Genomic DNA, 56267 nt, shown 5'->3' on the forward strand with positions numbered 1-56267 from the left:
TCCAGGTGCGCTGCCGGATGGTGGGGCTGACCCGTCCGCCGCTGGATCTGTCGGGATTCGTCCGCCGGTTATCGGCGGCGCGCGCGGGCATTCACGGCGATCCCGACGATGACTGGGCGCAGGCGCTGGAAGCGGCACGCGCGCTGCCCGACGACATGCTCGGGCCGTTCCTGCTCGTCGCCAAGGCGGCGCGCGAGGGACTGCCCTGTCCCAGCGATACCGATATCGCGACCAGCTACGGCACCAGCTCGCTCGGCCGCGTGCGGCGGCTGATGCAGTATATCGAGAGCAAGGGGCTGTTCGTCACCCGCGTCGACCTGTCGGGCAAGCGCTCGATCACGATTCCCCGGCTCGGCTGGACGACCCAGGCCTCGGACGGCTGAGCCTTAGCGCCCGAAATCCTGGCGCCGGTGCAGCCGCGCGTTGAGCGCGAACATGCACAACGCCCAGATCGCGCCGAAGCACCAGCCGGCCAGCACGTCCGACGGCCAGTGCACGCCCAGAAACACCCGGCTGCAGCCGATCAGCAGCACCAGCAGCACCGCAAAGCTCAGGATATAGGCCCGGGCCCAGCGGCTCGCCTGGGTCTGCGCGACCATGATGCCGAGGGTAAGATAGACGGCCGCCGAGATCATCGCATGGCCGCTGGGGAAGCTGGCGCTCGACACCTCCGCGAGATGCGGCACCACATCGGGGCGAGGGCGGTGCAGGAAGAGCTTGAGCAGCGCGTTGATCATCGATGCGCCGATCAGTGATCCGCCAAGCAGCAGCGCCTCGGCACGCCTGCCGAAGGCGAACAGGAAGATCAGCGTCGCGGCACCCGCCAGCCACAGCACCGTATAGCCGGCTAGCGCACTGATATCGATCGCCGACTGGAGCAGCCAGGGTGGGCCGATCGGCGTCGCGAGGTCGCCGGGCGTGCGGAAGGCCAGCAGCAGCGCGGGATCGAAGGCGAACCCGCTGGCGAAGCGCAGGCAGAGGAATGCGGCAAGTCCCGCCAGCGACAGGCCCAGCAGGGCGAGCGCCGGCCAGAGCCACTGGCGGTTGGAATATTGAAGCGGGTTGGAATCGGTCATGCTGCTCGCTGAAAAAAGAAAAGGCCGCCGACAACGCCTTGGTCGCCGGCGGCCCTGGATGCGGCAGCTTAGCCCTTCGGCCCGCGACCTTCCAGCATGCCGGGCGCGATGAAGCCGATCGGCTGGATCGACGAGGCCTGCTGCTTCAGCCTGCCCTGCATCGCCTCATACTCGTTCTCCATCTCCGGCGTAACCGTCGCCCGCGAGTCCTTCAGCGCTGCCTCGAAATGCGCCATCGTCACTTCGCGGGTCGCCAGCGACTGGCGCAGCGCGACCAGGCCGGCGCGACGGACCACGTCTTCCAGATCGGCGCCGGTGTAGCGCTGGGTCTGCTCGGCAATCGACCCCAGATCGACATCCGCCGCGAGGGGCATCTTCTCGGTCTGGATGCGCAGGATGCGCTCGCGCCCGGCCTTGTCGGGCACGCCGACATAGACCAGCTCGTCGAACCGGCCCGGGCGGAGCAGGGCGGGGTCGATCAGGTTCGGCCGGTTGGTCGCGCCGATCACCACCACCGACTGGAGCTCCTCGAGCCCGTCCATCTCGGCGAGGATGGTGTTGACCACGCGCTCGGTCACCTGCGGCTCGCCCATCGAACCGCCCCGGGCCGGCACCAGCGAGTCGAGCTCGTCGATGAAGATCTCGCAGGGTGCTACCTGGCGGGCGCGGGCGAACAGCCGGGCGATCTGCTGCTCGCTCTCGCCATACCACTTCGAGAGCAGGTCGCTCGACTTGGTGGCGATGAAGTTCGCCTCCGCCTCGCGCGCCACCGCCTTGGCGAGCAGCGTCTTGCCGGTGCCGGGCGGGCCATAGAGCAGGAAGCCCTTGGCCGGCCGGATGCCCAGGCGCCGGAACGCGTCGGGATCCTTGAGCGGCAGTTCGACGCCTTCCTTGAGCCGCATCTGCGCGTCGTCGAGCCCGCCGACATCTTCCCAGCGGACGGTGGGTGCCTGCACCATCACTTCGCGCATCGCCGAAGGCTGGACGCGCTTGAGGGCCTCCAGGAAATCGTCGCGGGTGACCGACAGCGTGTCGAGCACCTCGGGCGGAATGGTGCCTTCCTCGAGATTGAGCCGTGGCATGATCCGGCGGACGGCTTCGATCGCCGCCTCGCGGGTGAGCGCGGCGAGATCGGCGCCGACGAACCCATAGGTGGTACGCGCCAGCTCGGGCAGGTCGACATCGTCGGCCAGCGGCATGCCGCGGGTGTGGATGCCCAGGATCTCGCGGCGGCCGCGATCGTCCGGCACGCCGACGACGATCTCGCGATCGAACCGGCCGGGACGGCGCAGCGCCTCGTCGATCGCCTCGGGGCGATTGGTCGCGGCGATCACGACGATGTTGGCGCGGGCCTCCAGCCCGTCCATCAGCGTGAGCAACTGGGCGACGAGGCGCTTCTCCGCCTCGCCGGTCACCTGGCCGCGCTTCGGCGCGATCGAATCGATCTCGTCGATGAACACGATCGAGGGCGCGTTCTTGGACGCTTCCTCGAACACCTGGCGCAGCCGCTGCTCGGATTCGCCATAGGCCGAGCCCATGATCTCCGGCCCGTTGATCAGATGGAAGCTGGCGTCGCTCTCATTGGCGACCGCACGGGCGAGGCGCGTCTTGCCGGTGCCGGGAGGCCCGTGCAGAATCACGCCCTTGGGCGGATCGACGCCCAGGCGCTGGAATAGCTCGGGATAGCGCAGCGGCAGCTCGACCATCTCGCGCAGCTGGTCGATCGTGCCGGCCATGCCGCCGATATCGTCATAGGTGACGTCGGCCCGGCGGCTTTCCTTGGCCTCCTCATACTCGGTGCGGAGCTCGACCTCGGTATTCTCGTCGATATGCACCACGCCGCGGGGCACGGTGGAGAGCACCGTCAGGCGAATCTCCTGCAGCGCATAGGCGGGCGCCCGCACGAACTGCTGGACGTTGGGCGGCACGTCGGCGCGCTGGTGCCCCACGGTGGCGATCGTGTCGCCGGAGGTGAGGGGCCGCGTGAAGAAAGTGCGCTTCAGCGCCTCGCCGGTGCCGCGCAGCCGCAGATTCGCCTGGGCCGGGCCGAACACCACGCGCGTCGCCGGCTTCGAATCGGCGCGGCGCACCTCGACGAAGTCGCCCGAGCCGACGCCGGCATTGGCGCGCTGGAGCCCGTCTATGCGGAGCAGCTCCAGGCCTTCGTCTTCGGAATAGGGGAGCACGGCACGCGCCGGGGTGCTGCGCTTGCCGACGATCTCGATCACATCACCCTCGGTGATGCCGAGCGCGGCCATCAGGCTGCGCGGGATATGGGCCAGTCCGCGGCCGCTGTCCTCGGGCCGCGCATTGGCGACCTGCAGGCGGCGGGTGCGGGATTCGTCATCGGCCATTCTGGGTTCCTTCGTGGCGGTAGGCCCGAAAGCTAAGAACGGCGGACGCAAAAAAAAGGGCCGCCTCAAAAAGGGCGGCCTTGGAAAGTTTTAGGAGAGGATGCCTGAAAGGCACCCCCTATGTGCAGTGCGGCACGTTTTTGTGCAAGTGCGAAAATTACACCGCGTACATGCACGGCTTGCAATCGCGATTGTCCGGAGCGATATTCGCTCCAGCGGGAAAAAGTTGTGCGGGCGGGTATCGTTCGCACAAACCCATTGCTGCACCGCACCAAAGAAGAGAGACGGATCGATGCGACGCCTCCCGCCGCTCACCGCGATCGAGGCCTTTGTCCAGGTCGCCCGCCTGGGCTCGATCAAGGCCGCCGCCGAGGAACTGGCGCTGTCCTCGCCCGCGCTCAGCCGGCGGGTGCAGGCGCTCGAGCGCTTCATCGGCAAGCCCTTGTTCGAGCGACGCCACCAGTCGCTACGGCTCAACGACGATGGCGACCGGCTGCTCAGCCTGATCGCGCCGGCGCTCGACACGATGACCGATGCGATCGAGACGATGACCAGCGGCAGCGAGTTGCTGCGGCTCCGGCTCGGCGTGCTGCCGCTCTATGCGACGCAACAGCTGCTGCCGCGCCTGCCCGAGCTGAAGAAGCGGCACCCCGAGCTGCATCTCGACGTCGATACCGGCAGCCACGGCATGGCGCGGCTCGGCGACGGGCTAGATGCGGCGATCGTCATCGCCCGGGACATCGACCCCGGCTATTATTCGCGTCGGCTGGACCGCAACCGGGTCCACGTGATCGGCGCGCGCAGCCTGGTGGAGGGCCCCAATCCGGTGCGCGACCCGATGGACCTGTCGCGGCTCACCGCATTGGTCCACCGCGAAATGCCCGAGACCTTCACCGCCTGGCGCATGGCGGCGGGTTATCCCGACCTCGAACCGGCGGCGATCGACCTGTTCGATTCGGGCAACCTGATGCTGGAGGCCGCCGCGCAGGGTCTCGGCGTCGCCTTCATGCTCGAATCGCACTACCAGTCCGCCCGCGACGAGCGGCTGGTGCAGCTGTTCGACCTGACGGTGGAGAGCCATTACAGCTACTGGTTCGTCTGCCGCCCCCGCGCGCTGACGCTGCGGCCGGTGCAGATCTTCCACGACTGGCTGATCTCGGCGATGGGCGCGGACCTCCTAGACGTAGCACCGGACTGACCCTGCCTCTTTGGGCAAAGTCAATGGAATGGCGCGGCGGGATCGCCTACATGGGGGCCATGTCGCCGCTCAACGCCGTCCTGATCTTCCTCGCCACCGTGCTCGGCATGGAGCTGTTCGCCTATGCCGCGCATCGCTGGATCATGCACGGGCCGGGCTGGTTCCTCCATAAGAGCCACCACCGCCCGCGCACCGGCAATTGGGAGCTCAACGACCTCTATGCCGTGATCTTCGCGGTGCCCTCCTTCGTGCTGCTGCTCGGCGGCGTGCAGCTCGGCTGGTGGCCGGGCTTCACCTGGATCGGCGCGGGAATCGCGGCGTATGGCGCGATCTATTTCGGCTTCCACGACCTGATCGTCCACAAGCGGATCCGCCACCGCTACATTCCGCGCTCCAGCTACATGAAGCGGATCGTCCAGGCGCACCGGCTCCACCACGCCGTGCGCACCCGCAAGGGCACGGTGAGCTTCGGCTTCCTTTACGCCCCCAAGCCCGAAGTGCTGAAGGCGCAGCTGCGCGAGAGCGGCGCGGTGGTGCAGCGGATCACCATCCCGGACTGAGCGCTTCGGCGGATTGACGGCACGGCCCGCCGAACCCACATTTCGGGCCTATGGAACAGCTGAATCTCTCCGAATCCGAATGGCGCAAGCGCCTCACCCCCGAGCAGTTCCACGTGCTGCGCGAGGCGGGCACCGAGCGCGCCTTTTCGGGCCGCTACAACGACAACAAGGCCGACGGCATCTATCGCTGCGCCGGCTGCCAGCTCGAGCTGTTCGACAGCATCGACAAATATGACTCCGGCTCGGGCTGGCCCAGCTTCACCCAGCCGGTGGCGCCCGACCATGTCAGCGAGCATGCCGATACCAGCCACGGCATGCGCCGCATCGAGGCGCGCTGCGCCCGCTGCGACGGCCATCTCGGCCATGTCTTCCCCGACGGCCCGCCGCCAACCGGACTGCGCTACTGCATGAATTCGGTCAGCCTCGAGTTCCGGCCGCGCGCTGCTGGGGCTTCCGCCGCCTGATCCTTGTGGGAAGCCCCGCAAGCCTGTAATCGACCACGCCGTACATGGCCGTGAAATCGAAAACCGCAGCTGCGCCCTGGTGGCGCCGGGGCTCCTTCTGGAAGAAGTTCTTCCTCTGGTCGCTGATCAGCGGCGTGGCGTTGGCGCTGATCGCCTGCATCGCGCTGGTGATCGCGGTCTATTCGGCGCGCTCGACGCTGCCGAGCTTCGACCAGATGAAGTCCTCGCCCAACGGCCAGATGATCCGCGTCCACGCGGTCGACGGCACCGTGCTGGTCTCGCTCGGGCCGAGCTATGGCGAATGGATCAAATACGACCAGATCCCGCAGGCGATGAAGGACGCGATCATCGCGACTGAGGATCGCCGCTTCGAATCGCACTGGGGTGTCGATCCGGTCGGCGTGGCGCGCATCTTCTGGGTCGCCAAGCGGCTGCATGACGAAGGGCGGCGCCTGCAGGGCGGCTCGACCATCACCCAGCAGGTGGCGCGCACCATCTTCCTGTCAAACAAGTACAGCGTCACCCGCAAGATTCGCGAGGCGATCCTGGCACTGGCGCTCGAACGCAAATTCTCCAAGCAGGAGATCCTCGAGCTTTACCTGAACAAGGTCTATTTCGGCGGCGGCGCCTATGGCATCGACGCGGCGAGCCGCAAGTTCTTCGGCCATCCCGCGACCAACCTGTCGCTCGGCGAATCCGCGATCATCGCCGGCCTGGTAAAGGCGCCGTCGCATTATTCGCCGACCGCCGACGCCGAGGCCGCGGTCGACCGCGCGACGGTGGTGCTCAAGCTGATGGCCGAAGCCGGCAAGATCAGCGAGGCCCAGGCCAACAGCACCGACCCGCACGCCGTGCAGCTGGCGCCCGAGCCCAAGCAGAACAGCGTCCGCTACTTCACCGACTGGGCACTGCCCCAGCTGGAGACGCTGATCGACGAGACCGACGCGCCGCTCGACGTGTGGACGACGCTCGACCTCAACATGCAGCGCAGCGCCGACCAGGCGATCCGCGTCAACGCACCCGACGGGGCGCAGGGCGCGCTGGTCTCGATCGACCGGGACGGCGCGGTGCGGGCAATGGTCGGCGGCAAGGACTATGTGTCCTCGATCTACAACCGCGCGACCCAGGCCCAGCGCCAGCCGGGCTCGTCGTTCAAGCTGTTCGTCTATCTCGCGGCGCTCGAAGCCGGGCACAAGCCCGACGACGTGGTGGTCGACGAACCGGTGACGATCGACGGCTGGACCCCGCGCAACGATTCGCGCCGAAACAGCGGCCCGATCACGATCCGCACCGCCTTCGCCTATTCGGTCAACACGATCGCGGCGAAGCTCGGCCAGGAGGTGGGCTTCACCACCGTGGCCGACATGGCGAAGCGCTTCGGCATCACCACCCCGATCAACACCCAGCCGGCGATGGTGCTCGGCACCTCCAACGTTCGCCTGATCGACATGACGCGCGCCTTCGCCTCGGTGGGCAATAACGGCGTGGCGGTAACGCCCTATGGCATCACCCGTGTGACCGCCAACAACCGCGTGATCTACCAGCATGAGGTGGATACCAGCCACGTGCTGGTCGCCAACTACGTCGCGGCGCAGATGATCGACCTGATGCAGACCGCCGTCGCCACCGGCACCGGCCGCGCCGCGCAGATCGGACGTCCTGTCGCGGGCAAGACCGGCACGACCAGCTCGAACAAGGACGGCTGGTTCATCGGCTTCTCCAGCGGCCTCACCACCGGCGTGTGGATGGGCCGCGACGATGCCAAGGTGGTGCCGGGCCTGCAGGGCGGCCGTGCGCCTGCGCGGGCGTTCCACGACTTCATGATCCAGGCGGTTGCCAACCGGCCGGTCGAGCAGTTCGAGACCCAGCTGACGCCACCGGACAACATGCTCGAGCCCGACGAGGACGCCTATGGCGCACCCGACAACGGCATGATGGTCGATCCGGACGGCAATCCGATCGCTCCGCCGCCGCAGGTGCCGATCGAGCCGCAGGACGACGAGGGCATGGACGGCACCGATCCGGTCCAGCAGGGGGGACGCCCGGCGCCCGTCCAGCAGCAGGGCGAGCGGCTCGACCGCGACTGGATCAACCGCATGACCGGCCGCCCGCCGGCGCAGCAGCAGCAGCAACCCCGCCAGCCGCAGCGCCAGCCCGCGCCGCAGGATCGCCAGCGGCCCAACGACGAATATTGAGGACGAGGGCACTGCTCTAATCGCCCCGCCCGCAGGCGGGAGGGGGACTGGCAGGCGGGAGGCTATTCGCGCCCGATCCAGTGCAGGCCGGCGCCATGTTTGCGCAGCCAGTGCCGATGCGGCGAAGGGTCGGCGCCGTAGAGCTGCTCGACCAACGCGTGGAAATCGGGGCCGTGGTTCATATGGACCCGGTGCGCGACTTCATGCGCCACCGTCGCCCGGCGGACCTCGCTGGGCGCCAGGATCAGCCGCCAGCTGTAGCGGATCACCCCCGTCGAGGCGCAGCTTCCCCAGCGGCTGCGCGCATCGCCGATCGCCACCTTGGTGACCCGCACCCCGGCAAGCGCTGCATAGTGCGCAGTCTCCTCGCTCAGCACCCGCAGCGCCTCGGCTTGCAGCCAGCGCTCGACGCGGCGGCCGAGGCCTTCCGCCGTCCCGCCGCAGAGCAGCTGGTCCCCCTCGCGCCGTACGCCGCGGACACCGGCGACCGGCCAGACGATCGCCAGTTCGCCGTCGCCAAACGGCACACGCGCTCCCGGCACGAACGGGCGGCCACCCGGCAGCCGCTCACGCTGCGCGTCGATCCAGCCCTGCTGCTCGCCCACCCATTGCATCGCCTTGGCGAGACTCGCGCGCGGCGGGATGGTCAGCCGAATTTTGCCGTCGCGGGGATCGATCGCGAGCCGCATCCGCCGCGCGCGGGGATGGCGGATCACTTCGAGCCCCTCGATCAAAGGCGGCGGTCCGTCATGTGGTGTTCGAGATCGCCGGCATCCTCCTCGGAGATGGTCCAGCCCCGGGTCGATTCGCCGGCCTGGTGCACCGCCTCGCGGTCGCCCGAGACGAGATAGTGCCAGTCGGGCAGCTTCTCGCCGTTGGCGCGCAGGCGATAGGCGCAGGTGGTGGGCAGCCATTCGATGTCGGCCACGTTGCGCGTCGTCAGCCGCACGCATTCGGGCACATAGGCGCGGCGGTGCTTGTAATCCTTGCACAGTCCCATCCGCCGATCGAGCAGCTTGCAGGCGACGTTGGTCGCGAACAGCTCACCGGTCTCCTCGTCCTCGAGCTTGTGCAGGCAGCACTTGCCGCAGCCGTCGCACAGGGCTTCCCATTGCGCGCGGTCCAGGGCCTCCAGCGGCAGATCTTCCCAGAATTTGATGGTCAACGCACCCAATGCTCAAGCTCGGCGACGATCGCCGGGGGATCCTTCTCCAGCGGCAGGCTGGTGATCGGCTTGCTGTCCGGCCCCATCAGATAGGCCACTTGGGTGTGGCCCATCAGATAGCCCGACGGCGTCGGCTGCTTCATATAGGCGACCGCATATGCCTTCGCCACCTGCGCGATCGCTTGCGGCGATCCGGTGAGGCCGACGAGGCGCGGATGAAAGTTCGCGACATATTGCTTGAGCTGCGCCGGCGTATCGCGCTCTGGGTCGACCGTGATGAACAGCGGTACGATCTTCTGCGCGGTGCGCGGCGCCTGCTTGTCGAGCACACGCAACGCTGCGCCGATCTTGGTCAGGTCGGTCGGGCAAACATCGGGACAATAGGTGTAGCCGAAATAGACGATGCGGTATTTGCCCGCGAAATCGGCATCGGTGACGGTCTTGCCGTTCTGGTCGGTGAGGGTGAACGGCCCGCCGATCCGCGCCCCGGCCAGCGGGGGTTCGCCGGGGCTGCCGCCTCCGCAGGCCGCCAGCGCCAATATTGCGGAAGCTATCAATGCGCGAAACATCCAGTTCATGGTATCCACCGCCAGTCTTTGCTAGGAACGCCGCTGCATCCGTCGCCAGTATCGAAGGTACCGATCCAGCAATGACGTTCCGTCTCGCCTCTGCCGCCGCCGCGGCGCTTCTCCTCCTGCCGCTTCCGGCGCTCGCCCAGGGCATGGGCCAGCCGCGCGAGAGCATCCAGTTCCTCGACGCGATCCGTAAGGCGGATGGGAACAAGGTCAACGAGTTCCTGCGCGACAAGGCAGCCTCGATGATCAACGTCAAGGATCCCTATGGCACCGGGGAAGCCGCGCTGCACATCGTCGTCAAGCGCCAGGATCCGACCTACCTGACCGTGCTGATCAACCAGCCCGGCATCAACGTGAACATCCAGGATCGCGACGGCAACACGCCGCTGATCGTCGCCGCCGGCCTCGGCTGGGCACCGGGGGTCGATGCGCTGCTCGCCAAGAAGGCCAACGTCAACCTGGCGAACAATGGCGGCGTCACCCCGCTGATCCGCGCGGTGCTTTCGCACGACGCCGAGGTGGTCAAGAAGCTGCTCGATGCCGGGGCGGACCCCGATCGCAGCGATTTCGGCGGCGGCCTCTCGGCGCGTGAATATGCCAAGCGCGAGACCCGCTATCCGTCGATCGCCAAGCTGCTCGCCGATGCGCCCAAGGTCGGTCGTGCTGCGACGGCGGCGGGCCCCAAGCTCTAACCTAGGATCAGAACCCGTCGGCGACGTCGGGATCGAGCATCCCCAGCAGCCTTCGTCCCGCCCGGCGGGCGAAGGCGAGCGTGGCCTTGCGGCGGGCGGGCGCCGCCAGCGGCACCGTTGCCGCCTCGCGCGCCACCGCTGCGTCATAGCGATCGGCGACGATCAGCCCGGTGCGTTCAGGCAGAAAATGCGGCTGGTCGAGCGGACGCAGATCGAATCCCTGCGGCACCGCCCAGAAGAAGCGGTCGCAATGGCCTAGATATTCCGGCCATTTCGCATCGCCGAGCAGGTCGGCGCGCGACACCTTGATCTCGACGATGACGATGTTGCCGCGCGCATCCAGCGCCATCAGGTCGACCCGCCGGCCGCCCTCCAGCGGCACCTCGCTGATCGCCACGCAATCGTGGCGCAGCAGCATCCTGGACACGCCGCGGACCACGTCCGCAGCGACCAGTGCCTCGGCTTCGGGGGTGAGGCTAGCGGGCAGGGGCGTGTGCGCATTCATCGCCAGAACATAGAACATTTAGCGAACACAGAAAAGCCGCCGAATCGCTTCGGCGGCTTTTCAGGCGAACGGACGAGGTCCGATCAGCGATAGAAGATGTGGTTCCCCACGGTCGCGACGGTGGCGCGGCCCTGCGCGCCGTTGACGTAGCGCGCATGGAAATAGAGCGCGTCGCCGGCGGGGCTTTCCCACAGATTCTCGCGGGCGACCTGAGCGACGGCAAGCGCGCGGCGCCAGTGCGCATTCGCCGGCGGAGTCGGCAGCTTGCCGCCGCGGACGAACGAGAACTGGCCCTTCTGGGTCACCACCGAGCAGACCGAACCGGGGAAGCGGCCCGAGGTGCTGCGGTTGAGGATCACGTCGGCAACCGCGAGCTGGCCCGACAGCGGCTCGCTGCGGGCTTCGAAATAGACGCCGGTGGCGAGGCAGCGGAGTTCGCGATCCTCTTCGAGCGCGGCGATGTCTTCCTGCGCGGCGACCGCGTCGGAGAGAGTGGCGTATTCCGGGGTGGCATCGTCCTCGGCGTCGGTCCCGTGCTGCTCGACCGCAGCCTGGGGCGCGGGAACCTGCTGGGAAGCAAGGACGTTCTGAATCTGTGCCGGTGCCGGCTGCACCGTCGCCTGAGTCTTCGCTTCCTGCTGGGGGAGCGGGCTCAGGTTGAGCGTGGCGGCATTCGCAAGTGCGCCAGCGCAAAAAGTCACAGCTGCGAAAGTTGCAGCCCGTGGCAGAAACTTCATTTCATATCTGTATTGTGCGGTTGGCGTGCGATCGGCCGCTGCTCCCGAGGAGACTGGACCGTCGGACTTACCCCCCGACTGCGTAACCGATCGACTTCACACCCCGAACGGCACAACGCGAATTGACGTGGTGAACCCTTTCGCGGGCGTGGGCCGGACTGTCAACAAAGGTTCATCGTTTCAGCGGCGAACCGTTCGCCGCCTGCGATATCCAGTTCGACGACCCATAGATCGCCGTCGCGCTCCCGCCGCCGTCGCCAATAGGCGCCGGCCTCCGCCTCGTCCGCCAGTTCCTTGGGGCCGGAGGGGAGCAGCGCGCGCTCGCCGTCGGGGCCGATCCCCCCCTCCACGAAGCGCGGGTTGGCGCCGCGTTCGAGCAGCAGCAGCAGGATCGCACCCGAAGTCGCGTCGCCCTTGGCCAGCACCATCGCCGATCCGCCCGCGGCATCTGCCCGCCGCACGAGCGCGCTCACCAGCATCGCGCTGGTCAGCCGCGGGGTCATGCGGTGCGATAGCCGGGCAGGGTAGCGAGCGCGATCCGCGAGCGCATGAAGGTGCCCGTGCCCCGCGCGGCTTCTTCGCCCTGCGCGTCGATCAGCCGCGCCTCGGCGACGAACACCCGACGCTGGCCGCTCACCCAGCGGCCTTCGGCGATCACCGGCCCTTCGGGCAGGGGCCTGGTCAGCAGCAGGTTGAAGGCGGTGGTCAGCAGGAAGCGATCGGTGACCAGGCTGTTCGCCGCATAGAAGGCGGCATCGTCGAGCATCTTGAAATAGCTGGTGCCGTGCGTCGCCCCGGCCGCGTGGAAATAGCGCGAGTCCACGTCGAAGCGGATCCGCGCGATCCCCGCCTCCGGAATCTCGAGCACCGAGGGGAAGAGCTGGTTGATCGGGGCGGCGGCGTAGAGCGATTCGAGCGCCCGGTAATGCGCCTCGGCCCCGGTCGGCGCCGATTCAGGCGGCGTCACGCGCCTCGACTCCGGTGAGCAGCACGTAGAGCGCGTCCTTCGAGCCCGCGCCGCGCAGCTTCTCGGCAAAGGGCCGCTCGCGCAGCCGCCGCGATACCGAGGCGAGCGCCTTCAGATGCTCGGTGCCGGCATTGGTCGGCGAGAGCAGCATGAACACCAGATCCACCGGCAGCTCGTCGACCGCGCCGAAATCGAGCGGCTGCTCCAGCCGGGCGAACACGCCGCACACGTGCGGCAAGTCGTCGAGCCGGGCGTGCGGGATCGCGATGCCGCCGCCGAAGCCGGTCGAGCCCAGCCGCTCGCGCTCGGCCAGCCGCTCGGCCACCAGCTTGGCGTCGACCCCGTAGGTCGCCGTCGCACTGGCACCAAGCTGCTGGAACAGCGCCTTCTTGTTACCCGCCGTAACGCCGGCGAGCACCGCCTCCGGCACGAGCAAATCGCTCAGATCAGTCATGAAATCGTTCCAAAGAAGCGGTGCTGCCCGTCGGGCAGGCCGGCCTTACGCCGGTGCGCGGTTGGGCTCAACCCAGCCAATCGTTCCGTCGCCGCGGCGATAGACCATATTATAGGCGCCTGTACCGCTGTTGCGGAACAGCAATGCGTTGGTATTGCGCAAGTCGAGCATCATCACTGCGTCCGAAACCGTGGCGTCCGGTACGTCGACGCGCGTCTCCGCGATCACCAGCGGTGCATCGGCGACTTCTTCCTCGGCAGCCGGTTCCTGGAACAAGGTATAGCCGGCATTGTCGAAACCATTGTCATAGGCGCCGCCCTCGGCCAGCGCGATCACTTCGGTCGGACGTCGATCCTTGAGCCGTCGGACATAGCGTCGCAGCTGCTTGTCGATCCGGTCGGCCGCGCCATCGAACGCGCCATGCGCTTCCATGCCGCTGTTGGTCGCCTTGAGCACCAGGCCTTGCGTCACGTGCATCACGATGTCGCAGGTGAAGCCGTTGTCGTGCGGGCCCTTGCCGAAGGTGATCTGCGAGGAGATGGCGCGGGAGAAATATTTGTCGGCGATACCCTGGACCCGATCCGTCACCTGCGTCTTGAGCGCTGCGCCCGTATCGACCTGATGCCCCGAGATCCGGATATCCATAATGTACCTCCACTTCGCAATTAGGGACGAGCGACCTAGGGCTGCGCCGGAACCGCGTCGATTGTGGGAACACCCCATAGCGGCTCGTCCAGGGACTTCAGAAACGCTGCGTGCCGTTCAAGTTCCACCGCACTCGCGGTAAACCGTCGCGCCGGCCGGATATGTACCCTGCTCGGCGCCTCGGCGGCGGTCTCGGGCACCACCGGGACTTCTTCCGCCAGGCCCAGCGTGATCTGGCGGCCGCCGGTCAGCTCGACATAGACCTGGGCCAGCAGCTGCGCGTCGAGCAGCGCGCCGTGCAGGGTACGCGCGCTGAGATCGATGCCGTAGCGGCTGCACAGCGCGTCGAGCGTGTGCTTGGCACCGGGATGCCGGGTGCGCGCGAGCACCAGCGTGTCGACCATGCGGCTGAGGTCGACGATCGGACGGCTGCAGCGGCCGAGTTCCCCGTTGAGGAAGCTGAAGTCGAACCCTGCATTGTGCGCGACCATCGGCGAGTCGCCGATAAACGCCAGCAGATCCTCGACGACATCCTCGAACACCGGCTTGTCGGAAAGAAATCGCTCGGACAGGCCGTGGACGTTGAACGCCTCCACCGGCATGGCGCGCTGCGGATTGATATAGGCGTGGAAGTGGTTGCCGGTGGCAACCCGGTTCACCAGCTCGACACAGCCGATTTCGACGAGGCGGTCGCCGCCTGAGAAGCTGAGTCCCGTCGTTTCGGTGTCAAACACGATTTCCCGCATGGAGCGCTTATCCACCCGCAGGCGGCGCGAGGCAAGCGATGACGTTCCGTACGCAATCTTCCGTAACCTGCAGGCCTTCGCCGGTGGGGATGACGAAATCGGCGCGGGCGCGTTTCTCGGCGTCGGGCATTTGCCGCGCGAGGATGGCGTCGAAGCGTTCCGCGGTCATGCCGGGGCGGGCGAGGACGCGGTTACGCTGCACCTCAGGCGGGGCGGAGACGACGGCGATCTTGTCGACATGCCGCCAGCCGCCGGCCTCGAACAGCAATGGTACGTCAAGAACGACCAGCGGCGCATCGGCGTGGGCCGCCAGGAACGACTCGCGCGCCTCGGCGACGGCGGGGTGCAGGATCGCTTCGAGTCGGGCGAAGGCGGTGGGGTCGGCCATCACCGCCTCGCGCAGCAGCGTGCGATTCACCCCGAGTTCTGTGGTCGTGTCCGGAAACTCGGCTTCGATCGCCGCGACCGCCGCGCCACTCGGACCCTGGAGGTGGTGGACGGTCGCATCGGCGTCGAACACCGGCACGCCGTCGGCGGCGAACATCGCCGCGACGGTCGACTTGCCCATGCCGATCGAGCCGGTGAGCCCGAGCACGATCGGCCGCCTGCTCATGCAGTGAGCAGCGCGCGCAGTTCCTCGTCGCGATCGCGCGGGGGTTCGGCGCCGAAGAAGAGCTCGAAGGCGAGCGCGGCCTGGCCGACCAGCATCTCGAGGCCGTCCACCGTGTCCAGCTCGCGGTCGCGCGCCTGGGCGAGCAGCGGCGTCTCGAGCGGGGCATAGACGATATCGTAGACCACGGCATGTTCGGGCAGCGGATCGAGATCCAGGTCGAGCGGCGGCTGGCCGTCCATGCCGAGCGGGCTGGCATTCACCAGCAGATCGGCCGCGGGCAGGGGCGCGCCGATCGGCAGCGCATCGCCCCTCACCCCGAAGCTGGAAAGCAAGGCGGCTGCCTTGAGCACGTTGCGGTTGAGGATCGTAACCCGGCCGATACCCACGCGAGACAAGGCGAACAGGACCGCGCGGGCCCCACCGCCGGCGCCGACCACCACCGCATGGCGGCCTTCCAGCTCCAGCCCGGCAATCGGCGAGAAGAAGCCGCCGGCATCGGTGTTGGTGCCGATCAGCGCGCCGTCGTCACCGCGAATCACCGTATTCATCGCGCCGATCGTGCTGCGCACGCCCCCGGGATCGCCGACCAGGTCCATCACCGCCAGCTTGTGCGGAATCGTGACGTTGCAACCGCGCCAGTCGGCGTCGTCCCTGGCTCGGGCGAAATAGCCGGCGAGGTCGTCGCCCAGCACATGGGTGCGGCGATAATCGCCCTCGATCCCCAGCGCATCGAGCCAGAACTTGTGGATGATCGGCGATTTGGAATGGGAGATCGGATCGCCGATCACCTCGGCATAGCGAGTCACTTGGGCATCACTCCCCGGGTGCGCAGATAGTCGAGAATCGGCAGCAGCGGCATGCCGAGGATGGTGAAATGGCTGCCGTCGGTCCGGCTGAAGAGCTGCACGCCGGGCCCCTCGATCCGGAAGCAGCCGACGCAACCGGCGATCGCCGGCCATTCGACATCGAGGTAGGATTCGATGAACGCCTCGCTCAGCGGGCGGACGTGGAGCCGGGCGCGATCGACATGCCGCCACACCGGTCGGCCGCCCTCGGCGATCACCGCCGCGCTGTAGATGTCGTGGGTCTTGCCCGACATGCGCTGGAGATGGTCGCGCGCCTGTTCGCGGGTCTCGGGCTTGTCGAGCAGGCTGCCATCGTCGAGCGCGACGAGCGAGTCGCCCCCCAGCACCAGGGCCTGCGGGGCCATGCGCGAAACCTTGAGCGCCTTCAGCTCGGCGAGCGCATCGGCAAGGTCGCGCGGGGACGTACCCTCGGCGAGCAGCGATTGCTTCGCGCTGGCCTCATCGACCAGCGCCGGCAGCGCCTCGTGCGCCACGCCTGCGGCATCGAGCATTGCCCGGCGCGAGGCGCTCTGGGAGGCAAGGACTAGAGTCGGCATTATCGGCGGTCCATTTCACGGTCGTTGCACAGCTGGATGATCGCGGCCGCGGTCTCCTCGATCGAGCGACGGGTGACGTCGATCACCGGCCAGCCGTGGTCGGCGAACATCCGGCGGGCAAAGGCGATCTCGCGCTGCACCGCTTCCTGGTCGACATAGTCGGTCTGGGGCGCCTGGTTGAGCGAGAGCAGCCGGTTGCGGCGGATCTGCACCAGCCGGTCGGCGCTGGTGGTGAGCCCGACGATCAGCGGCCGCTGGAGCTGGAACAGCTTGGCCGGGGGCGGGGACTCGACCACGATCGGGATGTTCGACACCTTGTAACCGCGATTGGCGAGATAGATCGAGGTCGGCGTCTTCGACGAACGCGACACGCCGGCGAGCAAAATGTCGCTTTCCTCCCAATCCTCCCAGCCGATGCCGTCGTCATGCGCGATGGTGAACTGGATCGCGTCGACGCGGGCGAAATAGGCGGCATCGAGCATGTGCTGGCGGCCCGGCCGCGCCTTGGCTTCCTGGCCGAGGAGATTGGACAGCGCATGGCTCACCTGGTCGAGCGGCGCGATCGCCGGGAGCCCCAGCGCGCGGCAGCGCGTCTCGAGCATGCGGCGGATGTCGCGATTGACCAATGTGTAGATCACCAGCCCGGGGTTCTGCGCGATCTCCTGCAGGATGCGTTCCAGATGCGCCTCGCTGCGCACCATCGGCCAGAAATGGCGCAGCGGCTCGACATCGTCGAACTGCGCCAGCGCCGCCTTGGCGATGTTTTCCAGGGTCTCGCCGGTGGAGTCCGAGAGCAGGTGCAGGTGCAGCCGCATCAGGCTGGGGACCGATCTGTGCATAACATGGCGAACAAGCGGTAGCGTAACCGCGGCATCCGGCCAACCCGCCCGATTCCGCGATTCAGCTGGTGATTCGTCCACAGCCGCATCCCCAGCTTGTGCTTTCCATGCACAGCCTGTGAGTCTTGTGGACAGTTTTTCCGAATCCGTGCGATTCCGCATGGCAGCAGGAGTCAAATTGTTGGCAACTGACTCACATCGCCATAAGCCCCGGCTTTCACCGGCCAACAGACTCCAACATCCTGAGAATCGAATCTTCTAGTAGTGGGATCCCGGCTCTGACTCTTCGCGCATCCAAGCCGCTGCTCGCGACCCTTCGAGGGACTCGCCAGCCCATTCCGCCCGTCTGGCTCATGCGCCAGGCCGGCCGATACCTGCCCGAATATCGTGCGCTCCGTGCCGAGAAGGGGGGATTCCTCGCGCTCGCGATGGATTCCGACGCGGCGGCCGAAATCACGCTGCAGCCGATCCGCCGCTTCGGCATGGACGGCGCGATCCTGTTTTCCGACATCCTCGTGGTGCCGATGGCGCTGGGCCAGAAGCTGTGGTTCGAGACCGGCGAAGGCCCCAGACTCGCCCCGACGGTGACCGCGAGGGACGTGCTCGACAGCTTCGATGCAGATTCCAGCGTCCTGGAGCCCATCTACGGCACGATTCGACGCGTGAAGGCCTCCCTGGACCCCTCGACCACCCTCCTGGGCTTTGCGGGCTCCCCCTGGACCGTGGCGACGTACATGATTGCCGGCCAAGGCAGCCGCGAGCAGGCCGAGGCCCGCCGCCTTGCCTATCGCGACGAGGGCCTGATGCAGGCGCTAGTCGATCGCATCGCCGACCAGACCATCGCCTATCTGCGGGCCCAGGCCGAAGCCGGGGTCGAGGCGGTGCAGCTGTTCGACAGCTGGGCCGGCAGTCTCAGCCCCGCCCAGTTCGAACGCTGGGTGATCGCCCCCAACGCGCGGATCGTGGCCGCCGTTCGGGATCTGGTGCCCGTGATTGGATTCCCGAAGGGGGCAGGGGGCAAGCTCGCCGCCTATGCTCGCGAAACCGGAGTCGATGCGATCGGACTCGATGAGACGGTCGACCCTGCATGGGCGAACGCAGTGTTGCCGGAAGGACTGCCGGTACAGGGCAACCTCGATCCGCTGGCGCTGATCACCGGCGGCACGGTGCTCGATCATGCGATCGATCGGATCCTCGCGGCCTTTCCGGAGCGGCCCCATGTGTTCAATCTGGGCCACGGTATCCTGCCCGACACGCCGATCGCGCATGTCGAGCAGCTGCTGGGCCGCGTACGAGGAACCGCAGCATGATCGGCTGGCTGGGCAGTGCCTATCTCTGGGTGAAGGCGTTCCACGTCATCTTCGTGATATTCTGGATGGCGGGGCTGTTCCTGTTCCCGCGCTACCTGATCCACCACCAGGAGGCGCTCGGCACGCCCGAGGCGGCGGCCTGGGCGAAGCGCGAGGCGCTGCTCAAGCGGATGATCCTCACGCCTTCGATGCTGATCGTCTGGGTGCTCGGGCTGGCGCTCTCGGCCAATATCGGGCTGTTCGACGGCCAGGCGGGAATCGGCTGGCTCCATGCCAAGCTGCTGCTCGTCGTGCTGCTCAGCGGCTATCATGGCTGGGCGGTGGGCTATGCGCGGAAGCTGGGCCGGGGGGAGGCGCCGATCGCGACGCGCACGCTGCGTTTCCTCAACGAAGTACCGGCGCTGGCGCTCGTCTTCATCGTCATCCTCGCCGAGGTGAAGCCGTTCTGAGAAGTACTGCGATTCGGCGAGGTAATCTGCGCCGAATCGCAGTTGACTTGGGGCAACCCGCTACCTAATTTTGTTGGCGTGTGCCGAGCCCGGTGCATCCTTCCTTCAAGCATCGACTCCTGCGCGTACACATCGCCGATCGACGCTCTCCCCCCTTAGAATTTCCGGACCTTCCATGCATCTCAAGGACCTCAAGAAAACCGCCCCCGCCGAGCTGGTCACCATGGCCGAGGCACTGGGCGTCGAGAGCGCGTCGACGCTGCGCAAGCAGGACCTGCTCTTCGCCATCCTCAAGGCCCAGGCCGAGCAGGGTGACCAGATCATGGGCGAAGGCACGATCGAAGTGCTGCCCGACGGCTTCGGTTTCCTCCGCTCGCCCGAAGCGAACTATCTCGCCGGCCCCGACGACATCTATGTCAGCCCCAACCAGGTCCGGAAGTTCGGCCTGCGCACCGGCGACACGGTGGAAGGCGAGATCCGCGGGCCGAAGGACGGCGAACGCTATTTCGCGCTCACCAAGCTGGTGAAGGTCAATTTCGACGATCCCGATGCGGTGCGCCACCGCGTCAACTTCGACAACCTGACCCCGCTCTATCCAGAGCAGAAGCTGCGCCTCGACACGCTCGACCCCACGGTCAAGGACAAGTCGGCCCGCGTGATCGACATCGTCGCACCGCAGGGCAAGGGCCAGCGCGCGCTGATCGTCGCGCCGCCGCGCGTCGGTAAGACCGTGCTGCTGCAGAACATCGCCAAGGCGATCACCGACAACCATCCCGAAGTCTTCCTCATCGTGCTGCTCATCGACGAGCGCCCGGAAGAAGTCACCGACATGCAGCGTTCGGTGAAGGGCGAAGTGATCAGCTCGACCTTCGACGAGCCGGCCACGCGCCACGTGCAGGTCGCCGAAATGGTGATCGAAAAGGCCAAGCGCCTGGTCGAGCACAAGAAGGACGTGGTGATCCTGCTTGACTCGATCACCCGCCTCGGCCGCGCCTACAACACCGTGGTGCCGAGCTCGGGCAAGGTGCTGACCGGCGGTGTCGACGCCAACGCACTGCAGCGTCCGAAGCGCTTCTTCGGTGCTGCCCGCAACATCGAGGAAGGCGGCTCGCTTTCGATCATCGCCACCGCGCTGATCGATACCGGCAGCCGCATGGACGAAGTGATCTTCGAAGAGTTCAAGGGCACCGGCAACTCGGAAATCGTCCTCGACCGCAAGGTGGCGGACAAGCGCATCTTCCCGGCGCTCGACGTCGGCAAGTCGGGCACCCGCAAGGAAGAGTTGCTGGTCGAAAAGGCCAAGCTCACCAAGATGTGGGTGCTGCGCCGCATCCTGATGCAGATGGGCACCATCGACGCGATGGAATTCCTGCTCGACAAGATGAAGGACTCGAAGACCAACGAGGACTTCTTCGACAGCATGAATCAGTAACGCACGGGTTTCCGACCGCTATTTTGGAGGGGCCGGGCCGTGCTGCCCGGCCTTTTTGCGTTAGGGGTAATGGAACGTCTCGGCTCGGGCATGCGTAGGCGTTGCGTACGCCGATCAGGGCGCTAGGGTTTTTGGCATGATCGATCTTCTTCTCAGCGCCGCCGCGGGCGGTATCGGCTCCCCGCTCGACATCTGGCAGCACATCGTCGCCGATTTCTCCAACCTCGGCGATCCGGCGGCACTCGCCGCCTTTGGCTCGGTTCTGATGATCGACCTGGTGCTGGCGGGCGACAATGCCATTGTCGTCGGCGCGCTGGCGGCGGGGCTGCCGGCGGACCAGCGCAAGAAGGTGATCCTGATCGGCATCGGCGCGGCGCTGGTGCTGCGCATCGCCTTCGCGCTGATCGTCAGCTGGCTCATGGGCATCGTCGGGCTGATCTTCGCGGGCGGGCTGCTGCTGCTCTGGGTCAGCTGGAAGTTCTGGCGTGAGATCCGCCATGGCGGTGAAAGCGCCGGCTCGGAGGAGATCGAAGGCGACGAGCATTCGGGCGTGCGTTCGGCGCGCAGCTTTGCCGGGGCCGCCTGGGCGGTTGCGGTCGCGGACGTCTCGATGAGCCTCGACAATGTCTTGGCCGTTGCGGGCGCCGCGCGCGAGCATCCGGGGATTCTGGTGGTCGGGCTGCTGCTGTCGGTGGCGCTGATGGGGCTCGCGGCGAACCTGATCGCCAAGCTGATCGATCGCCACCGCTGGATCGCCTATTTCGGCCTGGCGGTGATCGTCTTCGTCGCGTGCAAGATGATCTACGAAGGCTGGGTGGGCACGCCTGGCACCGCGGGCATCACCAGCTTATTCTGATGCCCAGGACCCCTCCCTGCTCGGCAGGGAGGGGTGAGCAAGGCCTCAGCCCAGGTTGGCGGCGAAGAACTCCGCAGTGCGCTTGTCGGCGAGCTGCGCGGCCTCTTCCGACCGGCGTTTGCCGAGCTCGGCGGCGAAGCCATGGTCCTCGCCCGGATAGTCGAACAGCGTGACCTTGGGGTGACCGTCCAGACCCTCGTGCATCTTCGCTTGTACCTCAGGCGGAACGAAATGGTCGGCGACCGGGATATGTAGCATCAGTGGCTTGGCGATGGCGTGCTTCTCGTCGAGCAGCCCGTCGATCCCCACCGCATAATAGGCGACGCTCGCATCGATGTCGGTTCGTGCCGCGGTCATATAGGCGAGGCGGCCGCCAAGGCAAAAGCCGACGGCACCGACCTTGCCGCCGCCGAGTTCGGCACGCGCGACCTGGATGGTCGATTCGATGTCGGCGATGCCCTTGTCCTGGTCGAACTTGCCGAACAGGTCCAGCGCCTGCTGGAATTGCTCCGGCACATCGGCGTCGAGCTCGATACCGGGCTCGAGGCGCCAGAACAGGTCGGGCGCGATAGCCAGATAGCCCTCTTGCGCGAAGTCCTCGCACTTCTGGCGGATGCCGTCGTTCACGCCGAAGATTTCCTGGATCACGATGATCGCCGCGCGTGGGGTGCCCTCGGGACGCGCGACATAGGCGGAGAAGCTGCCGGTCTCGTCCAGGGCGTCGATCGTCAGAGTGCTCATAGCAGATAGTCTCCGGTTAGGCGCCGCTCATGCTCGAGCAGCCAGGATTTGGTGATCGGTCCTTGCCCGGCCGAATAGGCGCCGAGCCCGCCGCCCTGATTCACCACGCGGTGGCAGGGCACAACGAGCGGGAAGGGATTTCGGGCACATAGCTGACCGATTGCGCGGGCGCTTGAGCCCAGCGCGCGTGAAAGTTCGCCATAGCTGATAACCTTTCCGAACGGCACAGCGATCAGGCCGTCGCGCAGAAACGCGCCGCGCGGTGTGGACGCTGGCGCCAGCGCCACGTCGAAGTCGCGCCGTTCACCGGCGAACCATTGTTCGAGCTGCTCCGCGGCCGCCCGCACGGCTGCCGCACTGCCGTGGCTGGCGGGGCCTTCGACGCCGATGGTGATGCGCTCCAGATACCCCTCCTTGCCTTCGATCCGGATCGGGCCGATGGGCGTTGCGATCAGGGCATGGTCGCGCGCATACATGGCCATGGCCTAGCAGGCGGCCGGGGATGCGCTCAAGCGCGGAAGGGTTCACATGAAGATCAACGTCGAAGTCGAGTGCACGCCGGAAGAAGCGCGCCGCGCCATGGGACTGCCCGACCTGACCCCGGTCCATGATCGCTATGTGCAGCTAATGGTGAAGGCGATCGAGAATCACGGCACCCCCGAAGGCTTCGAGCAGATGATGCGCAGCTGGGCGCCGATGGGCGAGGCGGGGATGAACTTCTGGCGCGGCATGTTTGACGCCGCGACCAAGAAGCCCGGGAGCTGACCACGGCCCGTATGGACACGATCTTCGCGGTCTCGAGTGGCGCGCCGCCCGCGGCGATCGCAGTGCTGCGCATCAGCGGCGCCCGAGCCTTTGCTGCGGTGCAGCAGCTTGCGGGCAACGTCCCCGCACCGCGGCATGCTGTGCTGCGCACCTTGCGTGATGCGGCCGGCGAGCCGCTCGACCAGGCATTGGTGCTATGCTTCCCGGGGCCGCGATCGGCGACCGGTGAGGATCTTGCCGAGTTGCACCTGCATGGCGGCCGCGCCGTGGTGCGCGCGGTGGAGGCGGCGCTCGCCGAACTTCCCGAACTTCGCGTAGCGGAGGCAGGGGAGTTCACGCGGCGGGCGCTGCTCCACGGCCGGCTGGACCTGAGCGAGGCCGAGGGGCTGGGCGACCTGCTGATGGCCGAGACCGAGGCGCAGCGCCGCGCGGCGATCCGCAGTGCGGGCGGCGCGGTGCGGCGGCATGCCGAGGACTGGACGAACCGGTTGCTCGGGCTCGCCGCCCGCATCGAAGCCGAACTCGATCATGGCGACGAGGATGACGTCGCCGGTGCCGACCCGCTGCCGGCGCTGCGGACCGCCGCCGCCGCGCTGGGCAGCGACATCGCCGCCGTCGCAGCGCGGCCGCCGGTGGAGCGGCTGCGGGACGGGTTATGCGTCGCGCTGGGCGGCCCGCCCAATGCCGGCAAGTCGACCCTGTTCAACGCGCTGGCCGAGCGCGACGCCGCGATCGTGTCGCCCATCGCCGGCACGACGCGCGACCGCATCGAAATACCCGTGGTCCGCGAAGGCATCGCCTGGCTGCTGATCGACACCGCAGGGCTCGCAGAGGAAACCGACGATCCGATCGAAGCCATCGGTGTGGCACGCGCCCGCGATGCGCTGGCCGAAGCCGATCTGTTGCTGTGGCTGGGCGACGATGCGCCGCCGTTACATCCCTGCGCCCTGTGGGTGCATGCCCGTGCCGATGTCGAAGGTCGCGCGCCGGCGCAGGCCGACCAGCTGGTCGTGTCGGTGCGCGAGGGCAGGGGCCTCGACACGCTCTGGCGACGCATGGCGGACGCCGCGTCCGAGCTGCTGCCACCGCCCGATCTCGTCGCGCTCAATGCTCGCCAGCGCAGCTGGTGCAACGCGGCAGCCGATGCGCTGGCGCGAGCGTCGCTGCTCGACGACCCGCTGCTGTTCGCCGAGGAGCTCCGCGCCGCCCGCCGTGCGCTCGATGCGATTACCGGACGCGCTGGCGTCGAAGATGTACTCGATGCGCTATTCGGAAAGTTCTGCATCGGTAAATAATGTGTTCCACGTGGAACACGGATGAGGCGTTCCGCCGCACCCCTCTGGACAAGCGCGCGCCGAAGGCGTTTAGCGGTGCCATGCAATTCGACGTGATCGTGATCGGCGGCGGCCATGCCGGTACCGAGGCAGCGGCTGCGGCCGCGCGCCGCGGCGCCCGTACCGCGCTGCTCAGCTTCGATCTGGAAAAGCTCGGCGCGATGTCGTGCAACCCGGCGATCGGCGGCCTCGGCAAGGGCCATCTCGTCCGCGAGATCGACGCGCTCGACGGGCTGATGGCGCGCGCGGCGGACGCGGCGGGCATTCACTACCGTATGCTCAACCGCTCCAAGGGCACTGCCGTGCAGGGACCAAGGGTACAGGCGGACCGCATGCGTTACGCCGCAGCGGTCCAGGCGATGCTGCGTGCGCAGGACCATCTGACGCTCGTCGAGGGCGAGGCGGAAGCGCTGGTCCTGGAAGGCAGCAAGGTCGCCGGCGTGCAGCTCCGCGATGGCAGTCGCCTGGCCGCGCCAGCCGTCGTGCTCGCAACCGGCACCTTCCTCGGCGGCCGGCTGTTCCGCGGCGAGGAGCGGTTCGAAGGCGGGCGGGTAGGGGAGGCCTCCGCGCTTCGCCTCGCGGCGCAGCTGCGCGAGCTGGCGCTGCCGATGGGGCGGCTCAAGACCGGCACGCCCCCGCGGCTCGACGGTCGGACGATCGATTGGGCGCGCACCGAAGAGCAGGCCTCCGATGTCGAGCCGTGGACGATGTCGCCCATGAATGCGACGCGGCCGCTGCCGCAGCTCCACTGCGCCGTCACCCGCACTACCCAAGCGACGCACGATGCCATCCGCAGCGGGCTCGATCGCTCGCCGCTGTTCACCGGCGCGATCGAGGCGCAGGGCCCGCGCTACTGCCCGTCGATCGAGGACAAGGTCCATCGCTTCGGCGATCGCGACGGGCACCAAGTGTTCCTCGAGCCCGAGGCGCTCGACCATCACTTGGTCTACCCCAACGGGCTTTCGACGTCGTTGCCGGTTGATGTGCAGGCAGCAATGATTGCCTCGATCCCGGGGCTGGAGCAGGCGGTCATCACCGTGCCCGGCTATGCGGTCGAATATGACTATATCGATCCGCGCGCGCTGGAATCCACGCTGGCGCTGCCGCAGATCCCCGGCCTGTTTTTCGCCGGTCAGATCAACGGCACGACCGGCTATGAGGAAGCAGGCGGGCAGGGGCTCGCCGCGGGCGCCAATGCGGCGGCACTGGCGCTCGGCATTGCGCCCTTGGTGCTCGATCGTGCCACCTCCTATCTCGGCGTGATGATCGACGACCTGGTGCTGCAGGGGGTGACCGAACCCTATCGCATGCTCACCGCCCGTGCCGAATTTCGGCTGCGGTTGCGCGCGGACAATGCCGAGACACGGCTGGGGCCGATCGGCGAGGCGCTGGGGCTTCTCGGTTCCGAGCGCCAGGATCGGCTCGACCGTAGCCGGGAAGGCAGGGAGAAGCTCGACGCGATCTTCGCGGTCGAGCGTACCGCGCACCAGCTCGCCACCCGCGGCGCGACCGTGGCGCAGGACGGCGCGAAGCGGCCGGCGCGGGAGTGGCTGCGCTTTCCCGGCGTCGCGCTTGAGCATGTGCTGGATTCGGTCCCCGAAACGGATGCTGCCCTGCTCGCCGAATATGTCGAGGACGCGCGCTACGCACCCTATCTCGAACGGCAGGATGCCGAAGTCGCCCAGCTGCGCGCCAACGATGCGGTGCGGCTACGGGGCGACATGGACTATGCCGCCATCCCCGGCCTGTCGAACGAGATGGTCGAGCGCCTGACCGTCGCTGCGCCCGAGACGCTGGGTGCGGCAGCGCGTATTCGCGGCATCACCCCCGCGGCCCTTTCCGCCATTTTGTTGCACGCGCGAAAGGCCGTGGCATGAACGAAGACGAAGCCAAAGCCTGGATGCGGAACCGCTTCGGTGTTTCACGTGAAACACTGGTCGCCAAGTTCGGCGACATCCTCGTCGCCGAAGCGGCGCATCAGAACCTGATTGCTCGCTCGACCCTGGACAGCCTCTGGGGCCGTCACCTTACCGATTCGGCCCAGCTGGTGCCGCTTGCGGAAAAGGCCGGGAAGGGGGCATGGCTCGATGTCGGTAGCGGCGCGGGACTGCCCGGCATCGTGGTGGCGCTGCTTACCGATCGCCCGGTGGTGCTGGTCGAGCCGCGCACCAAGCGCGTGCAGTTTCTCCGCGACGCCGCCGACCGGCTCGGCATCGGTGATCGCGTGACGGTGATTGGTAGCAAGGTTGAATCCTATCGTCCGGACCGGCCCGTGGCCGTGGTGTCCGCCCGTGCCGTCGCCGAATTGTCCGCGCTGATGTTATCCACAGTGCACTGCACCGATTCGTCCACAGTCTGGTTGCTGCCCAAGGGACGGAGTGCGCAATCGGAGGTGGATGCCGCGCGCGCGAAATGGCAAGGTCGGTTTCACGTGGAACCCAGCATCACGCAGCCGGACTCGGGCATCGTGGTCGCAACACAGATAGGCGCCAGATGATCACCATCACGATCGCCAATCAGAAGGGCGGGGTGGGCAAGACCACGACCGCCATCAATGTCGGCACCGCCCTCGCCGCCACCGGCAAGCGGGTACTGCTGATCGATTTCGACCCGCAGGGCAATGCCTCGACCGGGCTCGGCATCGGCCGCGGGGATCGTGAGCATTCGAGCTATGACCTGCTCGTTTCCGATGCCGATCTCGAAGACGTGGCGGTGCCGACCACCGTGCCCGGACTCGACGTGGTGCCGGCGACGCAGGACCTGTCGGGCGCCGAGATCGAGCTGATCGAGTTCGATGCGCGCACCCACCGGCTGGACGCGGCGATCAAGCGCCATCGGGCCGAGCGATGGGACGTGATCCTGGTCGACTGCCCGCCCTCGCTGGGGCTGCTGACGGTCAATGCGATGGTGGCGGCGCATGCGTTGCTGGTCCCGCTCCAATGCGAGTTCTTCGCGCTGGAAGGGCTCAGCCAGCTGCTCAATACCGTCGAGCGGATCCGCAGCCGGTTCAACCCGGGCCTGTCGATCCTCGGCGTCGCGCTGACCATGTATGATCGCCGCAACCGGCTGACCGACCAGGTCTCGGACGATGTCCGTGCGGTGCTGGGCAGGGTGGTGTTCGATACCGTCATCCCACGCAACGTCCGCCTGTCCGAAGCGCCGAGCCACGGGGTGCCCGCGCTGATCTACGATCATCGCTGCGCCGGCTCCGAAGCCTATATCGCCCTGGCCCGCGAAGTGATCGACCGCCTTCCCAAATTGCAGAAAGCCGCATGACCGATTCTCCCGCCGCCGCCCGCAAGCCCCGCCCTGGCCTCGGCCGCGGGCTTTCCGCGTTGCTGGGGGACAGCATCCCCGAAGAGCCGATCAAGGGCAATCCGACGAGCAGCTCGGGCGTGCGGATGCTGCCGACCAGCTCGCTGGTCGCCGATCCCAACCAGCCGCGTCGCCATTTCGACGAGGAGGCGCTGGATACGCTGGCCGAGTCGATCCGCACCCGCGGGCTGATCCAGCCGATCTTCGTGCGTCCACACGGACAGAGTTTCCAGATCGTCGCCGGCGAGCGCCGCTGGCGGGCGGCACAGCGGGCGCGGCTCCACGAGGTGCCGGTGATTGTCCGCGAGCTGAGCGACGCCGAGACGCTCGAGATTGCGCTGATCGAGAATATCCAGCGCCAAGACCTCAACGCGATCGAAGAAGCCGAGGGCTATGCCCGGCTGATCCGAGAGTTCGGCCATACCCAGGAAGCGCTGGGCAAGATCGTCCACAAGTCGCGCAGCCACATCGCCAATCTGCTGCGCCTGCTCGACCTGCCGGTGCCGGTGCGCGAGATGGTGGTCGATCGCTCGCTGGAGATGGGCCATGCCCGTGCGCTGATCGGCGCGCCCGATCCCGAGAAGCTGGCGCGCGAAGTCGTCGCCAAGGGGCTGTCGGTGCGCGACACCGAGAAGCTGGCGCGCACCGCCAAGCCGGCGCCGAAGCGCAAGGCAAGCGACAGCCGCAGCGAAGGGGATCCCGATATTTCCGCCTTGGAGCGGCATTTGGGCGACGTGCTCGGTCTCAACGTGCGCATTGCCCATGGCGATAAGGGCGGTACGCTGACCGTTGGCTATTCGACGCTTGATCAGCTCGACATGATTTGTCAGCGACTGAGCGGGGAACGTATCTGATTTGGTGGCACTGTCCTTATAGGCAGGGTTGACCTTCACGAGTGGCATGGCAACTTATCGTCATGTTGCTCTCTGCTCCGGGCCGTGGGCCAATCCTGTCGTTCGACTTCCCCTTGTCGCGCAGTGCGGCTCAGGCGCGCCTGGCCGCCTTTCTACCGCATGCGGGTGCGGCGTACACCCAGCATCGCAATGAGGACCGGGGGCAGGGGCAGCATCATGCGGTGTCTCGGCTCTCCGCAGCGGTACGGCGGCGGCTGATCAGCGAAGCGGAAATTGCCGAGCTGGTTCTGGGCATGCATGGCTATGCGCCGGCCGCCAAGTTCATCGCTGAGCTGTATTGGCGGACCTATTGGAAGGGCTGGCTGGAGCAGCATCCGTCGGTCTGGCACGATTGGCGCGCCGAATGTGCGCGGCTGACTGAACAGGGGTTGCCGGAGGGCTATGCCGCGGCGGTCGAAGGGCGGACCGGGATCGACGCCTTCGACGCATGGGCACGGGAATTGTTCGAGACGGGCTATCTGCACAATTGGGCGCGGATGCAGTTCGCGTCGATCTGGATCTTCACGCTTGGACTTCCTTGGGCACTCGGCGCGGCATTTACCTTCCGACATTTGGTCGATGCGGACCCTGCCTCCAATACGCTGTCCTGGCGCTGGGTGGCGGGATTGCACACGCCCGGGGAAGTGTATCTCGCGAATGCGGAGCGCATTCAGGTGCAGACCGGCGGGCGCTTTCGCGCGCAGGGCCTCACGAAGACGGCGGATGTTCCACGTGAAACATCCGTGCCGGATCTTTGCCGCATCCGCGAGCCGGCGGTGCCGGACCTGCAGGCACCATCCCTATTGCTGCTGACTCCCGAGGACCTGTCGCTGGAGACGGAGGTGCGCCTGCAGGGCTTGGACGTGCGGCGTGTCGTAGCGTGTCGTCGGCATTGCAGCGGTGCGGCGGATATTGCCGCGGTGGCGGACGGGCTGCAGCGTGCTACCGGCCACTGGGGCGTGGCCGCGCGTTGGGTCGACGATGTCGATGCTGCCGTGGCGGTCGCGCAGGAGGACGGGGTCGCGCAGATCGTGACGGGCTATGCCCCCGTTGGGCAGGTCGCGGACTCGCTGGCAGCGCACCGCGAAGCGATCCCCATCGCCGAACATCGCCGTGCCTGGGACGAGCAGGCATGGCCCTATTGCCGCAAGGGCTATTTCGCCTTGGCCCAGCATATTCCGGCGCTGCTCGGAACCGCGGCGCTGGCACCATTACCCGCGTAACCAGGGAGCGCTGGATCATGATAAGGAAATGATGAACACCCTGCTGCAGTGCAGCGTTGGTGCAGGGCGAAGGTGAGGCATGATCGAGCAGCTGCACGACGACCAATGGCGGGGACTCGGCTCCGAGGCGCTGCGCCCGACCTGGCATGACGCTGCCCGCGACGCGATCCGCCATCGGCTCGCGTCGCCCCCGAAACGGCCTCAGCGCTGGTTCGGGAAAACCAAATTCTTGCTGAAGAAGGGCAGGACGTAGTTCTGGAATCGGTCGGCCACCGCGCTGGTGTGGTCGCCGGAATAGACGGTGAAGCTGTTGGGCACGCCGTAGCGGTCCAGCGTCTCGTGCAGCGCCTGCGCATCGGTGCGTAGACCGTCCTTGTCCCCGACATCGATCGCGATTGCCCGGTAGCGGCGTAGTTCCCCGATATACTGGTCGACGAACGCCAGCGGGGCGTTGGCAGCCCATTTCGCCAGCACCTCGGGCCGCTGCTTGCCGTCCTCGATCGGCAGGTCGAGATAGAGCGGCGGCGCCTTGGGATCGGGCGACCAGGCCGCGGCCGCCGCCAGGGTGGCGCGCAGCCCCCAGGAGAGCTTGGTCGCGTCCTCGCGGGTCTTGATCGCGGCGATCTGGGCGAGCCCATTGGAATCGAGCAGGCTGGCGTCGCGCGCCGAGAGGCAGCAGGGGCTCATCATATAGACCGCGCCGAACACATCGGCATGCTTCATCCCGATGCGGCTGGCGCCATAGCCGCCCATCGAATGGCCGACCAGGCCACGGCTCTCGCGCGTGGGGATCGTGCGGTAATGCGCATCGATATAGGCGACGAGATCGTGCGCGACGAAGCGCTCGAAATCGCCCGTGGTCGGCGAGCTCGAATACATCGATCCGTTGTGCAGCGTCTTGCTGTCCGGCAGCACCAGGATCACCGGCTTGGCGCCGAGCGCATAGGCACCCTCGACGACCTGGGGGACATGGATCTCCTTGATCCACTGCTCGGCGCCGATCGAATAGCCGTGGAGCGCATAGACGACGGGGTAGCGCTTGGCGCGTGCCCGCGCATAGTCGGGCGGCAGCACGACGATCACGTCGCGATTGGCGCTCTCGCCCTCGAGATTGCCCTGAATCGCGGACGAGTGGACCTTGATCCGCTGCACCGTGACCGGCTTCGCGCCGGCCACCACCGGCGGGATCTGCGTCTGCACCTGCGCCATTACCGGTGCACCGCAGAGGCTCGCCAGCAATGCTGCGCGCGTCACCCAAGTCCGTTTGCCCATCGCTCTCTCTCCCATGCACGGCCGGCTCGGCCTTCTATTCTTGTCGGCGCAGTTCTGCCGCCGCCAGTCTGCGCTTTTTGTCAAGTAAAGCCGTCAACACCCCGATATACGGTAGCGTTAACATCTCCCTTCGGATACAACAGCTCGGAGTAAATAAAAAGAGGGAGAGGAATATGGCACGGTTGCGCACCGGCATGTCTGCCTTGTTGTTCGCGTGCACCATTTCGCCGGCGGGCGCACAGACCCTGCAGGCGACGATCGATGCGGGCCGCGCCTCGGCGCCCGTCACCCGATATGAATATGGCATGTTCATCGAGCCGATCGGCGGCCTGGTCGCGCGGACGCTGTGGGCCGAGATGCTCGACGACCGCAAATTCTACTATCCGGTGGTACCCGCCGCGCGCGACGTGCCGCCGCCGCCCAATGCCGAGGGGCGTCCCGGGGTCGCCTATCGCAAATGGCGCCCGATCGGCGGCGACGACGCCGTCACCATGGACACGCACGACCCCTATGTCGGTACGCAAAGCCCCAGCGTCGCCCTTGATGCGAAGACCCCGCGCGGCCTCTCGCAGGACGGCATCGGCATCGCCAAGGGCAAGCGCTATGTCGGTTCGCTGTGGCTGAACGGCGATGCCGGCGCGCGCGTGCAGGTGCGGCTCGCCTGGGGGCAGGGGCGCGGCGATGGCGAAACCGTGGCGCTGCCGGCCCTGGCGCCGGGCTGGCAGCGGGTGACCTTCGCCTTCACCCCCCAGGCCGACAGCACGGATGCCCGCTTCGAGATCACCGGCACGGGCAGCGGCCGCTTCCGCATGGCGGCGGTATCGCTGATGCCCGAGGACAATATCGACGGCTGGCGGGCGGACACCACCGCGCTCGCCAGGACGCTCAACTCGGGCTTCTGGCGGCTCCCCGGCGGCAATTTCCTCTCCGACTGGGACTGGCACGAGGCGGTCGGCCCGCGCGACAAGCGTCCGCCGATGTTCGACCATGCCTGGAGCGCAATGCAAACCAACGACCAGGGCATGGACGAGTGGATGACGCTGGCGAAGCTGGTCGGCGTTGAGCCCTATGTCACGGTCAATGCCGGGCTGGGCGATGCCAACTCCGCAGCCGAGGAGGTCGAGTATCTCAACGGCCCGGCGACCAGCGAATGGGGCGCCAAGCGCGCCGCCAACGGTCATCCGGCGCCGTACGGCGTGCGCTTCTGGAACATCGGCAACGAGCCCTATGGCTGGTGGCAGATCGGCCGCACGACGCTCGATTATTTCATGATGAAGCACAACGAGTTCGCCCGGGCGATGCGCGCCAAGGATCCGGGCATCGTGCTGATCGGATCGGGCGCGATGCCCGACCAGATGCATCCCAAGGGCACCAAGGAGAACCCGACGCTCGCCAGCATCCAGCACAAGTTCGGCACCGACGAGGATTGGACCGGCGGGCTGTTCGCCAAGGCCTGGGGCAATTTCGCCGGGGTGAGCGAGCATTGGTACGACCGCGCCGAGCAGCGCCCCGATGCCCCCGCCGATGCCGAACTGCTCGAATATGTCCGTTCGCCTTCCAACCAGGTGCGGATGAAGGCCGAGGAGTGGAAGATCTACGAGCAGCGCTTCCCGGCGCTGCGCCGCGACAAGATCTTCCTGTCGATGGACGAGTACGCCTATTTCGGCCCGCCGACGCTCAAGAACGCGCTCGCCTATTCGATGGTGCTGCAGGAAATGCTGCGCCACACCGATTTCCTGACGATGAGCGCTTTCACCACCGGCGCCTCGACGATGGACATCACGCCCACTGCCTCGACGCTCAACGCCACCGGCATGGTGTTCAAGCTGTACGGCGCGCATTTCGGTGCGGGCACGGTGCCGATCGCGCTCGACGGCAACGTGCCGCAGCCGGATCCCAAATATGTCGTCGGCTACAGCCACCCGCAGGTGAAGGCGGGCAGCGCGACCTGGCCGCTCGACATGATCGCCGCGCTCAGCGCCGACGGGCGGACGCTCAAGATCGCCATCGTCAACGCGACGGTGAAGCCCCAGACCGTCGCCATCGCGCTGCAGGGCGTGCGCACGCGCGGGGCGGGGCGTCGCTGGTTGCTCACCGGCGCGTCGCTCGCGGCGGAGAACAAGGTCGGCGCGGCACCCGGCGTGACGATCGGCGAGGCGCGGGTGCCGGCGCTCGGCCGTTCTCTCACCGTGCCGGCGATCGCGACCGCGGTGTACGAGTTCCCAGTCGTTCGCTGATCGCGTGCACCGCCGGCTTGCATGCCGGCGGTGCATCGCGCACCACCCGGCCATGGCCGAACCCGATATCGCCGGGCTGACGATCGTCGCCCACCCGCTGGTCCAGCACCGCCTCACCCGGCTGCGCGACCGGACCACGCCGCCCGAGCGCTTCCGCGCCGAATTGCGCGCGGTGGCGACCCTGGTCGGCGCAGCGGCGCTGGCCGACCTGCCGCTGGCGCCGCTGGCGATCGAGACGCCGGTGGCGGCGATGGAATCGCCGGTGCTGGGCTGCGCGCCGCCGGTGGTCGTGCCGGTACTGCGCGCGGGACTCGCCATGGCCGAGGGCCTGCTCGATCTGCTCCCCGAGGCGGCGGTGGCGCATCTCGGCCTGTATCGCGATCCGCAGACGCTCGAGGCGATCGAATATTATTTCGAGGCGCCTGCGGACATCGCGGCGCGACCCGTGCTGATGGTCGATCCGATGCTGGCGACCGGCAACAGCGCGGTGGCGGCGCTCGATCGGCTGAAGGCGGCGGGCGCGCGCGACCTGCGCTTCGTGTGCCTGCTTGCCGCACGCCCGGGCGTGGCGGCGGTGCGGGCGGCGCATCCCGATGTCGCGATCTGGACGGCGGGGCTCGATGCCGAGCTCAACGCGCACAGCTATATCGTGCCGGGCCTCGGCGACGCGGGCGACCGCGCCTTCGGCACCGAGCACAGCTGAGCGTCAGCCGCCGCGCAGCAGCTGCATCACGAAGGCGCGGATCCGCCCGCGATTCTCGCGGCTGTCGGCGAGGATGCCGTGCCGCTCGGGCGGCAGATGGGCGAGCGGGTGGCCGTCGCGGCGGAAGGCGTAGTGGTCGAAAAAGGCGCGCCACGCCGCGCGCTCGGGCGGAGGGCGTTCGGCAAGCGTCGTCATTGCCAGCAGCAGCGCGGTATAGGGGGAATCGGGGCCGCTGGCGAAATCGTCCCACCAATAGTTCATCAGCAGGTTGAACGGCGCGGTCGCTTCGACCTGGTGCCACCAGAGCTTGGGTAGGTAGAGCGCATCGCCGGGGTGGAGCGTCACCGTCAGCGCGCGCGCCTGGGCGGCGGCGAAGCGGGGGTAACGGGGATCCTGCGGGGCTGCGGTGGCGGCGAGGCTCACCGGCTGGCCCGCCATCGTATGGTCGATCGGGCCGATATAGAGATCGCCGATCGCATCGGGTGGATAGAGCGTGAAGCGGCGCTCGCCGGCGATCACGCAGGCGAGATTGTCGAACCGGTCATAATGGCAGGCGATCGTCGAGGCGTTGCCGATCCACAGGCGCGGCAGCACGCCTTGCGGCACCAGCGGCAGGGGATTGGCCTCGGCGAAGCCAGGCAGATGATCCTCGGCGGGGAGCGAGCCGCAATAGACGCTGGGCTGGTCGGATGCGGCGGCGGCGCGGGCGATGCGGTCCAGCGCCGCGGCGAGGCCGAGCGTTTCGCGCGCAAAGTTGAAGCCATCGGGCTGCTCGCCATAGGCATAGCGCCCGCCGATCGCCGGATCGCCGACGAACGCCTGCGCCGTCCGCCCGCTGTCGAAGTGGCACAGATAGCGGCACAGGCCTTCGATACTGGCCGCCGCCCGGGTGACGGGAAGGGCCGCCGCCGCGCCCCGCAGCATGATCGGCTGGCAGGCGCGGCGTGCCTCGGCGAAGTCGGCGGGAGGAATGTCGGCGGCGATCTCGCGGAGCATCGTCAGGCCGCGAGCCGGCGGTTGCGCCGCGCCGCGAGCACCGCAATCTGCCGCAGCGACCCGGCAAGCGCATAGGCGAGCTGGAGATGCCCGGCGCGGAACAGCGCGAGCACCGCGCCGTCGTCCAGCGCGTGGAGCGAATCCAGGCTCACCGTGTAGAGCCCGGTCAGGTCGAGCGACGTGCCGTCGTCGAAGCGCAGTGTCACGTCGATCGGCTCGAGCAGCTTGTGGGCGAGCAGCGCGTCAACAAAGGCCTGGGTCTCGTCCACGCCGCGGTGCAGCTGGGCCAGCGTCTGCTGGATGCCGCGCAAGGCCGGGGCGGGGGCGCCGTCGTCGCCGAACAGCGGCTCGCCCGCTTCTCCGCCGAAGCGGCTATCCTTGGGGTCGATCGCGATCGAATCGCCGGCGATGAAGAAGCCCTGGCGCTCGACATGGAGCGGCCAGAAGCCTTCGCCGGCGCGGAGCTCGACCAGCGATTCCCCCGGCTGGAAGCCCAGCATCGCGCCGACATAGAAGCGCCCGGTCTCGGCGTCCTTGGTGAGCAGCACCGGGCAGGCGGCGGCCGCGGCGGCGAACTCGGACGCCACGACCGGGACGAAATAGGGCAGGGGCCCGGTGGCGGGACGGATCCGCAGATCGCGATGCTCCACCGAATCGAGCAACGTCACGCCTTCAGCCATTCCTGTCCTCTCCATCCGCGCGTGGTGCGCCCCGGTCTGCATATCGGCTCGCGCCGCCGGCGCCAATGGCCTGACTAAAGGACAAGAATACCCCGACAAAAACCAGTTGATAGCGCTAACGCTAACGGCTACACTTCATTACAGATTCGCAGAAGAAGAATGAATCGGGGAGGATGTTGTGCCGCTATTTGTGCGGATGCGAAGGCTTGCGCCTAATCTCCGAGCATATGTTGCGTTGCACTGCGGTGTAGCGCGTGCGGGTCTGTATCGATCCCAACAATAGCACGGAGGGGGTAAGCACATGCCGAACATCGTCGGAATGGGTTCTTCGCAGCGGCGCGCGCGTCTTGCGCGGCATGTACTGGCGGGGGCCACGAGCGTGATGGCGCTCAGCCTGATCACGCCGGCACAGGCGCAGACGACGGCACCGTCGACCAGCCAGGCGCAGGACGAAGAGATCATCGTCACCGGTATTCGCGGTTCGTTGCAACGCAATCTGGATGCGAAACGTAATGCCTCCGGGGTGATCGAGCAGATCTCGTCCGAGGATATCGGCAAGTTTCCGGATTCGAACGTCGCGGCCTCGCTGCAGCGCCTGCCGGGCATCTCGATCCAGCGCGACGGGCCGCGCGGCGAGCCCAACGGCGTCACCGTCCGTGGTTTCGGCGGCGACTTCAACGAGACGCTGGTCGACGGGCGGCGCCTGTCGACCGCCACCGGCGGCCGTTCGATCGACTTCTCCACCGTCGGCTCGGACTTTGTCGGCGGGCTGACCGTGCTCAAGACGCCCGACGTCTCGCTGTCATCGAGCTCGATCGGCGCGACGATCAACGTCGCCTATCCCAAGCCGTTCGACCGGCCGGGATTCCATCTCGCCGCGTCGGTATCGGGGTCGATCCAGGACGATGCGGGGAAGGTGGTGCCCACGGGCGGCCTGCTGATCAGCAAGACCTTCGCCGACGACACCTTCGGCATCCTCGCCAACGCGATCTACACGCGGCACGACACACAGACCAACAACGTGTTCGTCCATGGCTGGCCGGGCGGCCGCTATGCGCCGTGCCAGCTGGCGGGCAGCACCGCGACGAGCTGCAACCCGACCAGCGATACCACTTCGGCGGCCTATGCCACGCCCAGCAACCGCCAGACCGTGGTCGGCTGGTTCGAGCAGCAGTTCGGCGCGACGCAGAACTATACGCGCGACGAGCGGATCGACGGGCGGATCGCGCTGCAGTGGAAGCCGGCGGACGGCGTGCTGCTGACGCTCGACAACAATTTCTCGGACCAGCGGGTCAACACCGATAATTTCGGCTTCGGCATCTGGTTCAACCAGGGCAGCCTGCGCAACGTCAAGCTCGACGCGAACGGGACGACCACCGACTTCACCCAGGCCAACTCGCAGACCGACTTTACCGCGGGCACCGACAGCAACCTGCGCCGCACCAACCAGACCGGCCTCAACGTCAAATGGGATGCGACCGACAATCTGCAGGTCGAGGCCGATGGCAGCTGGTCGAAGAGCTGGCTCAATCCCGATGGCCGGATCAGCTCCAAGGGGGCGGACGTCGGCTACGGCTTCGGCATCGGCCCGTCGCTGGGCATTTCGATCAACGGCGACAGCAAGGACGTGATCCCGGTCCTCCACGATTACGGCGTCAACGGCACGGGCAGCCGCTGGGCCGACCTTGCGGCGATCGGCAGCCACGTCACCGTCAACATCGCCAACAAGAATACCGACGAGATCAAGCAGGCCCGGCTGGGGCTGAAGTGGCAGCAGGACGACCTGACGCTGCGCTTCGGCGGCTCCTATCTCGACGACAAGTTCCGGTTCCGCAGCGCCAATACCTTCGCCAACAACTATTGGCAGGCCTATTCGGGCTATGGCCCCGCCTCGGGCACCAATGGCGGCGTCGCGATCCCGGCGAGCCTGTTCAAGGGCACGGTGAGCACGACCAATTTCCTGCCGGGCTATACCGGCGCGCTGCCGCCGGTGCTGCTCAACTTCACGGCGGCCGATTATCAGGCCTATCTCACCGGTCTCGGCAATCCCCAGACCCAGACGATTCCGGGCTACAACACCAGCTGCTGCACCGGTTTCAACGGCCAGTTCGCGGTGGCGAACGATGTCGGCAGCACCCGCGACATCGGCGAGCAGACCTGGGCGCTCTACGTCTCGGCGAACTTCAAGAGTGAAATCGCCGGCATGCCGTTCTTCTTCAACGCCGGCGTGCGCGAGGAAGTGACCCATGTCTCCTCCACCGGCATCGGCCGCCTGCCGACCTCGATCACGCCGAGCACCACCGACCCGACGCTGCTGACGGTCAATTTCGGCGACCAGCAGGCGATCACCACCAAGTCGAACTATTCCTACCTGCTGCCGTCGATGGACCTGAAGCTCGAGCTCACCGATGCGCTGCACCTGCGCCTCGATGCCTCGCGCACGCTGACCCGGCCGACGCTCAACCTGCTGACGCCGGCGCTGAACATCGGCGTCGGCCAGCGCATCGGCGCACTGACCGCGGACGGCGGCAACCCCACGCTGCAGCCCTATCTCGCGGACAATTTCGACGCCGCGCTCGAATGGTATTACCAGCGCAACTCGTACACTGCTGTGAATTTCTTCCTGAAGGACGTGCGCAACTTCATCGTCCAGGGCGTGCAGCGCCAGTCGATCAACGGCGTGGTCGATCCGTCGACCGGCACCACGGCGCAGTTCGCGGTGTCGCAGCGGGTCAACGGCCCCAAGGCGACGGTGAAGGGCGTCGAGCTCGCCTGGCAGAACACCTTCGGCAACAGCGGCTTCGGCTTCATCGCCAACGCCACCTTCGTCGACACCAACCGGCCCTATGACCCAACCGACATCAGCCAGAGCGGCTTCGCGGTGACCGGCCTCGCCAATTCGGCCAACTTCGTCGGCTTCTACGACAAGAATGGCGTGGAATTCCGCGCGGCGGCCAACTGGCGCGACAAATATCTGCTCGCCTTCGGCCAGGCGCAGAACACGGGCTCGTTCGGCGCCGAGCCGACCTTCGTCAACTCCAGCCTGCAGATCGATCTGAGCGCGAGCTACCAGATCAACGAGCGGATCAACATCTTCGGCGAAGCGCTCAACATCACCGACGAAGTGCAGAGCACCCATGGCCGCTTCGCCAACCAGCTGCTCGACGTGTGGGCCTATGGCCGGCGCTTCACCGCGGGCGTGCGCTATCGCTTCTGAAGTCTCTTCCCACGACTGGGGATGTCGGTATCGTCCGGCATCCCCTTCTTTTTCCACGGGTCGGCGCGGGTGAAACGGGTCCAGAACATCGTCATCGTCGGCGGCGGCACCGCCGGTTGGCTCACTGCGGGGGTGATCGCCGCGCGGCACCAGAGCCGGATGCCTGGCGGCTTCACCGTCACGCTGGTGGAGTCCCCCAATATCCCGATCATCGGGGTGGGCGAGGGGACCTGGCCCACGCTACGGACGACGCTCGCCAAGATCGGCGTCTCCGAAACCGAGTTCTTCCGCGAGTGCGACGCCGCCTTCAAGCAGGGCGCGCTGTTCGCCCGCTGGACCACCGGCGCCGAGGACGACGCCTATTACCACCCGCTGATGCTCCCCCAGGGCTTCCACCAGCTGAGCCTGGTGCCGCACTGGATCGCCAACGCCAATGGCCGCAGCTTCTGCGACACGGTCACCCCGCAGGGCCGGATCTGCGATGCGGGCCTCGCCCCCAAGACCATCGCCACCCCCGAATATGACGGGCAGGCCAACTATGCCTATCACCTCGATGCGGGAAAGTTCGCGCCCTTCCTGACGCGCCACTGCACCACCAGGCTGGGCGTCCGCCACGTCCTCGCCGATGTCCGCGCGGTCGAGCGGGCCGAGAATGGCGACATCGTCGCGATCGATACCGAACAGGCCGGGCGGATCGAAGGCGATCTGTTCGTCGACTGCACCGGCTTCCGTTCGCTGCTGCTCGGCGAGACGATGGGCGTCAGGTTCAAGGATTGCGGCGACATCCTCTTCTGCGACGCGGCGCTCGCCGCGCAGATTCCCTATCCGGAAGAGAACGCTCCGATCGCCACGCATACCCTCTCCACGGCGCAAGGAGCGGGCTGGATCTGGGACATCGGCCTGCCGACCCGGCGCGGCACCGGCTATGTCTATTCCACGGCCCACACCAGCGACGACCAGGCCGAGGCGACGCTGCGCGCCTATCTCGGCCCCGCCGGTGCCGACATGGCCGTCCGCCGCATCCCGATCCGCTCGGGGCATCGCGAGATCTTCTGGAAGAACAATGTCGTCGCGGTCGGCCTCGCCGCCGGCTTCCTCGAGCCGCTGGAAGCCTCGGCGATTGTGCTGATCGAGCTTTCCGCCAAGCTGATCGCCGAGCAGATGCCGGCGGTGCGCGAGGTGATGGACGTGGTCGCCAAGCGCTTCAACGCCACCACCCTCTATCGCTGGGGTCGGATCATCGACTTCCTCAAGCTCCATTATGTCCTGACCAAGCGCACCGACACCGAATTCTGGCGCGACAATCTGCTGCCCGAGACCATCCCCGAGCGGCTCCAGGAGCTGCTCACCTTGTGGCGCTACCAGCCGCCCTGGTTCCATGACGAGTTCGACCGGGTGGAGGAGGTCTTCCCGCCCGCCAGCTACCAATATGTCCTCTACGGCATGGGCTTCCGCAGCGAAGTCGAGCCCGAGGCGCTGTCGGGCGACCAGCGGCTCGCCGAGCGCGCGATGCGCGAGAATGCGGCGCAGACCGAACGGCTCTGCGCCGGGCTGCCGCGCCACCGCGACCTGATCCGCAAGATTCACGAACACGGGCTGCAACCGGTCTGACCGACCGCAAAGGGGAAACCAGATGAACCGCACCGTCCGCGCCGCGCTGCTGGCCGCCGCGCTATTGCCGCTGCCCGCGCTCGCCCAGACCGCCGCCGATCCGCGCGCCGAGGCGGATGCCAAGGCGGCGGCGATCGTCGCGCAGCTCACGCCCGAGGAAAAGTTCGCCCAGCTGCTCAACGTCGCGCCGGCGATCCCGCGGCTGAACATCCCGCGCTACAATTGGTGGACCGAGTCGCTCCATGGCGCGCTCGGCACGCTGCCGACCACCAACTTCCCCGAGCCGGTCGGCCTCGCCGCCAGCTTCGATGCGCCGCTGGTGCACGACGTCGCCGCCGCGATCAGCAGCGAGGTGCAGGGGCTGCACGCGCTCGCCCGCCAGACCGGCCGGATGGGGCGGATCGGCACCGGGCTCGATACCTGGTCGCCCAACATCAACATCTTCCGCGATCCGCGCTGGGGGCGGGGGCAGGAGACCTATGGCGAGGATCCGTACCTCACCGCGAAGATCGGCGTCGCCTTCATCCAGGGCATGCAGGGGCCCAACCCGGACCTGCCGAACGTGGTCGCCACGCCCAAGCATTTCGCCGTCCATAGCGGCCCGGAATCGACCCGCCACGAAGCCAATGTGTTCGTCTCGCGCCACGACCTGGAGGACACCTATCTGCCCGCGTTCCGCGCTGCGATCGTCGAGGGCAAGGCGGGGTCGGTGATGTGCGCCTATAACCGCATCGACGGCCAGCCCGCCTGCGCCAGCGACGAACTGCTCAAGGAGCATCTACGCGGCGCGTGGGGCTTCAAGGGCTATGTCGTCTCCGATTGCGATGCGGTGAAGGACATCGGCGACAACCATCATTATGCGCCCGACGGCCCCAGCGCGGTGGCGGCGGCGATCCGCGCGGGCGTCGACAATGAATGCAACGGCGCAACGCTGACCGACACGGCGGGGCTGGGCGATCGCTATCGCGATGCGCTCGCCAAGGGGCTGATCACGCAAGGCGAGATCGATGCCGCGCTGGTGCGGCTGTTCTCCGCCCGGCTCCGCAACGGTGACCTGCCGGGCATCCGTACCACCACGGGTAAGCCCAGCGATGTCGGCGCCCCGGCGCACCGCGCGCTGGCGCTCGATGCGGCCGAGAAGAGCCTGGTACTGCTCAAGAACGATGGTCTGTTGCCCTTGAAGCGCGGTAGCCGCATCGCCGTGATCGGCCCGCTCGGCGACGCAACGCGGGTGCTGCGCGGCAATTACTCCTCGTCGCTCTCGGGACCGCCGATCTCGGTGGTCGAGGGCCTGCGCCGTGCCTTCCCGCGCGCGAACGTCAGCTATGCCCCCTTCGGCGCCTCGGTGACCGATGGCGACCGGGTGCCGGGATCGGCGCTGCGCACCCCCAGCGGCAAGCCGGGGCTGCTGGCGCGCTACTTCAATCCGGTGACCCCGGCGCCCACCGAGTACGCCCCCGGCACCTTCCGCGACGCGGTCGCCAAGATGCAGTTCGCCGACACGCCGGTGGTGACCCGCGTCGAGGCCGATGTCTCGGCGCGCAGCCTCGATTTGCCGACCGTCTCCGAGCATCACCGCACGATCTGGACCGGCTTCCTCGTGCCCCCGGAGTCCGGCACCTACCGGCTGGGCCTGACCGGCTTTGGCGGGGCGATGATGTTCGACGGCAAGCCGTTCGTGGACTTGACCAAGTCGGGCTGGGGCAGCCTGCCGACGCTGCGGGAGGTGCAGCTGGTCAAGGGCAAGCGCTACCCGATCGAGGTGCGCACCGACGAGCATGTGCTCTCGGGCATCGATCTCGTCTGGAAGCGGATCAGCACCGATCCGGTGGCGGCGATGCAGGCGGCTGCCGCCAAGGCCGACGTGCTGGTCGCGGTGGTGGGGATCACCTCGGACTTGGAGGCCGAGGAATCGCCGGTGCAGATCCCCGGCTTCAAGGGCGGCGACAAGACCAGCCTCGATCTGCTCCCCGACCAGCAGGCGCTGCTCGACGCCGCCAAGGCGACCGGCAAGCCGCTGGTCGTCGTCGCGATGAACGGCAGCCCGATCAACCTCAGCTGGGCCAAGGACCATGCCGCGGCGATCCTCGAGGCCTGGTATCCGGGCGAGGTGGGCGGCACCGCGATCGCCAATATCCTCTCGGGCAAGACCAGCCCTTCGGGCCGCCTGCCGCTGACCTTCTACCGCAGCGTCGACGACCTGCCGCCCTTCGGCGACTACAGCATGAAGGGGCGGACCTATCGCTACTTCACCGGCACGCCGGTCTATCCGTTCGGGTATGGCCTTAGCTATACCAGCTTCGCCTACGCCGCGCCGGTGGTGGAAAAGGCCGAAGGGGCGGGGCTGACCGTCACCGCCGAGCTGCGCAACACCGGGGCGCGGGCAGGCGACGAGGTGGCGCAGCTCTACCTCAACTTCCCCGAGGATCCCGGCGCGCCCAGGCTTGCGTTGCGTGGCTTCCAGCGCGTGTCGCTCAAGCCGGGCGAGGTGCAGAAGGTCACGTTCACGCTGTCGCCGCGCGACCTCAGCACGGTGACGGTGGAAGGGCAGCACCGGGTGCTCGCCGGTACCTATCGCGCCACCGTCGGCGGCGGGCAGCCGGGCAGCGGCGCGGCGGGGGCGTCGGTGCAGTTCAAGATCGAGAAGGCCATCGACCTGCCGAACTGAACGGGCGATGCGAGGAGGGCTGGAACCCTGCCCAAACCACCCTTCGTCATTCCCGCGAAAGCGGGAATCCATTCGCCGTGCCGCTGGGGGAAAGAACCTCGGCTTCAGCGCCAATGGATCCCCGCCTGCGCGGGGATGACGGCTGTTTTGTGGCGCCTGCGCAGCGCACCGCCGGGAGCTTTGGCCATCCGCGTGCATTTCCGCTTCATCTCGGCTAGCCCGAGCGAAACATGAGGGGGATTTGATGGCGGGTGGCCTGGTCGCATTGCTGGACGATATCGCGGCGCTGGCGAAACTGGCGGCGGCGTCGATCGACGACGTGGGGGCTGCGGCCGGCCGCGCGGGGGTGAAGGCCGCGGGCGTGGTGATCGACGATACCGCGGTGACGCCGCGCTATGTCGTCGGCCTCACGCCCGATCGCGAGCTGCCGATCATCGGCAAGATCGCGCTCGGCTCGATCGCCAACAAGCTGGTCGTGATCCTGCCGCTCGCTTTGCTGCTCAGCGCCTTCGCGCCCTGGGCGCTGACGCCGATCCTGATGCTGGGCGGCGCCTATCTCTGCTTCGAGGCGGCGGAAAAGATCCTCGAGGCGCTGCTCGGCGAGCATCACGCCGACGAGGTGGCGGCGATCACCGATGCCAAGGCGCTGGAGAAGCGCCAGGTGCTCGGTGCGATCCGAACCGACCTGATCCTCTCGGCCGAGATCATGGTGATCGCGCTGTCGCAGCTCCCCGCCGACATGTCGTTCGTGACCCGCGCGGGCGCGCTGGTGCTGGTGGCGTTCGCGATCACCATCGGCGTCTACGGCGTCGTGGCGCTGATCGTGAAGATGGACGATATCGGCCTGCACCTCAGCCGCGGCGGGGCCACCGGCGCGGTGGCGGGCTTCGGGCGCGGGCTGGTGACGGCGATGCCGGTGCTGCTCACCGCGCTGTCGCATATCGGCGTGGCGGCGATGGCCTGGGTCGGCGGCGGCATCCTGCTCCACGGGCTGGAGGAGTTTGGGCTGGGCGCGATCCCGCACGCGCTGCACCATGGTTCCGAGGTGGCCGGTGCTGCGACCGGTGCACTGGGCAGCGTGGTCGAATGGCTGGTCTATGCGCTCGGATCGGCGGTGGCCGGCCTGATCGTGGGCGGCGCGATCGCCGGGCTGCTCCACCTGCTCCCCCGCAAGGGGCATTGATCGGCTCCCATTCTTGTTAACCCTGATCGGGACCGATCCCGATGCCTGCGCGTTCGCCCCCCAGACCAGGGAGGCCGTGCATGCCCATCACCATCAACGGCGTCGATCACGAACTCGACGTCGACCCCCGTACCAGTCTGCTCGATTTTCTCCGCGGTGACGCGGGCCTCACCGGCACCAAGAAGGGGTGCGATCACGGCCAATGCGGCGCGTGCACGGTGCTGCTCAACGGCCAGCGGATCAACAGCTGCCTAACCCTCGCGGTGATGCATGACGGCGACAGCGTCACCACGATCGAGGGGCTCGGCACGCCCGATGCGCCGCACCCGCTCCAGGCGGCGTTCGTGCGGCACGACGGCTATCAGTGCGGATACTGCACGCCGGGCCAGATCTGCTCGGCCAAGGCGATGCTCGACGAGATCGCGGCGGGCTGGACCAGCTATGTCAGCGACGATGTCGCCGGGAGCCCCAAGCTTTCCGAGGAGGAGATCCGCGAGCGGATGAGCGGCAATCTCTGCCGCTGTGGCGCGTACTCCAACATCGTCGCGGCGATTGCGGAAGTGGCGGAGGCGCAGGCATGAAACCGTTCGAATATCAGCGGGCCCATGGCCTGGGCGAGGCGCACCAGCTGCTCGTCGCCGACGGTGGCAAGCCGATCGCCGGCGGAACCAATCTGCTCGACCTGATGAAGCTGGAGGTGGAAACACCCAGCGCGCTGGTCGACGTCAACCGCCTGCCGCTCGGCGGGATCGTGGAGCATGGCGAGGGGCTACATATCGGCGCGCTGGTGTCGAACAGCGCCTGCGCGGCCGATCCGCGCATCCGTGGCCAGTATCCGGTGCTGGCGCGCGCGATTCTGGCAGGGGCCACCTTCCAGCTGCGCAACAAGGCGACCACCGGCGGCAATCTCTGCCAGCGGACGCGCTGCTATTATTTCTACGACCTCAGCCAGGCGTGCAACAAGCGCGAACCCGGCACCGGCTGCGCTGCGATCGGCGGGTTCAACCGGATCCACGCCATCCTCGGCGCGAGCGACGCCTGCATCGCCACCTATCCGGGCGACATGGCGGTGGCGCTCTCCGCGCTGGACGCCACGGTCGAGATCCACGACGCGAAGGGCGAGAAGCGCATGGTGCCCGTGCGCGAGTTCCATCGCCTGCCCGGCGACACGCCCGAGCGCGACAATGTCCTTGAAGCCGGCGACGTGATCACCGGCGTGGTGCTGCCGGCACCCTCGGGCGGGACTCAACTGTACCGAAAGGTCCGTGACCGCGCCTCCTATGCCTTCGCGCTCGTCTCGGTGGCGGCGGTGCTCCAGGTCGAGGACGGCGTGATCGCCAAGGCGCGGCTCGCCTTTGGCGGCCTGGCGCACAAGCCGTGGCATGACCCGCGCGTCGAGGCGCTGCTCGAAGGCGAGGCGCCCTCCGACGCGCTGTTCGACCAGGCGGCCGCGCTGCTGCTCGACGAGGCCCGCGAGCAGGGCAGCAACGATTTCAAGATTCCGCTCACCCGCCGCACGCTCAAGGCCGTGCTGCGCGAAGCGACGGGAGGTACGCTGTGACTCGCCTGTACACTATGGACAAGCCGGATGAGCGCAACCGGCTCGATGCGATGGCGCAGGGCATCATCGGTCGCCCGCTCGACCGGCCCGATGGCAGCGCCAAGACGGCGGGCGTCGCGCCCTATGCGGCGGAATATGTGATTCCCGAGTGCGCGGAGGGCGTGCTCGTCCTCGCGACGATCAGCCGCGGCGAGGTGGTCGAGATCGAGTCCGGCCCCGTGCTCGCCATGCCCGGCGTGCTGGCGGTGATCGCCGATCCGCGGATGATCACCCGCTCGGCGCAGGGCGGCGCGGGCAAGTCGCCGGTGCGCGAGATCCACAAGGTCGACTATTACGGCCAGCCGGTAGCCCTTGTCGTCGCCGAGACCTTCGAGCAGGCGCGCGATGCCGCCACGCGGCTGCGGATCGCCTATCGCACCGATGATCCCGCCAAGGTGCCGCTCGATTCCGAGGATAGCCACGCTTCCCACGAATCGTTCGGCGAGCCGGTGCAGCAGGGCAATCTCGACGCGGCGATGCGCGATGCCGCCCACGCAGTCGACGTCACCTACACCACCGAGGGCCATGCGAGCGCCGCGATGGAGCCGCATGCCAGCATCGCCGAATGGGACGGCAACACGCTCACCGCCCATTCGAGCCTGCAGATGCTCAAATACAACCAGAAGGAACTGGCTGACGCGCTGGGCCTCCAGCCCGAGCAGGTGCGGCTGATCTCCCCCTATGTCGGCGGCGGCTTCGGCTCCAAGCTTGGCATCAGCGCGGAGCTGACCGCGGCGGCGGTGGCGGCAATCGAGCTCGGGCGGCCGGTGCGGGTGGTGATGAGCCGCCAGCAAGTGTTCCAGTGCGTGATGCGCCGCTCCGAGACGCGCCAGCGCATCCGCCTCGCCGCAGATGCCGAGGGGCGGCTGGACGGCTTCGGGCACGAGGCCTGGGTTTCCAACCTGCCGGGCGAGAAGTTCGCCGAGCCGGTGACGCAGGCGAGCGAGTTCCTCTATCGCGGCGCGCACCGCACGCTGCGCATCGACCTCGCCCGCATTCACCGGATGACCGCCGGCTCGGTCCGTGCGCCGGGCGAGGCGGTGGGCATGCAGTGCCTCGAAGCGGCGATGGACGAGCTGGCGCTCGCCAGCGGCATCGATCCCGTCGAGCTGCGGCTGCGCAACATCCCAGAGCAGCATCCGAGCGAAGGGCTGCCCTACAGCTCGCGGCGGCTGGCGGAATGCCTCAAGGTCGGCGCCGAGCGCTTCGGCTGGGACGGCAGCGATCGCCGTCCGCTCCAGCGCCGCGAGAGCGAATGGTGGATCGGCACCGGCATGGCCAGCGCCAGCCGCGTCCACAATCTCAACGAAGCCCAGGCCAGGGTAACGCTGTCGACCGACGGCACGGCCGTGGTCGAAAGCGACATGACCGATATCGGCACCGGCACCTATGCCATTCTCGGCCAGATCGCGGGCGAGATGCTCGGCCTGCCGCCGGAGAAGATCCTCGTCCAGCTCGGCGACACCCGCTTCCCGCCGGGCTCGGGGTCGGGCGGCAGCTGGGGGGCGGCATCGACCGGTTCGGCGGTGATGGTCGCCTGCGAGGCGATCCGAGAACAACTCGCCCAGCAGCTCGGCGTCGAGGAATCCGATCTCACGCTCAAGGACGGCGAGGCGATCGCCGGCAACCGCCGCATCCCCTTTACCGAGCTGCTCAAGACCGACCTTGCCGAGACGGGCCATTTCAAGAATGGCGGGATCGACGAGAAATTCGCCATCGCGATGTACGGCGCCTTCTTCGTCGAGGTCGGCGTCAACGCCTATACCGGCGAGACGCGGGTGCGGCGGATGACCGGCGCGTTCGGGCTGGGCCGCGCGCTCAACGCGAAGACCGCGACCTCGCAGTGCCTGGGCGGCATGGTGTGGGGGATCGGCAGCGCGCTGACCGAGGAGCTCGTGTTCGATCCGCGCGACGGCCACCTCGTCAACCACGACCTCGCCGAATATCATGTGCCGGTGAATGCCGACGTGCCCGCGCTCGACGTCGTGCTGGTCGACGAGCGCGATTCCGCCGGCAGCCCGCTCCAGGCCAAGGGCGTCGGCGAGCTCGGAATCTGCGGCGCGGCGGGGGCGATCGCCAATGCGATCCACCATGCCTGCGGGGTGCGCGTGCGGAGTTTCCCGATCACCCCGGACAAGCTGCTCGAGCAGCTGCCGGAGGTGTGAGCCAAGCAAAGGCTTCACGGATGAAAGGTCAAACCTTATAACAGGTTAAGGCGAATACTACCCAGGATGGAATTGTCAGTGGGACCCCCGCCCGCTAGGCATTGTTTCGCGAGCGGCGCGGCCCCGGACAGCGGGCCGCCCCTCCATTCGCCGTCGTTCTGCCGGCGGGGGACACATCCAGGACAGGGGAGCATCCGGGGTGCCGAACTACCCGTTGACGCGATTTCACGAACAGGCGTCGCTCACGCAAGCGGAAGCCGAAGCCCTGCGCGGGATGGGCGATCCGGAAATCGTCGTGCGTCGGGGCGGCACGATCCGCCGCGAACGCGATCCGGTGCAGGCGATCTACCTGCTGCTCGAAGGCTGGGCCACCGCGGCGATCCGGCTGCCGGCCGGCCAGCGGCAGATCGTCAAGATCCACATCACCGGCGACATGATGGGCACGCCCAGCATGGTGCTGGACACCGCCGCCGACACGCTGGCGGCGGTGACCGAATGTCGGGTCGCGGCGGTACCGCTGGAACGACTCCGCGACGTGTTGATCGCCTCTCCGCGACTGGGTCCGCTGCTGTTGATGTCGGTCCAGGTCGAACGGCTGGCGCTGATGGATAGCGTCGCGGCGATGGGTAAGTCGTCGGCGCGCGAGCGGATGGTGCGGCTGCTGCTCGACCTGCACGACCGGCTGGCGAAGATCGGCGCGGCGGAGGAAGGCCGCTTCGACATGCCGTTGACCCAGGAATTGCTGGGCGACGTGCTGGGGCTCACCGCCGTGCACGTCAACCGGACGATGCGGCTGCTTGAGCGCGAAGGCTTGATCGCCCGGCATGGCCAGAGGGTCGTGCTCGGCAATATCGAGGCGCTGCGGAAACTGTCGCCGGTGCCGCCGCGGCGAATCCGCTTCGATCCCGCCTGGCTGCCCGCCCCCGGCGCGATGTGACCGCTCAGCCGAGCAGCGCGTCCACCGCGTCGAGCAGCTCGCGCTCGCGGAAGGGCTTGCGCAGCTGGGGCACGTCGCCCGGCAGATCCTCCGCCGCGTCGGTATAGCCGGTCAGCAGCAGGAAGGGCTGGGGCAGCCCGGCGTCGCGGGCACGGGTGATGAACTCGCCGCCGGTGCCGCCCGGCATCATGTAGTCGGTGATGACCAGCGCGGTCTGGGGCGCGCCGGAAAGGGCCGCCATGCCCTGGCTCAGCGATTCCGCCTCGGCAACAACGTGGCCGTGCGCGCGGAGCACTTCGGCCGCCGCTTCGCGGACGGCGGGATCGTCGTCGACCAGCAGGATCTCGGCGGTGCGAGTCGGCCGCTCGCGCAGCGTGTCGAGCGCGGGGGCGGGGGAGTCGGTCGCGGGCAGGATCAGGGTTGCGCTGGTGCCCTGGCCCGGCGCGCTTTCCAGCAGCAGTCGCCCGGCCGATTGCTCGGCAAAGCCATGGACCATCGACAGACCCAGCCCGGTGCCACGGTCGCCTGCCTTGGTGGTGAAGAAGGGCTCCAGCGCGCGGCGCAGCGTGGCCGCGTCCATGCCGCAGCCGTCATCGTGCACGACCAGCGCCAGATAGTCGCCGCGGGCGAGGCCGCGTACCTCGTCGCGGCGGGGCAGGCGGGTCTCGACGATGATCGTGCCGCTGACGCGGCCATCGGTCTTGATCGCATCGCGCGCGTTGATCACCAGGTTGAGCACCGCCAGCTCCAGCTGGTTGCGATCGGCGCGGACGGGGGGAAGGTCGGGCGCGCTGCGGATCGTGCAGATGATCGTCGGCCCCACCGAGCGCTGGAGCAGCTCGTGCAGGTCGGCGAGCAGCGCGACGACGTCGATCGCCTCGGGCGTCAGCGCCTGGCGCTTGGCATAGGCGAGCAGCCGCGCGACCAGGGCGCGGGCACGCTCGGCGCTGCTCGTCGCGCTGTCGATATAGCGGCGTGCCTTGGCATCCTCGCCGATCCGCGCGCGCAGCAGGTCCAGCCCGCCCAGGATGGGGGTCAGCAGGTTGTTGAGATCATGCGCGACGCCGCCGGTCAGCCGCCCAAGCGCTTCCAGCCGCTGCGCCTGCAGCGTCGCGGCCTGGCGCTGGCGGAAGCGGCGGAGTTCGCGCGTGAGGGCGAAGGCCAGTGCCGCGAACAGCGCCAGCGCGACGATGCTCCCGCCGATCAGCACGATCCGCGCCTGGCGAGTGAGCGCGGCGAAGCTGCCCCGCGGCACCGCCACTTCCACCTGCCAGCCGGATTCGGGCACCGGCGCCACGGCGGACTGCATCGCTTCCGTTCCGCTCGCGCCGGACTGGGCGATCACCGCGCCGCGCTTGTCGAAGATCCGCAGCCGCCAGCCGGGGGGAATCTCCTCGGCGAACAGCAGGTGCTGCATGGCGGTGATCGGCACGATGGCGGAGACGACATAGGGCGCCGCGCCATGGTTCAGCACGGGGGCGCGCACCGCGAACGCAGTCAGGCGGGGACCCCGGATGACATGGCCGACCTGCGGCTGGCGGGTGCGCACCGCGCGGGCGAGGCTGACCGGATCGATCACCTTGCCCAGCTTGCCGCCGATCGGCGCGGGCAGGTCGAGCAGGCGGTTGCCCTCGGAATCGGCAACGCTCAGCGTCGCCCAACCAGGATGGTCCGTCAGCAGCCGGCGCGCGAGCTCGGCGAAGCGGGGGCGATCGATGCCGCCGTCGAGCGTCGGCGAGCGGCTGATCATCTTCACCGCGTCCACCGTCGCGGCGATCTCGCGGCCGACGAGCCGCGCGGTCGATCGGCTGGCGAGCGCCGCCTGGCGATCGAGCGCGGCGCGCTGCTCGCGCAGGGTGACTGCGCCATAGGCCGAGCCGAGGACGACGATCGGCAGCAGACCGGTAAGACCCATCAGGATCAGCGAGCGTCGCAAAGTGACCCGTCCCCGTTCTCCGGGCCGATCATGCCCGTTTCGGATCAGGCATGTATTTCAAGGGGAAAGTCAAACCTATATCCTGGATCAACATATAACGAGCAACGATCCGGGATCCTTATTGCGCCCCCTTGGGCAGGGCATAGGCGACGATCGAATCGCCCCGCTTGGTGCCCAGCGAACCATGGCCGCCGGCTGCGATGACAACGAACTGGCGGCCGCTCTTCGCAGACCAATAGCTCATCGGCGTCGCCTGGCCGCCGGCCGGCAGCCGGCCGCGCCACAGCACCTTGCCGGTCGTCACGTCATAGGCGCGCAGATAATAATCGAGCGCCGAGCCCATGAACGCCACGCCGCCCGCGGTCAGCATCGGCCCGCCCAGCGAGGGCACGCCCAGCTTGAACGGCAGCGGGACCGGGGTCTGGTCGCGCGAGGTGCCGTTGCGGTGCTGCCACACGGTCTTGCCGCTCACCAGATCGATGCCGGCGACATAGCCCCAGGGCGGCGCCTGGCAGGGCAGGCCGAGCGCGGAGAGGAACGGGTTGAGCGCCACTGCGAACGGCGCGCCGGTATTGGGGTTGAACCCCTTGATGTCGGAGCCGCTGAAGTCCGAGCCGCCGGCGGGTCCGCGCTGCCCGCGCGGCGCCGCGTCCGATTCCTTGCGCGGGACCAGCCGGTCGACGAACGCCATGTAGTTCGGGTGCGCGAAGGCGACCATGCGGACGGGATCGATCGCCATGCCGCCCCAGTCCATCACGCCGAAATTGCCGGGGAAGACCAGCGTGCCCTGCTGCGAGGGCGGGGTGTAGGGGCCCTCGTAGCGCAGCCGCTTGAACTTGATGCGGCAGGCGAGCTGGTCGAACATCGTCGCGCCCCACATATCCGCATCGGTGACGCGCTTCTTCGACATCAGGCTGAGCGCGGACTCGGGCTGGGTGGGGGCGGTACGGTCGCCGGGCGCGGCGCTCTGCGGCACCGGGACCTCGCGCACCGGCACCACCGGCTGGCCGGTGCGGCGGTCGAGCACGAAGATGTTGCCGGTCTTGGTCGACTGGATCAGCGCGGGCACCCGGCCGCGGCCCGGCAGGTTGAGGTCGACCAGCGCGGGCTGGGCGGGCACGTCCATGTCCCACAGGTCGTGGTGGACGGTCTGGAAGGTCCAGCGCACCTTGCCGGTCGCCGCCTCGAGCGCGATCACCGAGGTGGCGAAGCGCTCGGTCTCCGGCGTGCGGCGGCCGCCCCATTGGTCGATCGCGGCCATGCCGGTGGGGATGTAGACCAGGCCCAGCGCCGGATCGGCGGCGGCGATCGTCCAGCTGTTCGGGCTGGAGGGGAGGTAGCGGCCGGTGCCCGGTTCCTTTGGCGCGGTGTCGTTCGGGTTGGCCGGATCGAACGCCCATACCGCACGGCCGGTGTTCACGTCGTACGCGCGCACCACGCCCGAGGGCATGAAGGTCGTCTTGTTGTCGTAGACCGCGCCGCCGAACACCGCGAGGTTGCCGATGATCACCGGCGGCGAGGTGATCTGCCACCAGCCGCGCTGCTGGCCGGGCAGGCCGGGCCAGACATCGACCTGGCCACCCGTGCCGAAGCCGGGGCAGGGGCGGCCGCTCGCCGCGTCGAGCGCGATCAGCCGAGCGTCGTTGGTGCCCATGATCAGCCGGTTATCGCATATGCCGCCGGTTCCGGGCGCGGCGCCGTTGCTGTGGTACGACACGCCGCGGCAGGTGAGGTGCTGCATCTCCTGCGAGGCGCGGATCTGTGGATCGTAGCGCCACACCTGCTTGCCGCTCTCCGCATCGAGCGCGAAGACGATGTTGTGCGGCGAACAGAGATAGACGAGGTTGCCGACCTTGATCGGCGTTACCTCATAGGTGAATTCGTCCGGATCGGCGCCGGTCTTGAGATCGCCGGTGTGGAATTCCCAGGCCTTCTCCAGCCTGGCGACGTTTCCGGGGGTGATCTGGTCGATCGGCGACCAGCGATCGCCGCGCCACGAGCGGCCATAGGCGTTCCAGTCCTCCTTGGGCGTACCGCCCAGCACGCTGGCGGGCGCGATGCCACGGGCACCGGGCAGTGCGCCGGAAAGGTCGTGCGGGTTGGTGAAGGCGGTGGCGAGCAGCACGAGGGCTGCGATGCCGAGGCTGCCGACCAAGGGCCAGGCGCGGCCCGGCCAGCGCGGCGAGCCCAGGCGTCGCGTCACGAAGGGCAACGCCAGCACGATGCCGAGCGGCACCAGGATGTCGCCGCGCGGGGCGAGCGCCCAGAAGTCCCACCCGGCCTCGGCCACCGCCCACACCATCGTCGCGACCAGCAGCGCTGCATAGAGCGTCAGCGCCGCCGCGCGCCGCCGGTGCAGCAGCCAGGCGGTGGCGAGCAGCGCCAGCCCGGCGAGCAGATAGTAGATCGATCCCCCGAGCAGCGCGAGCCATAGCCCGCCGCCGCCGATCGCCAGCCCGATCAGCGCCACGATCACGGCAAGGATGGTGAGCGAGCGCGAGGATCGTTGCTGGTCGGCCATGGGCGCGCTCCGAAATCGGATCGAGGGGAGATGTCCGCCCAACCGGTGCGCGGCACCGCGGTTCCGGCGCCGTCGCGCACTAGGCAAGTTTTTCCTAGCGTCGCGCCCGGCCGGGGTACGGCTGTTCCTATAAGAGACACAAAGGGGCGGTTGGCCCCCGGTTCGTGACGGAGCAGGCATTGGCGGGCATCATCCATCCTCGACGCGCAGCGCAGCCGGCGACGCGCCGCCAAGGCAGTGCGGCATGAGGGTCCTCTTCTACCTTCCGGTGGTGACGCCCTGGTGGTTCGAGCAGGTGATCGAGCCCCTGATCCGCCGCGTTGCCGATGTGGCCGAGGTGCACGTGCTCGCGCCCGCCCCCTGGTGCAACACCGGGCTCGGTGCCCCGGAGCTCGAGCGTGTCGCCGATCTGGCGAACGTCCGCTGGGCGATCGTCGACGATGCCGGGCATCCCAGCCTGCGCACGGTACCGAGCGACCCGCAGGGGCTGATCGACTATGTCCGCGGCCTCGCGCCCGACCTTACGCTGTGCCGCAGCGCCGATTTCGAGACGCCGCGCCATTTCCCGGGCCAGGTCCGCTACATCATGGAGGCGGTGACCACGCCGTTCCAGCCGGTGTCGCCGGCGAACACCGTCCATTTCACCGAAGAGCCCTTCGTCAACGGCGCGATGCCCGTGCTCTCGGAGGCGGATGCCGCCCGGCTCGACGCGCTGATCGCGCCGTTCTGGCCGGACATGGAGGCGCATTGGCAGGCCGCCGCGCGCGATCGCGATTCGGTCTATCGCGCGATCGGCATTCCCGGCGATCGGCCGGTGGTCGTGCTCCCGCTCGAATATGAGCATGCGGAGAATTTCTTCCTGCAGCACCGGCCCGACCGGCTCAGCAACCAGGCGCTGGTCGCGCAGGCGGCGGCCGCGGCCGAGGCGGCGGGGGTGACGCTGGCCGTCACCGATCATCCGCTCAACACGCTGCACGTCGATCGCGACGCGCTGTACGACTTCATCTTCGATCTCGGCGGACCGATCCTCGCCGATCAGCCGGTGTTCGGCGTCTCGGCGACCACGGCGCTGCTCCGCCACGGCGACGGCGTGCTGCTGAACGATTCGAAGAGCTTCGCCGTCGCTGCTGCCTTCGGCGTGCCGATGTTCCGCCAGTCGCGCTTCCCCAGCGCAGCCTGGCTGCACGCCGAGACAGATCTGGCCGCCTATTTCGCCGCAGTGCGCGCGGGCAAGGCGCAGCGGCCGGACATGGACGCCGTCCGCCGCTGGTTCGCCTATCACAACGCCAACGAGGCCTTTTACCCGACCGATCCGCTGCTCACCGGGGCGATGGTGATCGAGCGCGCGCTGAACCCGGTCGATCCGGCGCGCTGGGAAGCCGGCGTAGCGCGGCTCCAGCGCTATGCGGCGCTGGAGACCGTCGCATGAAGCATGCAGCGATCGTGCAGGCCGCAGAGTCGACCCCGGTCCCCGCGCTCGCCTGGGCAGGCGAGGTGATCGCGGGCGAACGCCGTGCGCTCGAAGCCTTCGAGGCCGCCTTGCCGCCCGCGCTCGCCGATGCCGTGGCGGTGATCGCGGGGCGGGCGAGCCCGCTCACCTGCCTGGGCATGGGCAAGTCGGGGCTGATCGCCGCCAAGGTCGCGGCCACCTTCTCCAGCCTCGGCACCCCGGCCTATGCGCTCAACGCCGCGGAAGCGGCGCACGGCGACCTGGGCGCGGTGCAGGACGGCGACGTCGTGCTGCTCTTCTCGAACAGCGGCACCACCGACGAGATCCTGCGCATCCTGCCCGTGCTGAAGGGCCGCGCCTGCGTGCTGATCGGCGTGGTCGGCCGCCCCGATTCGCCGCTCGGCCGCGCGGTCGACATCCTGATTCCCGCCTGCGTCGCGTGCGAGGCCGATCATATCGGTATGGCACCCACGTCGAGCACGACGCTCCAGCTCGCGATCGGCGACGCGCTGGCGGTGGCGGTCAGCCGCAGCCTGGGCTTCACCCGCGCCGATTTCCTCCGCCACCATCCCGCCGGGCTGCTCGGCCGCCAGTCGCTGCCGCTGCGCACGCTGATGCGCACGGGCGACGAGCTGCCGGTGGTGGGCCCCCATGCGCCAGTCGCCGACCTGCTCGCCGCCATGTCGCGCGGGCGGATGGGCGCCGCCTGCGTGGTGGGCGAGGACGGCAGGCTGCTCGGCCTGGTCGTCGACGGCGACATCCGCCGGCACTTCCAGTCCCGCCGCGACGTCTACGACACCCCCGCCAGCGCGCTGATGCAGCCGCGACCGCGCGTGATCGACGTGGCTGCCACGCTCGGCGACGCGCTGCTGCTGCTGCGCGAGCGCGAAGGCGGCTATTCGGTCCTGCCCGTGGTCGACGGTGCGGGGCTTTTGCACGGCATGCTGCATGCCAAGGACATGTTGAATGGCTAAGCCCCTGAAGATCGTTGCCTTCGTTCCCGCCAAGGGCAGCAGCGAGCGCGTGTCGGACAAGAATACCCGGATCCTCGACGGCGAGCATCTGTTCCGCCGCAAGCTGCTCCAGGCGCTCGACTGCCCGGCAATCAGCGAAGTCTGCCTCGATACCGAGAGCGCGGCGATGGCCGCGCTGGCGAGCGATCTGCCGGTCACCTGGCTCCAGCGCCCGAGCGAACTGGCGACCAACGCCACCGACGGGCACGGCATGTTCGCCTGGGAATGTGCGCAGCGCCCCGATGCCGATATCTGGGTCCAGCTGCTCTGTACCGCGCCCTTCGTCACCGCCGACACGATCGGCCGGGCGATCGAACGGCTGCTCGCCGATCCGGAGGCGGACAGCCTCGTCGCGGTCACCCGCGCCAAGCAATATTGCTGGGACGGGCAGCTGCCCGCCTATGGCACCGGCCGCATCCCGAACAGCGTCGAACTGCCGGAGACGATCGTCGAGGCGATGAGCCTCTACATCGTCCGCCGCACCGGCGAGGGCCCGGCGACGCGCCGCTTCGGCACGCGGCCGATCCTGTTCGATCTCGATCCCATCGAGCAGATCGACATCAACCATCACCA

General features: G+C 68.0%; 53 protein-coding genes (2 of these 53 running past the window's edge). 30 read left to right on the forward strand and 23 right to left on the reverse strand.

Annotation, left to right across the window (positions count from 1 at the left end):
• A protein-coding gene (locus CA234_RS01885; protein ID WP_126000732.1) for an ATP-binding protein crosses the window boundary here: on the forward strand, positions 1-383 show its 3' end. It extends 1069 nt beyond the left edge of the window; the window shows 383 of its 1452 coding nt (coding positions 1070-1452); its start codon lies beyond the left edge, outside the window; it ends in the stop codon at positions 381-383.
• A gap of 3 nt (positions 384-386) precedes the next feature.
• Here CA234_RS01885 and CA234_RS01890 read toward each other — a convergent pair whose 3' ends face one another.
• Together CA234_RS01890 and CA234_RS01895 are read right to left on the reverse strand one after the other, a co-directional pair.
• The gene (locus CA234_RS01890; RefSeq protein WP_125973070.1) at positions 387-1076 is read right to left on the reverse strand and encodes a phosphatase PAP2 family protein; all 690 of its coding nucleotides are present in this window, start codon (positions 1074-1076) and stop codon (positions 387-389) included.
• 68 nt (positions 1077-1144) lie between these two features.
• The gene (locus CA234_RS01895) at positions 1145-3430 is read right to left on the reverse strand and encodes a CDC48 family AAA ATPase (protein ID WP_126000733.1); all 2286 of its coding nucleotides are present in this window, start codon (positions 3428-3430) and stop codon (positions 1145-1147) included.
• Between the two features lie 292 nt (positions 3431-3722).
• On the opposite strand from CA234_RS01895, the gene CA234_RS01900 reads away from it, so the two are divergent.
• The 4 genes from CA234_RS01900 to CA234_RS01915 are packed head-to-tail and all read left to right on the forward strand — an operon-like array spanning position 3723 to position 7847.
• The gene (locus tag CA234_RS01900; RefSeq protein ID WP_125973074.1) at positions 3723-4628 is read left to right on the forward strand and encodes a LysR substrate-binding domain-containing protein; all 906 of its coding nucleotides are present in this window, start codon (positions 3723-3725) and stop codon (positions 4626-4628) included.
• Between the two features lie 59 nt (positions 4629-4687).
• A complete protein-coding gene (locus CA234_RS01905) occupies positions 4688-5188 on the forward strand; it encodes a sterol desaturase family protein (protein ID WP_125973076.1) in 501 nt (166 codons plus the stop codon).
• A gap of 50 nt (positions 5189-5238) precedes the next feature.
• Positions 5239-5652 (forward strand): peptide-methionine (R)-S-oxide reductase MsrB, encoded by a 414-nt coding sequence (msrB, locus tag CA234_RS01910; RefSeq protein WP_125973078.1) that lies wholly within the window; start codon positions 5239-5241, stop codon positions 5650-5652.
• A gap of 44 nt (positions 5653-5696) precedes the next feature.
• On the forward strand, positions 5697-7847 hold the full coding sequence (locus CA234_RS01915; RefSeq protein ID WP_125973080.1) for a PBP1A family penicillin-binding protein: 2151 nt from the start codon (positions 5697-5699) through the stop codon (positions 7845-7847).
• Positions 7848-7909: 62 nt separating this feature from the next.
• On the opposite strand, the gene CA234_RS01920 is transcribed toward CA234_RS01915, so the two are convergent.
• The 3 genes from CA234_RS01920 to CA234_RS01930 are packed head-to-tail and all read right to left on the reverse strand — an operon-like array spanning position 7910 to position 9590.
• The gene (locus CA234_RS01920) at positions 7910-8581 is read right to left on the reverse strand and encodes a SprT family zinc-dependent metalloprotease (RefSeq protein WP_125973082.1); all 672 of its coding nucleotides are present in this window, start codon (positions 8579-8581) and stop codon (positions 7910-7912) included.
• On the reverse strand, positions 8578-9021 hold the full coding sequence (locus CA234_RS01925) for a YcgN family cysteine cluster protein (protein ID WP_125973085.1): 444 nt from the start codon (positions 9019-9021) through the stop codon (positions 8578-8580). Before CA234_RS01925 ends, CA234_RS01920 begins: the two co-directional genes overlap by 4 nt.
• Positions 9009-9590 (reverse strand): SCO family protein, encoded by a 582-nt coding sequence (locus CA234_RS01930; protein WP_125973087.1) that lies wholly within the window; start codon positions 9588-9590, stop codon positions 9009-9011. The genes CA234_RS01925 and CA234_RS01930 overlap by 13 nt, the downstream gene beginning before the upstream one ends.
• Before the next feature lie 71 nt (positions 9591-9661).
• On the opposite strand from CA234_RS01930, the gene CA234_RS01935 reads away from it, so the two are divergent.
• Entirely contained in the window at positions 9662-10279 is a 618-nt protein-coding gene (locus tag CA234_RS01935) for an ankyrin repeat domain-containing protein (protein ID WP_126000734.1), read from the forward strand.
• A gap of 7 nt (positions 10280-10286) precedes the next feature.
• On the opposite strand, the gene CA234_RS01940 is transcribed toward CA234_RS01935, so the two are convergent.
• The 11 genes from CA234_RS01940 to CA234_RS01990 all read right to left on the reverse strand — a co-directional run bounded on the left by CA234_RS01940 (position 10287) and on the right by CA234_RS01990 (position 17163).
• The gene (locus CA234_RS01940; RefSeq protein ID WP_126000780.1) at positions 10287-10784 is read right to left on the reverse strand and encodes an MmcB family DNA repair protein; all 498 of its coding nucleotides are present in this window, start codon (positions 10782-10784) and stop codon (positions 10287-10289) included.
• An 83-nt stretch (positions 10785-10867) separates the two neighbouring features.
• Complete coding sequence (locus CA234_RS01945; RefSeq protein ID WP_241213155.1) at positions 10868-11485, reverse strand: cell wall hydrolase; 618 nt, start codon at positions 11483-11485, stop codon at positions 10868-10870.
• A 197-nt stretch (positions 11486-11682) separates the two neighbouring features.
• Complete coding sequence (locus tag CA234_RS01950) at positions 11683-12024, reverse strand: DUF1491 family protein (RefSeq protein WP_126000736.1); 342 nt, start codon at positions 12022-12024, stop codon at positions 11683-11685.
• Positions 12021-12488 carry a PaaI family thioesterase gene (locus tag CA234_RS01955; protein ID WP_126000737.1) on the reverse strand — a complete coding sequence of 156 codons (468 nt, stop codon included), beginning with the start codon at positions 12486-12488 and terminating at the stop codon, positions 12021-12023. Before CA234_RS01955 ends, CA234_RS01950 begins: the two co-directional genes overlap by 4 nt.
• A complete protein-coding gene (locus CA234_RS01960; RefSeq protein ID WP_125973097.1) occupies positions 12475-12942 on the reverse strand; it encodes a PTS sugar transporter subunit IIA in 468 nt (155 codons plus the stop codon). The genes CA234_RS01955 and CA234_RS01960 overlap by 14 nt, the downstream gene beginning before the upstream one ends.
• A gap of 45 nt (positions 12943-12987) precedes the next feature.
• On the reverse strand, positions 12988-13587 hold the full coding sequence (raiA, locus tag CA234_RS01965) for a ribosome-associated translation inhibitor RaiA (RefSeq protein WP_125973099.1): 600 nt from the start codon (positions 13585-13587) through the stop codon (positions 12988-12990).
• Between the two features lie 35 nt (positions 13588-13622).
• Positions 13623-14333: a DNA polymerase III subunit epsilon gene (gene dnaQ / locus CA234_RS01970; RefSeq protein WP_125973102.1), complete on the reverse strand. Its 711-nt coding sequence runs from the start codon at positions 14331-14333 to the stop codon at positions 13623-13625.
• Positions 14334-14340: 7 nt separating this feature from the next.
• Positions 14341-14946: a dephospho-CoA kinase gene (gene coaE / locus CA234_RS01975; protein ID WP_125973104.1), complete on the reverse strand. Its 606-nt coding sequence runs from the start codon at positions 14944-14946 to the stop codon at positions 14341-14343.
• Entirely contained in the window at positions 14943-15752 is an 810-nt protein-coding gene (gene aroE, locus CA234_RS01980) for a shikimate dehydrogenase (RefSeq protein ID WP_126000738.1), read from the reverse strand. The genes coaE and aroE overlap by 4 nt, the downstream gene beginning before the upstream one ends.
• A complete protein-coding gene (locus CA234_RS01985; protein ID WP_125973108.1) occupies positions 15749-16348 on the reverse strand; it encodes a nucleoside triphosphate pyrophosphatase in 600 nt (199 codons plus the stop codon). The genes aroE and CA234_RS01985 overlap by 4 nt, the downstream gene beginning before the upstream one ends.
• Complete coding sequence (locus tag CA234_RS01990) at positions 16348-17163, reverse strand: pyruvate, water dikinase regulatory protein (RefSeq protein WP_206431076.1); 816 nt, start codon at positions 17161-17163, stop codon at positions 16348-16350. Before CA234_RS01990 ends, CA234_RS01985 begins: the two co-directional genes overlap by 1 nt.
• Before the next feature lie 302 nt (positions 17164-17465).
• Here CA234_RS01990 and hemE point away from each other — a divergent pair, with 302 nt between their 5' ends.
• The 4 genes from hemE (at position 17466) to CA234_RS02010 (ending at position 21234) form a co-directional block, all read left to right on the forward strand.
• A complete protein-coding gene (hemE, locus tag CA234_RS01995) occupies positions 17466-18497 on the forward strand; it encodes a uroporphyrinogen decarboxylase (RefSeq protein ID WP_125973287.1) in 1032 nt (343 codons plus the stop codon).
• The gene (locus tag CA234_RS02000) at positions 18494-18946 is read left to right on the forward strand and encodes a CopD family protein (RefSeq protein WP_125973110.1); all 453 of its coding nucleotides are present in this window, start codon (positions 18494-18496) and stop codon (positions 18944-18946) included. The genes hemE and CA234_RS02000 overlap by 4 nt, the downstream gene beginning before the upstream one ends.
• 175 nt (positions 18947-19121) lie before the next feature.
• Positions 19122-20378, forward strand: coding sequence for a transcription termination factor Rho (gene rho / locus CA234_RS02005; protein ID WP_064313625.1), 1257 nt, complete (start codon positions 19122-19124; stop codon positions 20376-20378).
• A 136-nt stretch (positions 20379-20514) separates the two neighbouring features.
• Positions 20515-21234 (forward strand): TerC family protein, encoded by a 720-nt coding sequence (locus CA234_RS02010; RefSeq protein ID WP_125973112.1) that lies wholly within the window; start codon positions 20515-20517, stop codon positions 21232-21234.
• A 45-nt stretch (positions 21235-21279) separates the two neighbouring features.
• Here CA234_RS02010 and CA234_RS02015 read toward each other — a convergent pair whose 3' ends face one another.
• Together CA234_RS02015 and CA234_RS02020 are read right to left on the reverse strand one after the other, a co-directional pair.
• A complete protein-coding gene (locus tag CA234_RS02015) occupies positions 21280-21975 on the reverse strand; it encodes a dienelactone hydrolase family protein (RefSeq protein ID WP_125973114.1) in 696 nt (231 codons plus the stop codon).
• A complete protein-coding gene (locus tag CA234_RS02020; RefSeq protein WP_125973289.1) occupies positions 21972-22451 on the reverse strand; it encodes a methylated-DNA--[protein]-cysteine S-methyltransferase in 480 nt (159 codons plus the stop codon). Before CA234_RS02020 ends, CA234_RS02015 begins: the two co-directional genes overlap by 4 nt.
• Before the next feature lie 52 nt (positions 22452-22503).
• On the opposite strand from CA234_RS02020, the gene CA234_RS02025 reads away from it, so the two are divergent.
• From CA234_RS02025 to CA234_RS02055, 7 genes are all read left to right on the forward strand, one after another.
• A complete protein-coding gene (locus CA234_RS02025) occupies positions 22504-22740 on the forward strand; it encodes a DUF6489 family protein (RefSeq protein ID WP_010542707.1) in 237 nt (78 codons plus the stop codon).
• An 11-nt stretch (positions 22741-22751) separates the two neighbouring features.
• Positions 22752-24035 carry a tRNA uridine-5-carboxymethylaminomethyl(34) synthesis GTPase MnmE gene (gene mnmE / locus CA234_RS02030; protein ID WP_126000739.1) on the forward strand — a complete coding sequence of 428 codons (1284 nt, stop codon included), beginning with the start codon at positions 22752-22754 and terminating at the stop codon, positions 24033-24035.
• A gap of 80 nt (positions 24036-24115) precedes the next feature.
• A complete protein-coding gene (mnmG, locus tag CA234_RS02035) occupies positions 24116-25951 on the forward strand; it encodes a tRNA uridine-5-carboxymethylaminomethyl(34) synthesis enzyme MnmG (protein WP_126000740.1) in 1836 nt (611 codons plus the stop codon).
• Positions 25948-26571, forward strand: coding sequence for a 16S rRNA (guanine(527)-N(7))-methyltransferase RsmG (gene rsmG, locus CA234_RS02040; protein ID WP_126000741.1), 624 nt, complete (start codon positions 25948-25950; stop codon positions 26569-26571). Before mnmG ends, rsmG begins: the two co-directional genes overlap by 4 nt.
• Positions 26568-27350 carry a ParA family protein gene (locus tag CA234_RS02045; RefSeq protein ID WP_093296292.1) on the forward strand — a complete coding sequence of 261 codons (783 nt, stop codon included), beginning with the start codon at positions 26568-26570 and terminating at the stop codon, positions 27348-27350. Before rsmG ends, CA234_RS02045 begins: the two co-directional genes overlap by 4 nt.
• Positions 27347-28243, forward strand: coding sequence for a ParB/RepB/Spo0J family partition protein (locus CA234_RS02050; RefSeq protein ID WP_125973122.1), 897 nt, complete (start codon positions 27347-27349; stop codon positions 28241-28243). The genes CA234_RS02045 and CA234_RS02050 overlap by 4 nt, the downstream gene beginning before the upstream one ends.
• A gap of 113 nt (positions 28244-28356) precedes the next feature.
• Positions 28357-29505: an FAD-binding domain-containing protein gene (locus CA234_RS02055; RefSeq protein WP_241213159.1), complete on the forward strand. Its 1149-nt coding sequence runs from the start codon at positions 28357-28359 to the stop codon at positions 29503-29505.
• Between the two features lie 201 nt (positions 29506-29706).
• On the opposite strand, the gene CA234_RS02060 is transcribed toward CA234_RS02055, so the two are convergent.
• Positions 29707-30777, reverse strand: a complete 1071-nt coding sequence (locus CA234_RS02060) for an alpha/beta fold hydrolase (RefSeq protein WP_126000743.1) — start codon at positions 30775-30777, stop codon at positions 29707-29709.
• A gap of 173 nt (positions 30778-30950) precedes the next feature.
• Between CA234_RS02060 and CA234_RS02065 the strand changes: the two genes are divergently transcribed.
• Together CA234_RS02065 and upp are read left to right on the forward strand one after the other, a co-directional pair.
• On the forward strand, positions 30951-33014 hold the full coding sequence (locus CA234_RS02065) for an alpha-L-arabinofuranosidase C-terminal domain-containing protein (protein WP_126000744.1): 2064 nt from the start codon (positions 30951-30953) through the stop codon (positions 33012-33014).
• A gap of 52 nt (positions 33015-33066) precedes the next feature.
• The gene (upp, locus tag CA234_RS02070) at positions 33067-33717 is read left to right on the forward strand and encodes a uracil phosphoribosyltransferase (protein ID WP_126000745.1); all 651 of its coding nucleotides are present in this window, start codon (positions 33067-33069) and stop codon (positions 33715-33717) included.
• A 3-nt stretch (positions 33718-33720) separates the two neighbouring features.
• Here upp and CA234_RS02075 read toward each other — a convergent pair whose 3' ends face one another.
• Both CA234_RS02075 and CA234_RS02080 read right to left on the reverse strand, forming a co-directional pair.
• Positions 33721-34713, reverse strand: a complete 993-nt coding sequence (locus CA234_RS02075; protein ID WP_125973130.1) for a cupin-like domain-containing protein — start codon at positions 34711-34713, stop codon at positions 33721-33723.
• A 2-nt stretch (positions 34714-34715) separates the two neighbouring features.
• Positions 34716-35393, reverse strand: a complete 678-nt coding sequence (locus tag CA234_RS02080) for a SapC family protein (protein ID WP_125973132.1) — start codon at positions 35391-35393, stop codon at positions 34716-34718.
• Positions 35394-35775: 382 nt separating this feature from the next.
• Here CA234_RS02080 and CA234_RS02085 point away from each other — a divergent pair, with 382 nt between their 5' ends.
• From CA234_RS02085 to CA234_RS02120, 8 genes are all read left to right on the forward strand, one after another.
• Positions 35776-38610, forward strand: a complete 2835-nt coding sequence (locus CA234_RS02085; protein ID WP_241213165.1) for a TonB-dependent receptor — start codon at positions 35776-35778, stop codon at positions 38608-38610.
• A gap of 21 nt (positions 38611-38631) precedes the next feature.
• On the forward strand, positions 38632-40221 hold the full coding sequence (locus CA234_RS02090) for a tryptophan halogenase family protein (protein WP_209092081.1): 1590 nt from the start codon (positions 38632-38634) through the stop codon (positions 40219-40221).
• Between the two features lie 22 nt (positions 40222-40243).
• A complete protein-coding gene (locus tag CA234_RS02095) occupies positions 40244-42889 on the forward strand; it encodes a glycoside hydrolase family 3 C-terminal domain-containing protein (protein WP_126000746.1) in 2646 nt (881 codons plus the stop codon).
• A 244-nt stretch (positions 42890-43133) separates the two neighbouring features.
• Positions 43134-44072 carry a DUF808 domain-containing protein gene (locus CA234_RS02100; protein ID WP_125973136.1) on the forward strand — a complete coding sequence of 313 codons (939 nt, stop codon included), beginning with the start codon at positions 43134-43136 and terminating at the stop codon, positions 44070-44072.
• Between the two features lie 80 nt (positions 44073-44152).
• Entirely contained in the window at positions 44153-44653 is a 501-nt protein-coding gene (locus CA234_RS02105) for a 2Fe-2S iron-sulfur cluster-binding protein (RefSeq protein ID WP_125973138.1), read from the forward strand.
• Complete coding sequence (locus CA234_RS02110; protein ID WP_126000747.1) at positions 44650-45633, forward strand: xanthine dehydrogenase family protein subunit M; 984 nt, start codon at positions 44650-44652, stop codon at positions 45631-45633. The genes CA234_RS02105 and CA234_RS02110 overlap by 4 nt, the downstream gene beginning before the upstream one ends.
• A gap of 14 nt (positions 45634-45647) precedes the next feature.
• Positions 45648-47837, forward strand: a complete 2190-nt coding sequence (locus tag CA234_RS02115; protein WP_125973297.1) for a xanthine dehydrogenase family protein molybdopterin-binding subunit — start codon at positions 45648-45650, stop codon at positions 47835-47837.
• Positions 47838-48036: 199 nt separating this feature from the next.
• Entirely contained in the window at positions 48037-48774 is a 738-nt protein-coding gene (locus CA234_RS02120) for a Crp/Fnr family transcriptional regulator (RefSeq protein WP_241213167.1), read from the forward strand.
• 4 nt (positions 48775-48778) lie between these two features.
• Here CA234_RS02120 and CA234_RS02125 read toward each other — a convergent pair whose 3' ends face one another.
• Positions 48779-50689 carry an ATP-binding protein gene (locus CA234_RS02125; RefSeq protein ID WP_241213169.1) on the reverse strand — a complete coding sequence of 637 codons (1911 nt, stop codon included), beginning with the start codon at positions 50687-50689 and terminating at the stop codon, positions 48779-48781.
• A gap of 139 nt (positions 50690-50828) precedes the next feature.
• Positions 50829-53231: a membrane-bound PQQ-dependent dehydrogenase, glucose/quinate/shikimate family gene (locus tag CA234_RS02130; protein ID WP_126000749.1), complete on the reverse strand. Its 2403-nt coding sequence runs from the start codon at positions 53229-53231 to the stop codon at positions 50829-50831.
• A 244-nt stretch (positions 53232-53475) separates the two neighbouring features.
• On the opposite strand from CA234_RS02130, the gene CA234_RS02135 reads away from it, so the two are divergent.
• The 3 genes in view from CA234_RS02135 to CA234_RS02145 are tightly spaced (each overlapping or abutting the next) and all read left to right on the forward strand, a layout consistent with a single transcriptional unit that may run on beyond the window.
• The gene (locus tag CA234_RS02135) at positions 53476-54660 is read left to right on the forward strand and encodes a hypothetical protein (protein ID WP_125973146.1); all 1185 of its coding nucleotides are present in this window, start codon (positions 53476-53478) and stop codon (positions 54658-54660) included.
• A complete protein-coding gene (locus tag CA234_RS02140) occupies positions 54657-55655 on the forward strand; it encodes a KpsF/GutQ family sugar-phosphate isomerase (protein ID WP_125973148.1) in 999 nt (332 codons plus the stop codon). The genes CA234_RS02135 and CA234_RS02140 overlap by 4 nt, the downstream gene beginning before the upstream one ends.
• On the forward strand, positions 55648-56267 hold the beginning of the coding sequence (locus tag CA234_RS02145; RefSeq protein ID WP_125973150.1) for a hypothetical protein. The gene runs 709 nt beyond the window's last position; only the first 620 of its 1329 coding nucleotides appear in the window; the start codon lies at positions 55648-55650; its stop codon lies beyond the right edge, outside the window. Before CA234_RS02140 ends, CA234_RS02145 begins: the two co-directional genes overlap by 8 nt.

This window comes from Sphingomonas sp. ABOLE, from assembly GCF_003950455.1.
GTDB lineage: Bacteria > Pseudomonadota > Alphaproteobacteria > Sphingomonadales > Sphingomonadaceae > Sphingomonas > Sphingomonas trueperi.

Excerpts from the sequence above, each read along its gene's own strand:
- CA234_RS01890 (WP_125973070.1), bottom strand. The coding sequence starts at position 1,076 with ATGACCGATTCCAACCCGCTTCAATATTCCAACCGCCAGTGGCTCTGG.
- CA234_RS01895 (WP_126000733.1), bottom strand. The coding sequence starts at position 3,430 with ATGGCCGATGACGAATCCCGCACCCGCCGCCTGCAGGTCGCCAATGCG.
- CA234_RS01900 (WP_125973074.1), top strand. The coding sequence starts at position 3,723 with ATGCGACGCCTCCCGCCGCTCACCGCGATCGAGGCCTTTGTCCAGGTC.
- CA234_RS01905 (WP_125973076.1), top strand. The coding sequence starts at position 4,688 with ATGTCGCCGCTCAACGCCGTCCTGATCTTCCTCGCCACCGTGCTCGGC.
- msrB (WP_125973078.1), top strand. The coding sequence starts at position 5,239 with ATGGAACAGCTGAATCTCTCCGAATCCGAATGGCGCAAGCGCCTCACC.
- CA234_RS01915 (WP_125973080.1), top strand. The coding sequence starts at position 5,697 with ATGGCCGTGAAATCGAAAACCGCAGCTGCGCCCTGGTGGCGCCGGGGC.
- CA234_RS01930 (WP_125973087.1), bottom strand. The coding sequence starts at position 9,590 with ATGAACTGGATGTTTCGCGCATTGATAGCTTCCGCAATATTGGCGCTG.
- CA234_RS01935 (WP_126000734.1), top strand. The coding sequence starts at position 9,662 with ATGACGTTCCGTCTCGCCTCTGCCGCCGCCGCGGCGCTTCTCCTCCTG.
- CA234_RS01940 (WP_126000780.1), bottom strand. The coding sequence starts at position 10,784 with ATGAATGCGCACACGCCCCTGCCCGCTAGCCTCACCCCCGAAGCCGAG.
- CA234_RS01950 (WP_126000736.1), bottom strand. The coding sequence starts at position 12,024 with ATGACCCCGCGGCTGACCAGCGCGATGCTGGTGAGCGCGCTCGTGCGG.
- CA234_RS01960 (WP_125973097.1), bottom strand. The coding sequence starts at position 12,942 with ATGACTGATCTGAGCGATTTGCTCGTGCCGGAGGCGGTGCTCGCCGGC.
- raiA (WP_125973099.1), bottom strand. The coding sequence starts at position 13,587 with ATGGATATCCGGATCTCGGGGCATCAGGTCGATACGGGCGCAGCGCTC.
- dnaQ (WP_125973102.1), bottom strand. The coding sequence starts at position 14,333 with ATGCGGGAAATCGTGTTTGACACCGAAACGACGGGACTCAGCTTCTCA.
- coaE (WP_125973104.1), bottom strand. The coding sequence starts at position 14,946 with ATGAGCAGGCGGCCGATCGTGCTCGGGCTCACCGGCTCGATCGGCATG.
- CA234_RS01985 (WP_125973108.1), bottom strand. The coding sequence starts at position 16,348 with ATGCCGACTCTAGTCCTTGCCTCCCAGAGCGCCTCGCGCCGGGCAATG.
- CA234_RS01990 (WP_206431076.1), bottom strand. The coding sequence starts at position 17,163 with ATGCGGCTGCACCTGCACCTGCTCTCGGACTCCACCGGCGAGACCCTG.
- CA234_RS02000 (WP_125973110.1), top strand. The coding sequence starts at position 18,494 with ATGATCGGCTGGCTGGGCAGTGCCTATCTCTGGGTGAAGGCGTTCCAC.
- rho (WP_064313625.1), top strand. The coding sequence starts at position 19,122 with ATGCATCTCAAGGACCTCAAGAAAACCGCCCCCGCCGAGCTGGTCACC.
- CA234_RS02010 (WP_125973112.1), top strand. The coding sequence starts at position 20,515 with ATGATCGATCTTCTTCTCAGCGCCGCCGCGGGCGGTATCGGCTCCCCG.
- CA234_RS02015 (WP_125973114.1), bottom strand. The coding sequence starts at position 21,975 with ATGAGCACTCTGACGATCGACGCCCTGGACGAGACCGGCAGCTTCTCC.
- CA234_RS02020 (WP_125973289.1), bottom strand. The coding sequence starts at position 22,451 with ATGTATGCGCGCGACCATGCCCTGATCGCAACGCCCATCGGCCCGATC.
- CA234_RS02025 (WP_010542707.1), top strand. The coding sequence starts at position 22,504 with ATGAAGATCAACGTCGAAGTCGAGTGCACGCCGGAAGAAGCGCGCCGC.
- mnmE (WP_126000739.1), top strand. The coding sequence starts at position 22,752 with ATGGACACGATCTTCGCGGTCTCGAGTGGCGCGCCGCCCGCGGCGATC.
- mnmG (WP_126000740.1), top strand. The coding sequence starts at position 24,116 with ATGCAATTCGACGTGATCGTGATCGGCGGCGGCCATGCCGGTACCGAG.
- rsmG (WP_126000741.1), top strand. The coding sequence starts at position 25,948 with ATGAACGAAGACGAAGCCAAAGCCTGGATGCGGAACCGCTTCGGTGTT.
- CA234_RS02045 (WP_093296292.1), top strand. The coding sequence starts at position 26,568 with ATGATCACCATCACGATCGCCAATCAGAAGGGCGGGGTGGGCAAGACC.
- CA234_RS02050 (WP_125973122.1), top strand. The coding sequence starts at position 27,347 with ATGACCGATTCTCCCGCCGCCGCCCGCAAGCCCCGCCCTGGCCTCGGC.
- CA234_RS02060 (WP_126000743.1), bottom strand. The coding sequence starts at position 30,777 with ATGGGCAAACGGACTTGGGTGACGCGCGCAGCATTGCTGGCGAGCCTC.
- CA234_RS02065 (WP_126000744.1), top strand. The coding sequence starts at position 30,951 with ATGGCACGGTTGCGCACCGGCATGTCTGCCTTGTTGTTCGCGTGCACC.
- upp (WP_126000745.1), top strand. The coding sequence starts at position 33,067 with ATGGCCGAACCCGATATCGCCGGGCTGACGATCGTCGCCCACCCGCTG.
- CA234_RS02075 (WP_125973130.1), bottom strand. The coding sequence starts at position 34,713 with ATGCTCCGCGAGATCGCCGCCGACATTCCTCCCGCCGACTTCGCCGAG.
- CA234_RS02080 (WP_125973132.1), bottom strand. The coding sequence starts at position 35,393 with ATGGCTGAAGGCGTGACGTTGCTCGATTCGGTGGAGCATCGCGATCTG.
- CA234_RS02085 (WP_241213165.1), top strand. The coding sequence starts at position 35,776 with ATGGCGCTCAGCCTGATCACGCCGGCACAGGCGCAGACGACGGCACCG.
- CA234_RS02090 (WP_209092081.1), top strand. The coding sequence starts at position 38,632 with ATGTCGGTATCGTCCGGCATCCCCTTCTTTTTCCACGGGTCGGCGCGG.
- CA234_RS02095 (WP_126000746.1), top strand. The coding sequence starts at position 40,244 with ATGAACCGCACCGTCCGCGCCGCGCTGCTGGCCGCCGCGCTATTGCCG.
- CA234_RS02100 (WP_125973136.1), top strand. The coding sequence starts at position 43,134 with ATGGCGGGTGGCCTGGTCGCATTGCTGGACGATATCGCGGCGCTGGCG.
- CA234_RS02105 (WP_125973138.1), top strand. The coding sequence starts at position 44,153 with ATGCCCATCACCATCAACGGCGTCGATCACGAACTCGACGTCGACCCC.
- CA234_RS02110 (WP_126000747.1), top strand. The coding sequence starts at position 44,650 with ATGAAACCGTTCGAATATCAGCGGGCCCATGGCCTGGGCGAGGCGCAC.
- CA234_RS02115 (WP_125973297.1), top strand. The coding sequence starts at position 45,648 with ATGGACAAGCCGGATGAGCGCAACCGGCTCGATGCGATGGCGCAGGGC.
- CA234_RS02125 (WP_241213169.1), bottom strand. The coding sequence starts at position 50,689 with ATGGGTCTTACCGGTCTGCTGCCGATCGTCGTCCTCGGCTCGGCCTAT.
- CA234_RS02130 (WP_126000749.1), bottom strand. The coding sequence starts at position 53,231 with ATGGCCGACCAGCAACGATCCTCGCGCTCGCTCACCATCCTTGCCGTG.
- CA234_RS02135 (WP_125973146.1), top strand. The coding sequence starts at position 53,476 with ATGAGGGTCCTCTTCTACCTTCCGGTGGTGACGCCCTGGTGGTTCGAG.
- CA234_RS02140 (WP_125973148.1), top strand. The coding sequence starts at position 54,657 with ATGAAGCATGCAGCGATCGTGCAGGCCGCAGAGTCGACCCCGGTCCCC.